Origin of the sequence: Plantactinospora sp. WMMB334, from assembly GCF_049179095.1 — a bacterium.
Lineage (GTDB): Bacteria > Actinomycetota > Actinomycetes > Mycobacteriales > Micromonosporaceae > Plantactinospora.
Window position 1 is genome coordinate 1,434,618 of record NZ_JBMHME010000002.1, and the last position, 57,671, is coordinate 1,492,288.

At 72.9% G+C, this 57,671-nt stretch carries 39 protein-coding genes (2 of these 39 cut by a window edge); 9 read left to right on the plus strand and 30 right to left on the minus strand.

The annotated features are described in order from the left end of the window. Together ACN27G_RS06370 and ACN27G_RS06375 are read right to left on the minus strand one after the other, a co-directional pair. A protein-coding gene (locus ACN27G_RS06370; protein ID WP_421491836.1) for a DUF2201 family putative metallopeptidase crosses the window boundary here: on the minus strand, nt 1–888 show its 5' end (the start). Its footprint begins 942 nt before the window's first position; the window shows 888 of its 1,830 coding nt (coding positions 1–888); it begins with the start codon at nt 886–888; its stop codon lies beyond the left edge, outside the window. Nucleotides 889–902: 14 nt separating this feature from the next. Further along, nucleotides 903–1,946 carry an ATP-binding protein gene (locus ACN27G_RS06375; RefSeq protein ID WP_421497258.1) on the minus strand — a complete coding sequence of 348 codons (1,044 nt, stop codon included), beginning with the start codon at nt 1,944–1,946 and terminating at the stop codon, nt 903–905. 350 nt (nt 1,947–2,296) lie between these two features. On the opposite strand from ACN27G_RS06375, the gene ACN27G_RS06380 reads away from it, so the two are divergent. Beyond that, complete coding sequence (locus ACN27G_RS06380; protein WP_421491837.1) at nt 2,297–3,142, plus strand: SAM-dependent methyltransferase; 846 nt, start codon at nt 2,297–2,299, stop codon at nt 3,140–3,142. Between the two features lie 129 nt (nt 3,143–3,271). Here the strand turns inward: ACN27G_RS06380 and ACN27G_RS06385 are convergent, their stop codons facing one another. Continuing rightward, nucleotides 3,272–3,538, minus strand: a complete 267-nt coding sequence (locus ACN27G_RS06385; RefSeq protein ID WP_421491838.1) for a helix-turn-helix domain-containing protein — start codon at nt 3,536–3,538, stop codon at nt 3,272–3,274. Nucleotides 3,539–3,613: 75 nt separating this feature from the next. On the opposite strand from ACN27G_RS06385, the gene map reads away from it, so the two are divergent. Further along, nucleotides 3,614–4,432: a type I methionyl aminopeptidase gene (map, locus tag ACN27G_RS06390; protein ID WP_421491839.1), complete on the plus strand. Its 819-nt coding sequence runs from the start codon at nt 3,614–3,616 to the stop codon at nt 4,430–4,432. 162 nt (nt 4,433–4,594) lie between these two features. Further along, nucleotides 4,595–7,525 carry an AfsR/SARP family transcriptional regulator gene (locus tag ACN27G_RS06395; RefSeq protein WP_421491840.1) on the plus strand — a complete coding sequence of 977 codons (2,931 nt, stop codon included), beginning with the start codon at nt 4,595–4,597 and terminating at the stop codon, nt 7,523–7,525. A 36-nt stretch (nt 7,526–7,561) separates the two neighbouring features. On the opposite strand, the gene ACN27G_RS06400 is transcribed toward ACN27G_RS06395, so the two are convergent. After that, nucleotides 7,562–8,596 (minus strand): ParB N-terminal domain-containing protein, encoded by a 1,035-nt coding sequence (locus ACN27G_RS06400; RefSeq protein ID WP_421491841.1) that lies wholly within the window; start codon nt 8,594–8,596, stop codon nt 7,562–7,564. Nucleotides 8,597–8,979: 383 nt separating this feature from the next. Between ACN27G_RS06400 and ACN27G_RS06405 the strand changes: the two genes are divergently transcribed. After that, the gene (locus ACN27G_RS06405) at nt 8,980–11,796 is read left to right on the plus strand and encodes an AfsR/SARP family transcriptional regulator (protein ID WP_421491842.1); all 2,817 of its coding nucleotides are present in this window, start codon (nt 8,980–8,982) and stop codon (nt 11,794–11,796) included. 169 nt (nt 11,797–11,965) lie between these two features. On the opposite strand, the gene ACN27G_RS06410 is transcribed toward ACN27G_RS06405, so the two are convergent. Then, nucleotides 11,966–12,658 carry a response regulator transcription factor gene (locus ACN27G_RS06410; protein WP_421491843.1) on the minus strand — a complete coding sequence of 231 codons (693 nt, stop codon included), beginning with the start codon at nt 12,656–12,658 and terminating at the stop codon, nt 11,966–11,968. 334 nt (nt 12,659–12,992) lie between these two features. Here ACN27G_RS06410 and ACN27G_RS06415 point away from each other — a divergent pair, with 334 nt between their 5' ends. After that, nucleotides 12,993–14,027 (plus strand): cytochrome P450, encoded by a 1,035-nt coding sequence (locus ACN27G_RS06415; RefSeq protein ID WP_421491844.1) that lies wholly within the window; start codon nt 12,993–12,995, stop codon nt 14,025–14,027. Nucleotides 14,028–14,053: 26 nt separating this feature from the next. Here ACN27G_RS06415 and ACN27G_RS06420 read toward each other — a convergent pair whose 3' ends face one another. After that, complete coding sequence (locus ACN27G_RS06420) at nt 14,054–14,905, minus strand: class I SAM-dependent methyltransferase (RefSeq protein ID WP_421491845.1); 852 nt, start codon at nt 14,903–14,905, stop codon at nt 14,054–14,056. 187 nt (nt 14,906–15,092) lie between these two features. On the opposite strand from ACN27G_RS06420, the gene ACN27G_RS06425 reads away from it, so the two are divergent. Further along, on the plus strand, nt 15,093–15,323 hold the full coding sequence (locus tag ACN27G_RS06425; RefSeq protein ID WP_421491846.1) for an MbtH family protein: 231 nt from the start codon (nt 15,093–15,095) through the stop codon (nt 15,321–15,323). After that, nucleotides 15,313–19,305, plus strand: coding sequence for a non-ribosomal peptide synthetase (locus tag ACN27G_RS06430; protein WP_421491847.1), 3,993 nt, complete (start codon nt 15,313–15,315; stop codon nt 19,303–19,305). Before ACN27G_RS06425 ends, ACN27G_RS06430 begins: the two co-directional genes overlap by 11 nt. Here the strand turns inward: ACN27G_RS06430 and ACN27G_RS06435 are convergent. The 24 genes from ACN27G_RS06435 to ACN27G_RS06550 all read right to left on the minus strand — a co-directional run bounded on the left by ACN27G_RS06435 (nt 19,256) and on the right by ACN27G_RS06550 (nt 56,423). Further along, on the minus strand, nt 19,256–20,431 hold the full coding sequence (locus tag ACN27G_RS06435) for a cytochrome P450 (RefSeq protein ID WP_421491848.1): 1,176 nt from the start codon (nt 20,429–20,431) through the stop codon (nt 19,256–19,258). The two genes, ACN27G_RS06430 and ACN27G_RS06435, sit on opposite strands and share 50 nt — an antisense overlap. After that, nucleotides 20,418–21,719: an MFS transporter gene (locus tag ACN27G_RS06440; RefSeq protein WP_421491849.1), complete on the minus strand. Its 1,302-nt coding sequence runs from the start codon at nt 21,717–21,719 to the stop codon at nt 20,418–20,420. Before ACN27G_RS06440 ends, ACN27G_RS06435 begins: the two co-directional genes overlap by 14 nt. A gap of 34 nt (nt 21,720–21,753) precedes the next feature. After that, nucleotides 21,754–25,053 (minus strand): non-ribosomal peptide synthetase, encoded by a 3,300-nt coding sequence (locus ACN27G_RS06445; RefSeq protein WP_421491850.1) that lies wholly within the window; start codon nt 25,051–25,053, stop codon nt 21,754–21,756. A gap of 65 nt (nt 25,054–25,118) precedes the next feature. Continuing rightward, nucleotides 25,119–29,030, minus strand: a complete 3,912-nt coding sequence (locus tag ACN27G_RS06450; protein WP_421491851.1) for an AMP-binding protein — start codon at nt 29,028–29,030, stop codon at nt 25,119–25,121. Continuing rightward, complete coding sequence (locus ACN27G_RS06455; RefSeq protein WP_421491852.1) at nt 29,027–30,739, minus strand: carbamoyltransferase N-terminal domain-containing protein; 1,713 nt, start codon at nt 30,737–30,739, stop codon at nt 29,027–29,029. The genes ACN27G_RS06450 and ACN27G_RS06455 overlap by 4 nt, the downstream gene beginning before the upstream one ends. Before the next feature lie 175 nt (nt 30,740–30,914). Next, a complete protein-coding gene (locus ACN27G_RS06460) occupies nt 30,915–34,166 on the minus strand; it encodes an amino acid adenylation domain-containing protein (RefSeq protein ID WP_421491853.1) in 3,252 nt (1,083 codons plus the stop codon). A gap of 19 nt (nt 34,167–34,185) precedes the next feature. After that, nucleotides 34,186–35,229 (minus strand): class I SAM-dependent methyltransferase, encoded by a 1,044-nt coding sequence (locus ACN27G_RS06465; protein WP_421491854.1) that lies wholly within the window; start codon nt 35,227–35,229, stop codon nt 34,186–34,188. Next, entirely contained in the window at nt 35,226–37,049 is a 1,824-nt protein-coding gene (locus tag ACN27G_RS06470; protein ID WP_421491855.1) for a non-ribosomal peptide synthetase, read from the minus strand. The genes ACN27G_RS06465 and ACN27G_RS06470 overlap by 4 nt, the downstream gene beginning before the upstream one ends. Further along, a complete protein-coding gene (locus tag ACN27G_RS06475; protein ID WP_421491856.1) occupies nt 37,046–38,263 on the minus strand; it encodes an aminotransferase class V-fold PLP-dependent enzyme in 1,218 nt (405 codons plus the stop codon). The genes ACN27G_RS06470 and ACN27G_RS06475 overlap by 4 nt, the downstream gene beginning before the upstream one ends. Beyond that, nucleotides 38,257–39,588, minus strand: coding sequence for a phenylacetate--CoA ligase family protein (locus ACN27G_RS06480; protein WP_421491857.1), 1,332 nt, complete (start codon nt 39,586–39,588; stop codon nt 38,257–38,259). Before ACN27G_RS06480 ends, ACN27G_RS06475 begins: the two co-directional genes overlap by 7 nt. A 395-nt stretch (nt 39,589–39,983) precedes the next feature. Further along, a complete protein-coding gene (locus tag ACN27G_RS06485) occupies nt 39,984–40,847 on the minus strand; it encodes a TylF/MycF/NovP-related O-methyltransferase (RefSeq protein ID WP_421491858.1) in 864 nt (287 codons plus the stop codon). A 66-nt stretch (nt 40,848–40,913) separates the two neighbouring features. Then, a complete protein-coding gene (locus ACN27G_RS06490) occupies nt 40,914–42,617 on the minus strand; it encodes a hypothetical protein (protein ID WP_421491859.1) in 1,704 nt (567 codons plus the stop codon). Continuing rightward, nucleotides 42,614–43,840 carry a glycosyltransferase gene (locus tag ACN27G_RS06495; protein ID WP_421491860.1) on the minus strand — a complete coding sequence of 409 codons (1,227 nt, stop codon included), beginning with the start codon at nt 43,838–43,840 and terminating at the stop codon, nt 42,614–42,616. Before ACN27G_RS06495 ends, ACN27G_RS06490 begins: the two co-directional genes overlap by 4 nt. Beyond that, nucleotides 43,828–44,907: a glycosyltransferase family 2 protein gene (locus tag ACN27G_RS06500; protein ID WP_421491861.1), complete on the minus strand. Its 1,080-nt coding sequence runs from the start codon at nt 44,905–44,907 to the stop codon at nt 43,828–43,830. The genes ACN27G_RS06495 and ACN27G_RS06500 overlap by 13 nt, the downstream gene beginning before the upstream one ends. Next, nucleotides 44,904–46,178, minus strand: coding sequence for an O-antigen ligase family protein (locus tag ACN27G_RS06505; protein WP_421491862.1), 1,275 nt, complete (start codon nt 46,176–46,178; stop codon nt 44,904–44,906). Before ACN27G_RS06505 ends, ACN27G_RS06500 begins: the two co-directional genes overlap by 4 nt. Beyond that, entirely contained in the window at nt 46,175–47,482 is a 1,308-nt protein-coding gene (locus ACN27G_RS06510) for a glycosyltransferase (protein WP_421491863.1), read from the minus strand. Before ACN27G_RS06510 ends, ACN27G_RS06505 begins: the two co-directional genes overlap by 4 nt. Further along, nucleotides 47,479–48,795 carry a glycosyltransferase family 2 protein gene (locus ACN27G_RS06515; protein ID WP_421491864.1) on the minus strand — a complete coding sequence of 439 codons (1,317 nt, stop codon included), beginning with the start codon at nt 48,793–48,795 and terminating at the stop codon, nt 47,479–47,481. Before ACN27G_RS06515 ends, ACN27G_RS06510 begins: the two co-directional genes overlap by 4 nt. After that, complete coding sequence (locus ACN27G_RS06520; RefSeq protein ID WP_421491865.1) at nt 48,792–49,649, minus strand: class I SAM-dependent methyltransferase; 858 nt, start codon at nt 49,647–49,649, stop codon at nt 48,792–48,794. Before ACN27G_RS06520 ends, ACN27G_RS06515 begins: the two co-directional genes overlap by 4 nt. Next, the gene (locus tag ACN27G_RS06525) at nt 49,646–50,509 is read right to left on the minus strand and encodes a methyltransferase domain-containing protein (RefSeq protein ID WP_421491866.1); all 864 of its coding nucleotides are present in this window, start codon (nt 50,507–50,509) and stop codon (nt 49,646–49,648) included. The genes ACN27G_RS06520 and ACN27G_RS06525 overlap by 4 nt, the downstream gene beginning before the upstream one ends. Then, nucleotides 50,506–52,059, minus strand: a complete 1,554-nt coding sequence (locus tag ACN27G_RS06530) for a lipopolysaccharide biosynthesis protein (protein ID WP_421491867.1) — start codon at nt 52,057–52,059, stop codon at nt 50,506–50,508. The genes ACN27G_RS06525 and ACN27G_RS06530 overlap by 4 nt, the downstream gene beginning before the upstream one ends. Further along, the gene (locus tag ACN27G_RS06535; RefSeq protein WP_421491868.1) at nt 52,052–53,137 is read right to left on the minus strand and encodes a sugar transferase; all 1,086 of its coding nucleotides are present in this window, start codon (nt 53,135–53,137) and stop codon (nt 52,052–52,054) included. The genes ACN27G_RS06530 and ACN27G_RS06535 overlap by 8 nt, the downstream gene beginning before the upstream one ends. Nucleotides 53,138–53,268: 131 nt before the next feature. Beyond that, nucleotides 53,269–54,411 (minus strand): acyltransferase family protein, encoded by a 1,143-nt coding sequence (locus tag ACN27G_RS06540; RefSeq protein ID WP_421491869.1) that lies wholly within the window; start codon nt 54,409–54,411, stop codon nt 53,269–53,271. A gap of 112 nt (nt 54,412–54,523) precedes the next feature. Next, nucleotides 54,524–55,246 (minus strand): class I SAM-dependent methyltransferase, encoded by a 723-nt coding sequence (locus ACN27G_RS06545; RefSeq protein ID WP_421491870.1) that lies wholly within the window; start codon nt 55,244–55,246, stop codon nt 54,524–54,526. Nucleotides 55,247–55,268: 22 nt separating this feature from the next. After that, the gene (locus ACN27G_RS06550) at nt 55,269–56,423 is read right to left on the minus strand and encodes a sialidase family protein (protein WP_421491871.1); all 1,155 of its coding nucleotides are present in this window, start codon (nt 56,421–56,423) and stop codon (nt 55,269–55,271) included. 193 nt (nt 56,424–56,616) lie between these two features. Between ACN27G_RS06550 and ACN27G_RS06555 the strand changes: the two genes are divergently transcribed. Then, nucleotides 56,617–57,474 carry a PIG-L deacetylase family protein gene (locus ACN27G_RS06555; RefSeq protein WP_421491872.1) on the plus strand — a complete coding sequence of 286 codons (858 nt, stop codon included), beginning with the start codon at nt 56,617–56,619 and terminating at the stop codon, nt 57,472–57,474. Between the two features lie 18 nt (nt 57,475–57,492). Next, nucleotides 57,493–57,671 carry the 5' end (the start) of a histidinol dehydrogenase gene (gene hisD / locus ACN27G_RS06560; RefSeq protein WP_421491873.1) on the plus strand. It continues 1,135 nt past the right edge of the window, so the window shows 179 of its 1,314 coding nt (coding positions 1–179); the start codon lies at nt 57,493–57,495; the stop codon falls past the right edge of the window.

Consider the following 57,671-nt stretch of genomic DNA (forward strand, 5'->3'; position numbering starts at 1 on the left):
TGCGGCGTGCAGCATCTCGTGCGCCAGCACGAACCGCCACTGCAGGCTCGACAGGTGCCGCAGGGGGTTGAGGTAGATCTCCCCGGCGGCCGGGGAGACGGCGGCGATCGCGATGTCCCAGCCCCGCGCGAGCTCGGCGTCGGCGACCAGCGTGAATCGGGACGCCAGCGCACCGAGCAGCGGATAGGACGACAGGAACCAGCCCATCGCCAGGTGCCACGGTCGACGGTGACCGGCCTGGTCGGTCAGCGAGCTGCGTGCCCCGCCGGCCACGTCCACCGCCGCCGTCGCCGCTGCCGAGAGACCCACCGCGAACTGCGCCGGCCAGTCCGGCACACCGGCACCGGAGGCGTCCGGACAGGGACGTGGCGGAACCAGGTCCGGTCCGTGGCCGCCGGTGCCGCAGCCCGCGTACCCGGCCGGCACGCCGGCCTGCCGCCACTGCCGCAGCAGCACCGACTCGTCGACGGCGGGTAGGTCGGCCGGCAGTGGTACCGGCTCGGTGCCGAGCTTGACGGCCCGCTGGAACCGTGCCACCGCGAGGCAGGCCACATCCCGGTATGCCGGGTCGGTGGCGTGGCGGTCCGGGGCGAGGTGCCCGAAACCGAGGTGCAGCAGGCAGTGCGCCAGCACCCACGACCACTGGTCCTCGTCGAGCCGGTGAGCCTTGCTGGCCAGAATCATGCCCTGCGCGTCGACCAGGGCGATCGCGTTCGCCGCCAGCAGTGTGGCGTCGTCGGCCAGCACCGCCCGCACGCCGGCGCGCCGCCACGGCCCGACCGGGACGCTCAGCAGCGGAGCGAACATCGGGTGGCTGGTCAGCTTCCGCCACGCTGCCTCGAACGCGGCGACGTTCGGATCGATCTGCGTTCGCTTCTTCCTGCCCATCGCGGTGTCCGGCGTCAGGTTCGGGCGGCGACCAGCCGGGGCAGGTCCCGGCTCACCTCGACCAGGAACCATGCCGGCAGTACCGGTGCGCCGTCCTCGTCGGTGGAGATGACCATCTGGGCGCACTCCAGGGAGGTTTCCGCCAACTCGACGAGTAGCGCCTTGGCACGGTGTGCGAACTGCCGCAACGTCGGTGACGCGTGGTCCTTGCTCGTCGGCAGTTCCTTGACCAACCGCGCCCGGAACGCCTCGGAGAGGAAGTACAGCAGGTCCCGGTCCGCGGCGGCGGTGGGCCAGCCCACGTCCCCGCGTACGACGGCGTCGAGCCCGTACCGGTGCCGCACGATCTTCACGTAGCCGCAGAAGGCGGCCGCGTGGGCGGGGCTCAGCGTGCCGGCGGCCAACAGCCGCAGGGTCTGCTCGCCGACGGCGTCACCGTAGGACAGCAGTGCGTCGGAGAGCATGTGCCAGCTGCGCGGGGTGGAGAACGTCTCTTCCACCTTGGGCGGGCTCGCCCACAACTGGTCCGGACGCTCGGACAGGTAGTCGACCACCCAGCGGTGGATCCCGGCGCCCTGCGCCCACGCCAGCCAGTCGTCGACGCTGGCGCGCAGGTGCACGTGGACCAGCCGGTTGACCAACGCCGACGCCATCGGCCGGGCCAGCGCGTTGTCGGTTGCCCGGTTACCCGCGCCGATCACGATCGAACCCGGAGGTAACTCGTAGGCCCCGATGCGGCGGTCCAGGATCAGTGAGTAGAACGCCTTCTGCACCTCCGGCGCCGACGCGTTCAACTCGTCGAGGAAGAGGCAATACGGATCATCGCGGGCGATCGATTCCGGTGGCGCGAACCGGCTGCGGCCGTTCCGCAGCTCCGGCACCCCGATCAGGTCCTCCGCCGCGAGCTGCGTACCGACCAGAGTCACGCAGTCCAACCCGAGCGAGGCGGCGAAGTGGCGCACCAGCGAACTCTTGCCGATGCCCGGAGCACCCCACACGAACACCGGCCGGACCACCGCCACATGCAGCAGAAGATCCGGCAACTGGGCCGGTGTCACCGAGATCGCGGAGTGCACCCGTTCATCCTGCCCATGACCAGGACCAGCCCGCATCCCATATCCGTCCCGCCGACTCCGCACCCGGCCGCTTGGCCGGTCCTCCGCCGAGAGCAGGTTTCGCCAATGGCATGTCATATCAGTGAGCTCGTGCTCGGTTGCGGCGACCCCGAGCTGCTTGGCGCGGCTCTGGTGCGAGGTCCTGGACTTCGTGGTCCCCGGGCGCGGCGCGTGACGGGGCTGTGTCCGTCGTGCCAGGACGGGCCGCGCCGGAACTCCTGCCCCGGCGCCGACCGTCACCACCACGGGCGCATACGATGGGCGCGGCTCCGATACAGGTCTGGAGGTGCCGGGTGCCCGACCCTAGTTCCCAGTCACCGTCGGTCAGGGGTGGCGCCACCCGGATCGACACCACGGTGCCGCACCCGGCCCGCCGCTACAACTACCTGCTCGGCGGCAAGGACAACTTCGCTGCCGACCGCGAGTCGGCCGAGGCGCTGCTGAAGGTCTACCCGAGCGCCCGGATCGGCGTCCAGGAGAACCGCCGGTTCCTCCGCCGCGCGGTCGGCTACCTGGCCCGTGATGCCGGGATACGGCAGTTTCTCGACATCGGCACCGGCATCCCCTCGGCGGGCAACACCCACGAGGTGGCGCAGTCGATCGCTCCGGAGTCGCGGATCGTCTACGTGGACAACGATCCGATCGTGCTGGCGCACGCGCGGGCGCTGCTGACCAGCACCGCGCAGGGGCGTACCGCCTATCTGGACGCTGACCTGCGGCAGCCGCGGGAGATCCTCACTCATTCGGACCTGCTCGCCACGCTCGACCTGGCGCAGCCGGTGGCGGTGCTGCTGGTCGCGGTCCTGCACTTCATCGTCGACGACGACGACCCGTACGGCCTGGTCGAGGAACTGCTCGCGCCGCTGCCCGCCGGCAGCGCGCTGGTGATGACCCACTTCACCAACGACTTCCTGCCGCCGGAGCAGGCCGCCAGGATCGAGGCGGCCTGGCGGGAGAATCCGGCGAACGGGCAGGGTCGGGCCCGCAGGGCCGAGGAGATCGGCCGGTTCTACACCGACCTGGAGCTGGTCCCGCCGGGGATCGTGCCGCTCGCCGAGTGGCGGGCCGAGACGGAGCCGCAGCCCCGGCCCGCCGCACGCGACGTCACCGCCTACGGCGTGGTCGGTCGTAAGCCCTGATCCGTCAACTCGGCCGCGAGGTCTGATCCGTCGACGGGACCGGGCCGATCCAGGATCTGCACCGGCGTCGGACACACCGCCCGGGCTGGGCGCCGGATCTCCTGCCGGAAGTGCGTGGGCAGCAGGTCTTCAGGACGCCTGGCGGATGGGCATGTCGGCCAGCCAGACGCCGGCCAGGTCGCTGAGGGGGACATCGAGGGCCTGGCTCAGGCAGACCACGGTGCCGAACGCCGGTGCGGGGAGGCGGCCCGCCTCGATCTTGCGCAGCGTCTCGGGGGAGATGCCGGCTGCCAGGGCCACCTCGACGAGGCTGCGGCCGGCCCGTGCGGCCCGGAGGGCGGTTCCGAGGCGCTGGCCCGCGGCGATCTGTTCGGCGGTGAGCGGTTGGCGAACCATGCCAGCAGGATATCCCCCCCGGAGCGTCCCGACCGTCGTGGTATAAAAATACCGCAGACGGAGAGGGAGGCTGTCGTGATCGAGCTCAAGACCGCCGAGGAGATCGGCCGGATGGCGGTGGCCGGCCAGTTCGTCGGCGAGCTGCTCGCCGAGCTGAGTGGTGTCGCCGCGGTCGGCGTCAATCTGATGGACCTCGAGCATCACGCCCGCCGGCGGATCGCCGAGCGTGGCGCCGAGTCCTGCTACTGGGACTACGCCCCGTCGTTCGGCCGCGGTCCGTTCCGCAACGTGCTGTGCCTGTCGGTCAACGACGCGGTGCTGCACGGCCTGCCACACGACTACGTCCTGCGCGACGGTGACCTGCTCAGCATCGACATGGCGGTCGGCATCGACGGCTGGGTCGCCGACTCCGCTCTCTCGGTCGTCGTCGGCACCCCCGACCCGGCCGACCTGAAGCTGATCGAGGCCACCGAGGTCGCCCTGGAGGCCGCCATCGCCGCCGCCCGGCCCGGCGGCCGCCTCGGCGATGTCTCGGCGGCGATCGGTGAGGTCGCCCGCTCCTACGGCTACGGCGTCAACGGCGAGTTCGGCGGCCACGGCATCGGCCGCACGATGCACGAGGCCCCGCACGTTGCCAACAACGGCCGTGCCCGCCGGGGCCTCAAGCTCGATCCCGGGCTCACCATCGCCATCGAGCCGTGGTTCTGCCGCTCCACCGATAAGATCAAGTTTGACGACGACGGCTGGACGATCCGCTCCGCCGACGGGTCCCGCACCGCCCACTCCGAACACACCGTCGCCATCACGGCTGCCGGACCCCAGGTCCTGACCCGCCGCCCCTCCCAGGGTGCCGCCCCGGCCGACCCCGCCAGGAGGCCTGCCACGGCGCCCTGAGTCGCGTCCGGACCCTGCCCGCGTGCCGCTCGGGGCGCGCCGCGCACGGACGCCCCATCCCGCTGCGGACGGCGTGCGGGTCCGCCGTTCGTCGACCGATCATGGCGGCGCGGTAGGGTGTGGCCCGTACTGCCCAGGCACAGCCGTACCCGAAGGCTGCTCGTGAATCTTGGCTACGACCTGCTGGGACCCCTGGTGGTGTCGCGCGAGGACGGCCAGGCCGTCCCGTTGGGATCGGTCAAGCAACGCCTGCTGCTCGCCGCCCTGCTACTTCGGCCGAATGAGGTCGTCGGTGTTGACGACCTGCTCTCCGTGATCTGGGGGGACACCCCACCGGCGTCGGCGGCGGCGAACCTGCGCACCTACGTGTTGGGCCTGCGCCGGCGCCTGAACGACGACAGCGGCCCGTCGCGGTTGACCGCCGTGGCCGGCGGGTACCTGCTGCGGGTCGAGCCGGGGGAGCGGGATCTGGACCGCTTCGACGCGGCGGCGTCGCGTGGCCGGCGTGCGCTCGCCGCGAACGATCCGACCGGCGCAGCGACCGAGTTCGCGACGGCCGTCGACATCTGGCGCGGGGCGCCGCTGGCCGATCTTCCGCTGCCGGCGCCGCTGGTCCACCTGGCCGGCCAGCTCGAGGAGCGGCGGGCACTCGCAGAGGAGGACTACGCCGACGCGTTGCTGGCCATCGGTGCGATCGACGCGGTGCTACCCCGCCTGCGGGCGCTGCTGGATCGGCACCCACTCCGGCAGCGGGCCTGGGGCCAGTTGATGGTGACGCTGTATCACGCCGGGGATGTGGCGGGCGCGCTCGGGGCGTTCCAGCGGGCCCGGCGGGTGCTGGCCGAGGAGACCGGCCTGGATCCGGCGCCGTGGCTCAGCCAGCTCCACGCCGAGATCCTGCGCCACGGCGAGATCCCCCGTCCGTGGCAGGCCGCCGCCGGCCGGCAGCCACGACCGGAGACCTCCGCCCCGGTCGGTGCGGAGGGTGCGACAAGTGTTCCGGGGGGAGCGGCGGCCCAGCATCCGGGGACCGGGATGGCGGCGATGTCCTGGCGCGCGGAGGGCAACGGCAGCCGTCCGAATCTGCTCGTCCCCCGGCAGCTTCCGCCCGAGACCGCGATGTTCGTCGGACGCACCGCACAACTGCACCGACTCTCCGAGTTGGCGGACACTCCGAGGCGGGCCGGGGTGACCATATCGGTGATCACAGGTCCGGGTGGGGTGGGCAAGACGGCACTGGCACTGCACTGGGCCCACGCGGTCGCGCACCGCTTCGTCGACGGCCAGCTCTACATCAACCTTCGCGGGTACGGTCCGAGCCGTTCGGTGATGAGCCCGAACGAGGCGATCCGGAGCTTCCTCGAGGCGCTCGGCATCCCCGCCTTACGGATTCCGACCACCCTCGAAGCGCAGGTGGGCCTCTACCGCAGTCTGCTCGCCGGCCGGCGCGTACTGGTCGTGCTCGACAACGCGTTCAGCGCGGAACAGGTCCGGCCACTGTTGCCGGGCACCTCGGGTGGCGTCGTCGTCGTCACGAGCCGCAACCAGCTCGCGGGGCTTGTCGCGGTCGAGGGCGCCCACCCGCTACCGGTGGCCGTGCCCTCCCGCGACGAGGCGCGAGAACTCCTGGCGTGTCGGCTGGGCAAGGCACGTATGGACGCCGAGACGGATGCGGTGGACGCGGTGATCGAGAGATGCGGCGGCCTGCCGCTGGCCCTCGCGATCGTCGCGGCCCGCGCCGCCACCGCACCGACGACTCCCCTCGCGCAACTGGCCGCGGAACTGCGCGGCTCCCGGGCCGTCCTGGACATGTTCACCGGCGACGACGAGACCCGAGACTTGCGCGCGGTCCTCTCCTGGTCGTACCGGGCGCATCATGGGCCGGTCGCGCGGCTGTTCCGCATGCTGGGCCTGCACATCGGCGTCGATGTGAGTGTGGAGGCGGCGGCCAGCCTGACCGGCCTGCCGGCCGGTGAGGCACGACGCGCCCTGGCCGAACTCAACAGCGCGAACCTGATCGACGAGCACCGTCCCGGCCGCTACACCCTGCACGACCTCATGCGTGCGTACGCGGCCGAACTCGTCATGGAGACCGAGGCCGAAGAGGAACGCCGGGCCGCGCTACGCCGGCTGTTCGACCACTATCTCCACTCGTCGCGTCTCGCGGACCGGCAGATCGCGCCCCAGCTCGATCATCAGCTGGAGCCGCCAGCTCCCGGGGTCACCACCGTCGCGAGCCCAGACCACGATCGGGCCGTCGCGTGGTTCAAGACCGAGCACCGGGCCCTGCTCACGGCGAACGAGCGCGCCGCCGATCTGGGGATGCCGGAACTCGTCGAGCCGTTGACCGCGACCTTCGAGTCCTATCTGCACATGTCCGGTCGGCTCCAGGACTGGGTGACCGTCCGGGAGTCCGCCCTGAAGACGACGCGTGCCATGGGTGACCTGGCCGGGCAGGCGGCGACACACCAGGGTCTGGGCCGTGCCTACAGCAAGCTCGGCCGCTTCGACGACGCGCACGTCCATCTTCGAGAAGCGCTCGGCATCCACCAGGCACTCGGGAACAAGATCGCCGTGGCATACACGGATCTCGCCCTCAGCCACTCCCTCGAACGGAGCGGTCGGACAGCCGCGGCGCTGGAGCATGCCCTCAGCGCGCTCGACCAGTTCGTGGCCGAGGCGCACCAGGCAGGGAAGGCCCGTGCCCTCAACGCGGCAGGCTGGTGCCACGCCCTGTTGGGCGACCACGCCATCGCTCTTCCCCTGTGCGAGCAGGCGCTCCAGATCTATCAGGAGATGCGCATGATCCTCGGCGAGGCGAACACCTGGGACAGCCTCGGATTCATCCATCATCACCTGGGCGACGCGGCGCAGGCCATCCACTGTTACGAACAGGCGCTGAGACTGTCCCGCCAGGCCGGCAGCCAGTTCTACGAAGCCGAGACACTGTTCCGGTTGGGTGACGCGTACCACGCCGACGGGCGCCCCGCGGAGTCCCGCGAGGCCTGGCAGCAGGCGCTGGAGATCTTCGAACTCACCGGCCACCCGGACGCCGGCGAACTCCGTGCAAGGCTGTCCCGCGGGGCGGCGTGACCGACCGGGGACGCAGTCGGGACCGGATGGTGGCCGCTACCTGGCCGCCGCCTCGGCACGTGCGGGGGACAGCCCTGTCGTGCTGGCTCCGGCGGATCGGACCGATTCCGTCTCCGCGAGGCGTTCGCCGAACTCCTGCCAGCCGTCCGCGCAGGCATCCGCGATGGCGCGCAGCGACTCCCGGCAGTGGTCCGGGACGTTCTCCGCGACCGTGTCGGACCGGGCGATGAACGCCAGCGTCATCGACGCCAGCCGGAGCAGCGCCCTGCCCCGCTCGGTGTAGCGCAGCGACGGGTCGTGGAGCAGGCGCTCCAACCGTGCCTCGGCGGTGAGCGTGGCGCCCTGGCCGGTTGCCGAGGACCACTTGCCGGTGGGCCGTAGCACGGTGACGTTGGACCGGACCGGGGCTGCCGGAGCGGCATGTGCGACGGGCGGGGAGGGCAGACCCGCCTCGGCCGGATTCACCACGCCGTTCTCCGCGGCGAGCTTGCGCCGTACGTCCATCGCGGTGCCCACGGAGATTCCCGCCTCGCGGGCGACCTCGCGCAGGCTCGCTCCCGGCCGGCTCCGCATGATCTCCGTCGCGATCCGGCGGCCCTTCTCCGCGGAGAGCGGATGCCGGCGGCCGTCCCGGCCGACCCGGACGCCCAGCCGGTTCCGGTGGTCGGGTGACCGGCGTCGCTGCGCGGCGACGGTCTTCGGTGAGACTCCGCAGACGGCGGCTATCCGCCGGTCCGACCAGTGCGGGTGCGCGCCGAGGATGCGCCCGACGGCTGCGGCACGGTCCCGCGCCGACAGCGGCATACCGTGTACGGAGTTGAGCCGTACCGCGGCGACGAAGGCTTCCTCGTCCGTCCCGTCGAAGTAGACGACGGGGATCAGATGTTCCCCGCGGGAGCGCGCCGCCTCCAGCCGGTGCATGCCGTCGACGACGCGCAACGACGCACGCTGCACCACGATCGGTGGAACCATGGCGACCAGATCGGCGAGCTGCCTGGTGTGTGCCGGACTGGTGCCGTCCAGACGCGGCGAGAGGCCGTCACGCAACGCGGCGATCTCGACCAGTTCCACAGGTGCGGAAAGGATGCGGGCGAAAAGGTCTGGAAAATGCGCGGGTGCCGATCTCCGAGGACGCCCAGGTATTCCTGCCATGTACATGACGAAAGGTGGTTCCGCATGGGTGACAATCGCTCGGGACGGGACTGCTGGCACCGGGGCTCCTGGATCGGTTGGAGGCGTCGCTGAATCCGCCGCGCGTTATCCGGTCGCGGTCCGGTGGCACCGTGCCCCCATTCAGGGCAGCGGCGAAGGCCGGGCGGATCGGATACGACACGGAAGCCATTGCACTTTTGGTGGTCCGTACAGGGGAAGGCTACGGTGATCCACGTACAACTCTTGTATAAGTGGCGTACAGCCGTGGCGGGCGGCGGCGCGGCGTCCGGTACAAATGGACCGTGCTTCTGCGCTTCGACCTGCTCGGCCCGCTGGTGGTCACCCGCGAGGGCCGGCCTGTTCCGCTGGGCTCGGTGAAGCAGCGCCTGCTGCTGGCGGCCCTGCTGCTGCGGCCGAACGACGTGGTCGGCACCGATGAGCTGGCCGCGGTGTTGTGGGCCGACGAGGCGCCCCCGTCCGCGGCGGCGAACCTGCGTACCTACGTGCGAGGGTTGCGGCGGTCGCTGGGTGGCGGCGAGTCGTGGCAGGGGATCTCCGCCGCGGCCCGTGGTTACCGGATCCGGGTGGGGCCCGCCGAGCGGGATCTGGACCGGTTCGACGCGGCCGCGGCCCGTGGCCGGGACGCTCTCGCCGCCGGGGACGCGGCCCTGGCCGAAGTGGAGCTCGCCGCCGCCGTCGGCATGTGGCGCGGGGCGGCGCTCTCCGGTCTGCCGTTGCATCCGTCGCTGGCCTGGCGGGTCGGGCAGGTGGAGGAGCGGCGGATGGTCGCCGAGGAGGACTACGCCGAGGCGATGTTGGCGCTCGGCTCGCGGGCCGAGGTCGTACAGCGGCTGCGTGCCCTTCTCGACCGGCATCCGCTGCGGCAGCGGGCGTGGGGCCAGCTGATGCTCGGTCTGTACCGCATCGGCGATGTGGCCGGCGCGCTTGACGCCTTCCGGCAGGCGCGGCAGGTGCTGGCCGAGCAGGCCGGCCTGGAGCCGGCGCCGCAGCTCACCCGGTTGCGCAACGACATCCTGCACCACCGCCCGGGCCTGGCAGCGTCGTCGGCGACCGGCCCGGACGGGCCGGTGCGCGGCGCCGCGCCGCCGGACCCGCTCACCGGACGTCCCGCGCAGCTGCCCCTCGCGGTGCCGGAGTTCGTCGGCCGTGGCGCCGAACTCGCCAACCTCGACGCGCTTCTCGACGAGGGGGCACCGGGCCCGACGACGGTGGTGATCTCCGCGGTCTCCGGCATGGCCGGGGTCGGCAAGACCGCCCTGGCGCTGCACTGGGCACACCGAATGGCCGGGCACTTTCCCGACGGCCAGCTCTACGCGAACCTGCGCGGATACGACGACGCCGACGCGATGTCCCCGGACGATGCCCTGCTCGGCTTCCTCGAGGCACTGGGCGTGCCGCACGCCCGGATCCCGTCCGGCGTCCAGGCCCGGATCGGACGCTACCGCGACCTGCTGGCCTCGCGCCGGATGCTCGTGGTGCTCGACAACGCGCGGGACTCCGACCAGGTACGCCCACTGCTGCCCGGTGCCGGCAGGTGTGTGGTCGTGGTCACCAGCCGCGATCGGCTCAGCGGCCTGGTCGCGGAGGAGAGCGCGGTACCTCTGACGCTGGACGTGCTCACCACCGAAGAGTCGATGAGCCTGCTGTCCCGCCGGCTCGGCTCGGACCGGCTCGCCGCCGAGCCGGCCGCGGTCACCGGCATCATCGCGGCCACCGGTCGGCTTCCACTCGCCCTGTCGATGGTGGCGGCCCGCATCGCCACGCACGCCTCGTTTCCGCTCGACGCCATCGCCGCGGAGCTGCACGCGGCCGAGGCGAGACTGGACGCCCTGGCCAACGGGGATGCCCGGCGGGTCTTCTCGTGGTCGTACCTGGCACTGGGCCGGGACGCGTCGCGTCTGTTCAGGTTGCTGGGGCTGCATCCGGGCCCCGATCTCACCGTCGACGCCGCCGCCGCGCTCGCCGGAGTGCCGGTGCCGGCCGTCCTGCCGCCGCTGCGCGAGCTGACCCGGCTCCACCTGCTGGCCGAACACGTTCCGGGCCGGTACGCCTTCCACGATCTCCTCCGAGGCTACGCGGCCGAGCTTGCGGAATCGTCGGAGCACGCCGACGAACGGCTGGCCGCCCGGCACCGGTTGTACGACTACTACCTGCACGACGCCTATCCGGCGGCGCTGTTGCTCCAGCCGCAGTGGGCGCCCATCGACCCGGTGCCACCGCTGCCGGCGCAGCTGAGGAGGCCGGCGGCCGACCACGACACCGCGCTCGCCTGGTTCACGGCGGAGCGGCGCGTGCTGCTGCGCCTCGTCGTCCAGGCCGCCGAGACGGGATTCGAGGCGTACGCCTGGCAGATAGCCTGGACGCTGAACACGTTCCTCGCACCGAGCGGTCTCTGGCAGGAGCAGCTCGCCACCCAGCGGGTCGCGCTCGCGGCCGCGGAAAAGATCGACGACGTCGCCGGGCAGGCCGCGACGAACCGGCTGCTGGCCCGCGCGTTCACCCGGCTCGGCCAGCACGACACCGCGGAATTCCGGCTGCGGCGCGCACTCGAACTGCACGAACGCCTCGGCGATCCGACCGGCCAGGCGCAGACCCTGCACAACTACTGCGAACTCTGCTATCTGCGGGGCCGGCCGGAGGAGGCGCTCGCGCTCGGCCGCGAAGCGCTGCGGCTCTATCGGCTGGCCGGGAACAGCTCCGGAGAAGCACGGACGCTGAACGCGATCGGCTGGTTGTACGCCAGCGCGGGCGACTATCCCCAGGCCATCGCGAGCTGTACGGAGGCCCTCGCCCGGCAGCAGCGGAGCGGCGACCGCAACGGCCAGGCGGCGACGCTGGACAGCCTCGGCTTCGCGTACGACCGCCTCGGCGAGCACGACCGGGCACTGAGCTGTTATGAACAGGCGATCCGGCTGTTCCGCGACTCCGCGGACCGGTACCACGAGGCCGAAACCCTGATCCGGCTCGGCGAGACGCGGGAGTCGATCGCCGATCTGCCCGGGGCGGCAACCGCGTGGCGGCGTGCGGCGCAGATCTACGACGAACTGGGTGACCAGGCGGCCGAGGACGCCCGCCGCCGACTCGAACGACTGGGCTGATCCCCCGGCTCGCCACCGCAGGGCGGCGCGGGTACGAGGTCGCGGCAAGTTCAACCGATGCCCCGGAAGCGGCTGAACACCCGATCGGCCGGGCCGCCACCCGCACCGGGCACGGGTCCCGCGCGACGTGCACCGGCGTCGCGGGCCGGCGCGGAAACGGGGTCCGGCGTTACGACGCCGCCGGTCTGGCGTCGGGGTAGCCCGAGCGCATCGCGAGGGCGACCGCGGCGGTACGGCTCGGGCAGTCGAGCCGGACCAGGATCTTGCCGACGAGCCGCTTGGCGCCGTGCTCGGAGATACCCAGGCGACGGGCTATCTGCTTGTTGCTGAGGCCGTCCACCATCAGCGACATCACCTGGTGTTCGCGCGGTGTCAGTCCGTCCACCGCGGCCGGTGCCTGGCAGGTGCACCGGTCCAGCCGGTCCAGCACGTCCCGGGCCAGCGTCGCGGGCATCGGAAGGTCACCGTTGCTGATGCACGCAAGAGCGATGCCCAGCCGGTCCGCCGTCAGTTCCGCCTCGCCGAGGAACCCGTCGGCCACGACGCCGGCCAGTCTCGTCCCGTTGTCCGCGTCGAAGGAGTCGAAGGCGTCGAGCAGGATCAGGACCTTGGTGCCCCGCCTTCGGTATTCGTCGAGAACGGGGAGCGTCTGTTCACCGAGCTCGCGGAGCGCCACGAGCACGAAGTCCGCGGCGGTCCGCGCCGGCAGGTCGGCGAGGCAACCGATGGTCAGTCGGGCGTAGCCCGCCAGCTTCGGTGAGTGGAAGATGCCTTCGACACCGTGCCGCTTGACCACGTTGTCCACGGCGAGGAATACGGAGATCCTCCGGTCCGTCGACGTCTTGTGTGGACCGTTCAGCATCTGCCGCACACCTTTCTTCCGACCCGTGGTGCCGGCCGGGTCGCCGAACCCGATCAGGCGAGGGCGATGTTACAAGTGGCTCGGAGCTTGCGCACTCTGTTCAAGGTTGTCACGGCATTGCGGTCGGCCTGATCGCCGCTACCGTGTGTCCGTGGCGACTGGACGTACGACGGATGTGCCGACATACGACCCGACAGACCGTGCCTTTCAAGAGAATCCGTATCCGCTACTCGCACGCCTGCGTGCGGAGGACCCACTGCACCTGACGGCGGATGGCATTCAGGTGGTGACGCGATATCACGATGTCCGCGCACTCTTGCGTGAGTCGGCGTGCGTGCGGGAGTTTCCGTCACGCCGTTACGCACTGTCGGGTCGCGCCGGTGCCACGGCGCAGTCGTTCGCCCGGGCGGTGGTCAGCAGGGATCCGCCCGCGCACACGCAGCTTCGCGGGCTGCTCTCGCCGCCGTTCACGCCGGGCGCGGCGCGGACGCTGCGCGGCACCGTCGAGTCCCTTGTGGATGCCCTGCTCGACGACGCCGAGTCCCGACACGGCCAGGTGATCGACGTCATGCGGGACGTCGCCGACCAGCTGCCCTACCTGGTCAACTGCGTCATACTCGGGTTGCCCACCACCGACTATCGCATGCTGGCCCCGTGGGTCGCCGCGATCGAGGACGCCTCGGTGCCGTCTCCCACCTCCGAGGCCGTGCAGGCCAGCGATTGCGCGATCGAGGCGTTCCGCGACTACCTGACCCCCTACTTCAGCGGCGACCGCCGTCCCGACCCGGCAGGGCTGCTCGCCCGGCTCGCCGACGCGGACGGTGGCGAGCGCGGATTCTCCCGGGCCGAACTCGTCGACAACGCCATCGGGCTGTTTCCGGCAGGTGCGGAGACCGTGACCGGCCTGGTCGGCAACCTCGTCTGGCTCCTGCTCGACGACCCGGAGCAGTGGGATCTGGTCCGCCGCGACCCGGCGGCGAGACCGCGGGCGATCGAGGAGGCGCTGCGGTTCGAGAGCCCGATCAACGTCGCGTACCGCTGGGTGACCGAGGACGTCACCGTGCAGAGCGGGGTCATCGCGGGCGGGCGGGTGGTCGTCCTCTCGCTGGCCGCCGCGAACCGCGACCCCGGGGTTTTCACCCACCCGGACCGCTTCGACTGCCGGCCCGGGCGGGTGCCGAACGTCGCCTTCGGCTCCGGCCGGCACGTCTGTCTCGGGGCTCACCTGGCCAGGTTGCAGGGGGAGGTGGTGATCGAGCGGTTGCTGCGCAGATATCCCGGCCTGACGCTTGCCGACAGCCCCGTGCGCAAGCACTCCGTCGAGCTGCGCTGCCTGCAACGGCTTCCGGTGCGCCTGGCACGGCACTGACGCCCGGTCACTGACGCCCGGCACTGTCACTGATGGGTGGCCAGCGCGGTGAGGAACCGCACCGTCTGGTGCAGGTCGATCGGGCGGAAGTCCCGGACCACCCTGAGGGCCGCCTCCCTCAGCTGCGGCGCACCCTCGCCCAGCTCGCGCAGCAGGTGCCCCTGTGACTGTGACCGCACCCACTCCCACCAGTGCAACTCGTCCGTGAACTCGAAGGTGAACGTCTGTTCGAAGGACTCCCACCGCGTGTATCCACCCGCCGTCACAAGGTCCGGTAGGGCCTGCGGCCGGCCCGCGCCGTGGACCGGCCGCACGCCGGCCCGGCGCAGCTGGCGGCGCAGCATGTCGCCGAAGAAGCCCCACTTCGCGTCGCTTGGCCCCAGCTCGCTGACGCCGAGCACGCCGCCGGCCCGCGTCACCCGGCGCATCTGGCGCACGGCGGCCGCCGGGGAGACGAACAGCCGCAGGCTGGTGGAGCAGCCGACCGCATCGGCGAGACCGGAGCGTAGCGGCAGCAGTTCGGCATCCGCCTGGAGGTAGTGGACGGCCGCGCCGGTGCTTCCGGTGGGTGCGGCCCGGATCATCCCGATGGAGAGGTCGGAGGCGACCGTCAGGGCCTGCGGGCAACGCGCGGCCATCGCTTCGGCCAGCGCACCCCGTCCGGCCGCGACGTCGACGAAGACGCGTGGCGGACCGGCGAGCCGGGCGCGGATCGCCTCGGCCAGCCGGTCGGCGATGGTCGCGAAGAAGGGCAGGGCCGCGTCATAGCTGGCCGCGTTGCCGCCGAACGCCGCCTCCATCTCCGCCCGGTGCGCCTGCCATGGCCCGCCGGTGGTGCCGGCGTGAACCGGCTCGGGCGAGGGTGCCGCAGACCCCACGGTGGGCCTCCCGTCGTGACGGCAGTTGCCGGTCGTCGGCAGTCGAGGCTACCCGCCCGGTGGCATGGAATCCGGTGGTGCGCACCAACCGGCGCACCAACGCATACCCGCCAACCGCGGGGCCGGCGGGCACGATCGTTACCGGACGTCCAGCGCGTGCCGGGAGATCGAGCGAGAGGGGACCCAGATGGCAGACGATGACGACAACCGCAGCTATCTCGTCGTGGTCAACGACGAGGAGCAGTACTCGATCTGGCCTGACGGCAGGGACGTGCCCGCGGGCTGGTGGAGTGTCGGCGTCAGCGGGGCCAAAGGGGAGTGCCTCGACCACATCGAGCGGGTGTGGACCGACATGCGTCCCCGATCGCTCCGGGAGCACCTGCAGGCGGCGGCGACCGACCGGCACCATGACGGCTGACCGGGAGCTGCAACCCGTATCGGGAATACAGCACCAGATCTGGTTCCTGGAGCGGCTGCTTCCGGAACGGCTCTGGTATCACATCCCGTACGCGTGGCGGATATCCGGACGCCTCGACCGGGCTGCGCTGCACCGCGCGCTCCACCAGGTCATCGCACGGCACGAGGCGCTGCGTACGCACTTCGTCGAAGAGGACGGCGTGCCGTACCAGGTGATCGAGGCGCGGCCGCGGGTGGACCTTCCGCTCACCGATCTCGCCGAGCTGACCGAACCCACCCAAACGGCGACCGTCAGCCGGATCATCGACGAGGAACTCGGCCGAACCTTCGATCTCTACTCCGGACCGCTGCTGCGGGCCCGCCTGCTCCGGCTGGGAGCGGAGGAACACGTCCTCGTCGTGACGTTCCACCACCTCGTCTTCGACGGATGGTCGACGGGAATCTTCCTGACCGAGCTGGGTGCGTTCTACGACGACGAGGCGGCGGCCCTGCCCCCGCTCCAGGCGCAGTACCGGGACTACGTGGCCTGGCAACGCGCCCGCGCCGGGTCGCCGCAGGAGGCCGCGGACCTCGGGTACTGGACCGACCTGCTCGCCGACGCGCCGCGGCTGCTCGACATGCCGACCGACCGGCCGCGCCGCCCGGTGACCAGCGCCGTGGGAGGCAGCCGCGAGGGGTCTCTGCCCGGCACGCTCCTCGACTCGATAGCCACGTTCGGCCGGGAGACCGAGAACGCCACTCCGTTCATGGTGCTGCTCTCGGCGTACGCCGTCCTGCTCGCCCGCTACACCGGACAGCAGGACCTCTGCATCGGCTGCCCCATCGCGACCCGGACCCGCGCCGAGTGGCAACCGTTGATCGGCTTCTTCGTCAGCACCCTGCCGATGCGGATCGACCTCTCCGGCCGGCCGACCTTCCGGCAGCTCGTACGGCGGGTGCGGGCGGCCACGCTTGACGCCTACGCACACCTGCACGCGCCCCTCGAACACCTCGCCCAGGTCCTGCCGCGAGGGTCGGCGCCCGCGCACGCCCCGCTCTTCCAGGCGATCTTCGCAATGCAGACCGGCTTCGGGGACCGGCTGGGACACCTCGCCATTCCCGGCCTACGGATCGAGCCGATCGACATCGAGTCCCGCAGCGCCAAGGCCGACCTGATTCTCGGGGTCGGCAGCGACGCGGACGGCGGCCTGCGGCTCGCCCTCGAATACAGCGCCGACCTGTACGACCCGGCAACGGCGACCCGGCTGCTGCGGCAGTTGCACGGCGTGCTGGAGTCGGCGATGGCCGGGCCCGACCTGCCGGTGAGCCGGCTGTCCCTCCTGCTGCCCGGCGAGCGTGACCAGGCGACCGGTGCCGGCCGTCCGTCGGCCGTCACCGCGCCGACGACCACCACCGCGCCGGCCGCCACGCTCCTGCCGACCGCGACGCTCGTGCCGGCCGGCATCGCGCGGTGGGCCGCCACCGCGCCGGCCGGCACGGCGATCAGCGCCGGGGGCCGGCGATGGTCGTACGCCGAGGTGGACGTCCGGGCCAACCGGTTGGCGCACCGCCTGCGCGCGCTTGGTGTCGGTGCCGAGGAGCCCGTGGCCATCTGGTTGGAACGCGGGGCGGAGGTGGTGATCGCGGCCCTGGCGGTGCTGAAGGCCGGTGGGGGATACCTGCCGCTCGACCCCGGGCTGCCCCGGGCGCGGCTGGAGATGATCCTCGCCGAGGTCGGTCCACGGGTGCTGCTCACCCAGGCGAGCCTGCTCGACCGGGCGCCGCGGCACGACGCCCACCTGCTGGTCCTGGACGACCCGGCCGAGGCCGCCCGACTCGACGTCATGCCCGCCACCGGCCCGGCGGTCCGCATCCGTCCCGACCACCTCGCATACGTCATCTTCACGTCGGGGTCGACCGGCCGCCCCAAGGGGGTGATGGTCGAGCACGCCCAGCTGTCGCGGTTGTTCCCGGTCACCGAGCCGCTGTTCGGCTTCGACGCCGACGACGTCTGGACCACGGTGCACTCCACCGCGTTCGACTTCTCCGTCTGGGAGATGTGGGGCGCGCTCGTCCACGGTGGCCGGCTGGTCGTGGTGCCCGAACAGGCCGCGCGTTCCCCGCACGACCTGCTGGCGTTGCTCGTCGCCGAGAAGGTCACCGTGCTGTGCCAGACACCCTCCGCGCTGCGCGGGCTGACCGCCGTACTCGCGCGCGAGCCGGCGGCCCGGGAGGCCCTCGCGTTGCGGGTCGTGATCCTGGGCGGCGAGGCGCTGACCGCCGCCGACGTGGCCGGCTGGTTCGCCGTCGTCGGCACCGGCGGACCGCGCCTGGTCAACATGTACGGGATCACCGAGACGACCGTGCACACCACGTACCGTCCGGTCCTGCCAACGGATGCTGGCGAGCGCGCCGGCAGCCCCATCGGCGGGCCGCTGGGCGACGTCGCGCTCCATGTGCTGGACGACGAACTGGCGCCGGTCGCCGAAGGCGTGCCCGGCGAGTTGTACGTCGGCGGCGCCGGTGTGGCCCGCGGCTACCTGGGCCGGCCGGTGCTCACCGCGCAGCGGTTCCTGCCCGATCCGTTCGGGCACCCCGGCGCCCGGATGTACCGCAGCGGCGACCGGGTGCGCCGCACCGGCGACGGCGGGCTGGAGTATCTGGGCCGGCTGGACGATCAGGTCAGCATCCGGGGCTACCGGATCGAGCCGGGCGAGATCGAGTCGGCCCTGGGCTCGCACCCCGAGGTCGCGGCCTGCGCGGTGGCGGTCCGGGGCGGTTCGTCCGGCGAGCAACGGCTGGTGGCCTACGTGGTGCCGGTCGACGGTGGCGGTCTGCCGGCGGGCCTGCGGGCGTACCTCGCCCGGTCGGTGCCCACCCACATGCTGCCCGGGGCCTACGTCCCGCTGGCCGCGCTGCCGCTGACCCGCAACGGGAAGCTGGACCGCGCCGCCCTGCCTCCGCCGCCACCGCCGGCCTCGGCCGCACCGCGGCCGGGCGGCGACCCCCGGCGGCGGACGTTGCACCGGTTGTTCAGCACCGTGCTCGGCACCGGCGAGGTCGGCCCCGACGACGACTTCTTCGACCTCGGCGGGCATTCGATCACGGCCCTGCGGCTGGCGTTGCTGGCCGAGGAGGCCCTCGCGGTGCCGGTCCGGGTGGCGGACGTCTTCCAGGCACCGACCATCCGCGAACTGGCCGCGAGGCTGGCTGTGCCTGCGGTGGACGGGAGGTCGACGCTCGTCCCGTTCGGGGCCGAGACGCCCGGGCGGCCACGGCTGGTCCTGGTCCACCCGGCCGGCGGCGGGCTCGACTGCTACGCGCCGCTGGCCCGGGCGCTCGGCGACGCCTTCACGGTGTCGGGCATCGTGCCCGACGGGCTCGACTCCGGTACGCGGCCGGACCGCAGCATCGAGGAGATGGCCGCCCGGTATGTCAAGGCGCTCGGCGATGCCCCGCCCGGCGGTGCCGATGACGGCGCCGGGCCGGTGGTGCTGGGCGGCTGGTCCTTCGGCGGAGTGGTCGCCTTCGAGATGGCGCTGCAGCTGCGGCAGCGCACGGCCACGGAGGCGCGGGTGGTCCTGCTGGACAGCCGGGCCGCCCCCTTCCTGGCCGAGCGGACCGCCGAGCCTCCGCCCGTCCTGCCGCCCAGGTACGGCGACCGGAGCACCGCCGACGTTCCGGCGGAACGGCTGGACGCGGTCTTCCGGGCGCACCTGGACGCGTTGCTCGCCTACCGGCCGGCGGGAGCGTGTCACGGCCGGCTGGCCGTGCTGCGTGCCGCGGACGGCCCGGACGACGGCTCGGGTCCGGATCTCGGCTGGCGCCGCTGGTCGGCCGGGGAGCTCCTCGCCGGGGACGTCCCCGGCGACCATCACAGCATGCTGGCGGATGAGCACGCCGACGAGCTCGCGGCGCGGCTGCGCCGGCTGCTCACTCCGACCAGCGGACCTCTCACTCCGACCAGCGGACCTCGACCGGCAGGCTCTGGTAACCCTGGATGAGATTGGAGCGGGTCGGTAGCGGATCGCCGGCAAGGTGTACCGCGCCGGCCCGTTCGGCCAGGATCCGGAGCACGACGGCGATCTCGAGCCGGGCCAGGCGGGCGCCCAGACAGACGTGGGGCCCGTGTCCGAAGCCCAGGTGGCGGTTGGGGCTGCGATCCGGCCGGAAGGTCTCCGGCTGCGCGAAGACCCCCGGGTCGCGGTTCGCCGCCGCCAGCCAGGCGACCACCGGATCCCCGGCGGCGATGGCCTGCCCGCACAGCGTCAGGTCCGCGGTGGCCACCCGCAGCACGTGCATGCCCGGCGACACCCAGCGGATGGCCTCCTCGGCGGCCGTCTGCACCAGGGTCGGGTCCTCCCGGATCCGGTCCAGCAGCCCTGGCGTCCGGCTCGCCGCGTCGAAGCAGCCCGCGATGACGTGGCGCGCGGTCTGGTTGCCGCCGATGAGCAGGTTGTAGCAGTTGACCAGCACCTCGTCCCGGGTCAGGTCGTCCTCGGCCAGCAGGGCGCTGATCAGGTCGTCTCCGGGGGAGCGGTCCCGCAGTGCCAGCTGGTCACCGAAGTAGCCGAAGATCTCCGTGTGTGCCTCCACGGAGGCGGCGGCGGTGGACTCGCTGCCGGGGCTGGCGAACGCGGTGTCGGTCAACCGCATGACATGGTCGCGGTCGCCCGCCGGAACGCCCAGCACCTCGCAGACGACGGCGGCGGGGAGCAGCGGGCCGATGTGTCGCGCGACGTCGACCACTCCCACCGCACGCATCTCGGCCAGCAGGTGGTCGACCTCCTTGCGCACGAACGGTTCCAGCGCGGCAACGGCCGACCGGGACAGGAAGCGCCCGAGGATCTCGCGGAGCCGGAGGTGCCGGGCACCGTCGGCGGCGACGATCATCTCCCCGCCGGCCCGGTCCGGGTGGTCGGCGTCGAAGCCGATGAGCATGCCGTAGCGGGAGGTGAACGGTGCCTGCGGGCCGAGAACCGCGGTACATGCCTGATGCGAGAACACCGACCAGAACCCGGACGGAGAGCTGCCCGGCGGGCTCCAGACGATCCGGTCCTCGGTGGCGTGGTCGTGCCACATCGCGTACCGGTCCCGCGACGCGTACAGCTGCGGGTCACCCAGATCCATGCCGTCCCTCCCCAACAACCGCCGGGGCGGCAGCCCCGGCCCCGCCGCGTCCGGCGGCGACCTCGACCCGGTCGACCGTCACGTCGCGGATGTTCCGGACGTCTCTGACCAGCAACAGGACCAGCACGACCGCCACCTGGACGCCGCCGACCCACAGCAACGTGGTCCGGACGCCGGCGAGCCCGGCCAGGGTGCCGGCAAGGGCCAGCCCGACCGGATAGACCAGCAGGCCACCGAGCCACTCGTAGGCGGAGACCCGGGACAGCAGGTGCTCCGGGATGTGCTGCTGGACCAGCGTCTGGAAGACACCACCGAAGGTCAGGGCGCCCACACTGCCGAGCACCGAGACCACCATGATCACCGCCGGGGGCGCGCCCGCGGCGAAGGCGACGGGTAGCAACCCGTACAGCGCCGCCAGCGGTACCGCGGTGCGCAGCGGATGCCGCCGGCGGAGGCGCATCGTGATGAACCCGCCGAGCGCCGCACCGATGCCTCCGGCGGTGACGGCCGCCGCCCAGACCGTGGCGCCACCGTAGAAGAGACGGCTCGCCTGCGGGCCGAGCACCATGTATATCCCGATCAGGCCGTTGACGGCGGTGGACGACAGGACGACCGCCCAGAACCAGGTACGGCCGCGCAGTTCGTCCCAGCCCTGTCGCAGCTCGTGCAGGAAGTGCGGATCGGCCGGCCGTGGCGGGCGGGCGACCCGGATCCGGGCGAGTAGCACCAGGCCGGCGGCGAGCGACGCCGCGGTCGCCAGGATGGCCCAGCCCGGCCCCGCCGTGACCACGAGCGTGCCGGCGATGGCCGGGCCGGCGATCCCCGCCGCCGACAGGGCCATCGCCTGGAGCATGTTGGCCTGCTGCAGGTGTGGCCGGCTGACCACGGCCGGCGTCATGCCCGCCGCCGCGGGTGTGAAGACCGCCGCGGCTATCCCGTCCATCCCGAACAGGACCACCAGGGTCCACAGCGACGGGTGCGCGACCAGCAGCAGCACCGCGACGGTGGCCCCGGTGAGGCACCGCACCGCGTCCGCACCGATCATCACGGCCCGGCGCGGGAACCGGTCCGCGATGACGCCACCGGCGAGGATGAACAGCAGTTGGGCCGCCGCCCGGGTGCCCAGCACGATGCCGAGCGCGGTGGGTGAGCCGGTCAGGTCCAGGACCGCGAAGGCGATCGCCACGGGGACGAGCGCGTTGCCGAGCGCGGACGCCGTCTGGGCGAGGAAGAGCCGCCGGAAGTTCGGCTCCCGCAACGCCGCCAGGCCGTGGTTCGCCGATCCCATCGCCGCCTGCACCTCCTCCTCCGGCCGGTTCCGGTCAGCCGTCCCGCCGCGTCACCGCGGCGACCAGCTCGCTGACCGTCTGGTGACGCAGCAGCATGTCGAAGCTCAGCTCGACACCGCCGTCGTTGAGTTGCGCGACGACCCGCATGGCGAGCAGGCTGTGCCCACCGAGTGCGAAGAAGTTGTCGTGCGGTCCGACCGACTCCACCCCGAGCGCCTCGGCCCAGACCCGGGCCACCCGCCGGGACAGGTCGTCCGCCGGCAGGTCGTCCTCTGGTACGCCCGCGACGGTGCCCGGTGCGGCTACCGTGCCCGGTGCGGCGGCCGGGTCCGCTGTGGCGACCGGAGCCGCCGTGGCGGACGGAGCGGGCTGGCCGGCACTGGCCGGTGGTGCCGGCAGGGCGGCCCGGTCGAGCTTGCCGTTGCGGGTCAGCGGCTTCGCCGCCAGCGGCACCAGCACACCGGGGACCATGTAGTCGGGTAGCCGGGCCCGCAGGTGGTCGAGGATCGCGGCGACCGGCAGCGGTGACACCGCCGGCACCACGTACGCCACGAGCCGCCGGTCGCCCGGCCGGTCCTCCCGGACCACGGCGACCGCGTCCACCACCGCCTCGTGACTCCGGAGCGTGGCCTCCACCTCGCCGTACTCCAGCCGGAAGCCGCGCAGCTTCACCTGGCCGTCGAGCCGCCCGACGAATTCGAGACTGCCGTCGGCCCGCCGGCGCACATGGTCGCCGGTGCGGTACATCCGGGCACCGGGCGCGCCGAACGGGTCGGGAACGAACCGTGCGGCGGTCAGCCCGGGGCGGTTGAGGTAGCCCCGGGCCACCCCGGCACCCCCGATGTGGAGCTCGCCCGGCGCGCCGACGGGCACCGGGCCGCCGAACCGGTCCAGGACGTAGAGGCGGGTGTTGGCGATCGGCCCGCCGATCGGGATGGTGCGCCACCCGTCCGGTATCTCGACCGGCACGTCGAACATGCTCGCGAACGTGGTGCATTCGGTGGGACCGTACGCGTGACTGACCCGCAGCTCCGGCCAGAGCTCGCGAACCCGGCGGAAATGGGCCACCGACGCGACCTCGCCACCCGTGACGACCTGCTGGACGTGGCCGAAGACGGCGGGCCTCTCGTCGACGAAGAGATTGAACAGCGCCGTGGTGAGCCAGAGGTGGGTGGCGCCGCACCGGGTGACGGTGCGGTGCACGGTCTCGGGATCGGGCGCCCCGGCGTCGAGCAGGACGTAGGAGCCGCCGTGCAGCAACGGCCCCCACAGCTCGAACGTGGCGGCGTCGAACGACACCGGCGCGGTCTGGGCGATCCGCATCCCTGCCGAGAAGTGCGCGTAGTCGGTGCCGGACAACAGCGCGACCGCCTGCCGGTGCTCCACCATGACCCCTTTCGGGGTCCCGGTCGAGCCGGAGGTGTAGATGACGTACGCGAGATCCTGGGCGCGGCACGGATATCGCGGCGGCGTCGACGGGAGGCCGAGCCAGTGCGACGCGTCCCGGTCCAGGCGGACGGGGTGGGCAAACGCGTCGCCGAACCTGCCGGCGAGTGCGGCACTGGTGAGCACCGTCCGGGCGGCGGCGTCGGTGAGCAGCAGCCGGGCCCGGGCCACCGGGTCCGCGGCGTCGAGCGGCAGGTAGGCGGCACCGGCCTTCAACACGGCCAGCAGCGCCACCACCAGCTCGGCACCGGGCTCGAGGCAGACGCCCACGACGCTGCCCGGCCGGGCGCCCTGCCGGCGCAGGTATCGGGCCAGGCGGTTCGCCCGGCGGTCCAGCTCGGCGTAGCTCAGCGACGTGTCCCCGTGCACGACCGCGACCGCGTGCGGAGCGTCCCGCACCCGGTCGGCGACGAGTTCGTGGAGGCAGCGATCCGGATAGCCGGCCTGGTTGTCGTTGTTGTCCACGATCACCGTGCGCCACTCGGCCTCCGGCAGCGCCGGCAACTCGCCGAGATGGGCCTGCGGCCGGTCGGCGACGGCGGCGAGCAGCGCGGTGTAACGGTCCGCCAGTCGCCGTACCGTGGCCTCCTCGAACAGGTCGGTGGCGTAGACGAGGTCACCGTCGATGCCACCGTCCGCGGTTTCGAGCAGGTGCAGCTCGAGGTCGAAGCGGGTCCACTGGGTCTCGTCGGTGAACACCGGGGTCAGCAGCAGGCCGTCCCCCAGGTCGTAGTCCCACCGGCGTTGCTCGGGCAGGAGCTGGACGGTCGCCTGAAAGATCGGGTGGTGACCGATGTCGCGCGGCGGGCTGAGCTCCTCCACCACCTGCTCGAACGGCATCCCCTCGTTGCTGTAGGCGTCCCGGATCGCCTTCCGGGACCGCGCCACCAGGTCGGTGAAGCGCGGATCACCACCGCAGTCGCCGCGCAGCGGGAGCACGTTGACGAAGAGCCCGACCAGCGATTCGTGCTGGCGGGATCGACCCGCGAAGGGCACGCCGACGACGACGTCGTCCTGACCGGTGCTGCGGGCCAGGGTGAGCTGGTACGCCGCCAGCAGCACCATGAACAGGGTGGCCCGTTCCCGGCGGGCCAGCGACCGCAGCCGTTCGGCCAGTTCCGGAGCGACCCGCAGCCGGTGGCTCCGGCCGCGGTACGACGCGGTGGAGGGTCGCGGCCGGTCGGTGGGCAGGTCGAGCAGGGGTGGTGCGCCGTCGAGCGTGTCCCGCCAGAACTCGACCAGACGGTCCCGGACCGGACCCGCCAACCGCTCCCGCTGCTGCCGGGCGACGTCGCCGTACTGCAGGGGCAGCGGCGGCAGCGGGCTGGGCTCACCGCGCCGGACCGCCGGGTAGAGCGCCACCAACTCGTCCAGCAGTACCTGGAACGACCAGCCGTCCGCGGCGATGTGATGCACGCCGATCACCAGCAGGTGCTCATGGTCGGTGAGCCGGGCCAGCCCGACCCGCAGCAGCGGCCCCCGCGACAGGTCGTACGGCTGGCTGCCGAACTCGGCCGCCCACCGCGACGACCACGCCCGCGCCGGGTCCGTGCCGCGCTCGTCCGGGTCCCCGCCGGGCCCGCCTGGATCCGTGCCGGGCTCGCCCGGGTAGCTCACCAGGGTGACCGGCACCGGTTCCGGCGGCGCGACGGTCTGCCCGGGGCGCCCGTCCCGGACGTGGAAGGTCGTCCGCAGGACGTCGTGCCGGCTGACGATCTCCGACAGCGCGCCGCCCAGCGCCCGGTGGTCGACAGGCCCGGCCAGCCGGTAGGAGACGACCATCGCGTAGGAGCCGACCTGCGGGGCGAGCTGGTCGAGCAGCCACAGCCGCTGCTGCGCGAAGGAGAGCGGAACCTCGTCGGAATCCGCCTCGACCACCGATCGCATCTCCAACCCTGCCTTTCCGGGGGTGTGCCGCTGATCCGAGCCGGCCGGCCGGAGCCGGCCGGCGCCTACGTCCAGGTGACGGCGGTGTCGTCGTCGCGGAAGCCGAGCAGCATGGAGGCGGTGGCCCGTGGTCCCCGGCTCGGGGTCACCGCGTGCACGTGCCCGCCGTTGAACACGTAGAGGTCGCCGGGGGTGACGTCGAGGGTGACGCTCGGGATCGACGCCAGCGCCGAGGCCGGATAGGGGCCGCCGTCCAGGTGCGTGTGGAACCGCTGCCGGCCCGGCCCGTCCGGCTTGACGTTCCAGAGGACCAGCCGGCCGCCGCCCTCGTTCGCCAGGCACAGGTTGACCGCGCACACCTGACGGTCGGGGACCAGTTGCACCTCGAAGCCGGCCTGCGCCGGGTGCGCGCACTGGGCACCGTCCTCGTGCGGCACGAGTGCGAAGTCGCCGCGACCCTCCCAGGACCGGGCGACACCCAGGCATGCCCGGCCGCCGTCGTGTTCGGCGCCGCGCAGCGTCACGCCGGAGCCGGCGAGGTGGGCGGCGAGTTCCTCGCGGAAGGCCCGCCAGGGACTGCCGTCGAACCACAGGACCTCGTCCACCACTGCCCGGGTGGCGGCTGCCTCGGCCAGGTAGTCGGCGGTGGTCTTGTGGTAGTGGTACGCACCGAGGTAGGTGGCGACCGCGTCGTCGTCACGTCGCACGGCGGCCGGATGGGTGCGGAACCGGTCGAGGATCCGGGCCACCGCCTCCGCCGGGTACGCCCGGCGGAACACCACCCCCGCCAGCTCGCCGCGGAGCACCCGCAGCACGTCGGCCGGGTCGAACGAGGTGCGCTCGACGAAGCGGAAGTAGTCGGCCGGCCCGCGCCAGCCGGTGAGGCCGGCGCCGTCCGGGATGCTGGCGGCGGGCCGGCCCCCGCGCCGGATGGCCGCGAGCATGGCGTCGCCGATGTCGGCCACCGTCTGCCGGGTCACCCGGTCGGGGCGGAAGACGAGGTGGGCGCGATAACCACCGTCGGTCTGCGGCCACAGCGCGTTGCCCAGCTCGGTCATCGCGATCGGTGGATCCAGCCGGAAGAACCGGGCGGTGCAGCCGGTCAACTCCAGTCCGGGATCGTTCTTCGGTTCCAGGGTGAACATCGCCTGATACAGCGGGGGACGTTCGGTGCGTACCGGATTGACGGTGCGCACGACGTCGCCGAAGGCGATGTCCTGCGCGCCCAGCGCCGCGCGCATCCGCTCGCCCGCGGCACGCAGCGCGGCCACCGGTTCGTCGTAGGGCACCGGCCGGGCCCGGACGCAGACGATGTCGATGAGGCAGTTCACCCCGCCGCTGCCGGCCTGGTCACGGCGTTTGGTGACCGGTACCCCGATCCCGACGTCGCGGGCCCCGGTGACCGTCGCGACACCTTCGGCGAACGCGTTGAACAGCGCGGCGAACCGCGTGGTGCCGGCCGCCGCGGCCTGCGAGTCGCACGACGCGACATCGTCCGGGGTGATCCACACGTCCATCGCGTCCGACGCGCCGGCCCCGGGATCGGGGCGGTCACCGAAGGCCAGCGGCGCCAGGCCGGCGAGTTCCGCCCGCCAGAAGGCGCGCTGCTCGTCCAGTCCGGCATGACCCAACGGCTGCCGGTAGGCCCGGTACATCTCGGCCAGCGACGGTGCCGGCGCGGGGAAGTCCGGCTCCCGCCCGGCCGACCGGGCCGCGTAGCACCGGGACAGGTCGTCGACGAGAACCAACTCGGCGCTGCCGTCCCAGGCGATGTGATGCACCACCATGCCGAGCAGCGTCCGGGCCGTCGACGTGCAGTGCACCAGCACCACGCGCCACACCTCGCCGGCGGCGAGATCCAGCGGACGCTCCAGCTCGGTCAGGACGACCGGCGTCGCCTCCTCCTCGGTGGCGGTCGGCGGCAGCACCCGCAGCGGGTCCCGCCCGCTGCCGGGCTCGACCACCGCGACCGGTGGATCGTCGAGCAGGTATCGGGCCCGCAACGACTCGTGCCGGGCGTGCACGTCGCGTACCGCCAGGACCAGTGCGGCCTCGTCCAACGGCCCCTCGACCCACCAGCCGAACGGGCAGTTGGCGGCGGTGTCCGCGGACATCTCGTTGGCCAGCAGGAACTCGACCTGGATCGGCAGCAGCGGGACCCGCTGCGCCGGAGGGCCGGCCGTGGTTGCCGGCACCGTGGGCCCGGCCGCCACCGCGGCGAGCCACGCCGCGAGATCGCGCGCGGCGGGCCGGCGCATGAGCTGGGAGACCGGAACCTCGACGCCGAGGTGCTGGCCCAGCCGGACGCAGACCCGGCCGGCGTCCAGCGAGGTCCCGCCCAACTGGAAGAACGGGACATCGTCCGGGATCTCCGGCAGCGCGAGCACCGCGGCGTAGGCATGCCGGACCGCGGCGAAGACGTCGCCGCCGGAGGTGAGCGGGCCGGCCTCCGGGGCAGGCCGGCGCAGCAGCCGGCCGGCCTCCTGCTCCAGGGCCCGCAGGTCCAGCTTGCCGTTCGGCTGCATCGGCAGCGCGTCGCGCGGCACCAGCCGGTCCGGCCGGAGGTGGCCGGGCAGTTCGGCGGCGAGCGCGGCCCGCAGGGTGCCGCCGTCCACCTCCGCGCCGTCGGTGGTGTAGTAGGCCACGAGGCCGACGTGCCGGCCGGTCTCGTCGCGCGGGGAGACCACGGCGCAGCGGCCGACTCCGCCCAGCCGCGCGAGCGCGCGCTCGACCTCCTCCGGCGCCACCCGCTGCCCACGGATCTTGACCTGCCGGTCGGCCCGGCCGTCGTAGTAGAGCAGACCCGACCGCGACCAGTGCCCGAGATCGCCGGTCCGGTACAGCCGCCGGGTCCGGCCGGCCAGCTCGCGCTCGACGAACCGCGAGTCGCCGTCCACCTCGGCCGGACCGTCCAGCTCGGACAGATAGTCGAGGGCCAGCCGCGGGCCCTCGAGGTGGATCTCGCCGCGCTCTCCCGGCTGGCACGGATGCCCGTCGGGCGCCAGCACGTGGACGCCGGTTTCGGCCACCGGCCTGCCGATCGGGACACCGGCCGGATCGGCGCAGTCCGCCCCGGTGATCCGGTGGGTGGTCGCGAAGATGGTGCACTCCACCGGCCCGTACCCGTTGACCAGCCGGACGTCGGGATATCGGCCGAGGAACCGGGCGGCGTGACCGGGCGAGACCCGCTCGCCGCCGATCATCACCTGGCGTAGCCCGGCGAAGGCGTCGAGGTCCTCCTCCACCAGCACGTGGAACAGGGCCGCCCCGAGCCACGCGGTGTTGACGCCGGCGGAACCGACGACCCGCCGGAGGCTGGCGGCATCCAGGTACGGCTCGTCCACCACGACCGAGGTGCCGCCGGAGAGCAGCGGGCCCCAGAGCTCGAGGCTGAACGCGTCCCACGGCACCGGCGCGGCCAGCGGCATCGTGGTCCGCTCGTCGAGCACCGCGAACCGGCACCCGGCCAGCAGGTCCACGGTGGCCCGGTGCGGTGAGACGACCGCCTTCGGCACCCCCGTGCTGCCGGAGGTGAAGAAGACCGTGGCCGGGCTGCTGGCGTCGACGACCGGCCGGTCCGGGTGGACGCCCCGCTTGGCCCAGAGGGCCACGTCACCGTCGGGAAGATGGCGGCTCGGTGTGCCGGGGGGTGCGGTGGCGCCGAGCGGCAGGAGCAGCGGTGCGCCGAGCCGGTCCGCCAGCGCCGCGATGCGCGCCCGCGGCCACGCCGGGTCGAGCGCGGCGTAGCAGGCGCCGATCTTGAGAATACCCAGCAGGGTCGCGGCCAGCTCCGGCGAGCGGGGCATCACCAGCGGCACGTACGCGCCCGCGGTGACTCCGGCCCGGGCCAGGGTCACCGCCACCGCGTCGGACGCGGCGTCCAGGGTCTGGTAGTCGACGATCCGCTCGCCGTGCACCATCGCCGTCGACGCCGGCGACCGTGTGGCCTGTGCCCTGAAGCGCTCGTGGATGGTCACGACGCTGTCCCTCCGTCCAGCTTGGGTGCGCCGGTCAGCTTGGCTGCGCCGGGCGCGGTGTAGAGCCACGACTGCGACCACACGTACTCCGCGGCGCCCCACCGCATCGCCGACGAGGCGTCGGGGAAGAAGCCCCGGCCCTGGTGGTTGGCGCTGGTGTTGCAGAGCACCGGCACCCCGGTGCGCTCGGCGTAACTGGCCAGGATCTCGGCCAGCACCGGATGCTGCCCGGGGTTGACGGTCTGGAGCCGGGCGGTGCCGTCCAGATGCACGGCCGCCGGGATCCGGTCCCGCCACTCGTCCCGTACCGCGTGGTCGAAGAGCATGTAGGGGTCGGGGGTGCCGGGATCGAAGACCTGCGGCGCGAACGCCTCCAGGCAGATCGGCGCCACCGGCCGGTACGACTCGCGTCCCTTCATCTCGTTGAGCCGGTCCTTCATCTTCGGGTCGTCGGCCGGAGCCAGGATGCTCCGGTTTCCCAGCGCGCGCGGCCCGAGCTCGGCCCGGCCGTCCAGGACCACCACCGGCTGGCCCTGTTCGTGCAGCAGCCGGGCCACGCCCGCCGGATCGCACCGCTCCCGTTGCCAACCGGGCGGCAGCTCCGGAGGCACCAGATGCGGGCCCTGGTACGGGTCCCAGGCGACCGACACCTCGCCCCGCGCCCCGGCCAGGTGTGCGCACGCCGTGCCAAGGGCCGACCCGGCGTCGTTGGGGAAGGGTGGCACCCAGACCTCGGCGAAGAGTCCGCTGGAGCGCAGCGCGCTGTTCCACTTGATGTTCAACGCGCAGCCGCCGGAGAGGCACAGGTTGACCTTCCCGGCCGTGGCGCGGCCACCCAGGACGCGGCGGAAGGCGCCCACCAGCTGCCGGCCCAGGTATTCCTGGAACGACGCGATGAGATCGGCGTCCGTGCGGCCGGGAAAGAGCAGGTCACGCTGCCGCTGCACGTCCCGGCCGAGCGCCGCGCCGGTCTCGATGGAGATGACGTCCGCCTCGTCCAGCAACGTCCCGAGTTCGGCGACGGCGTCGGCGCGGCCCAGGCCGGCGTACGCCATCGCCTTGCCGGCGACGCCCGAGGGCCGGGTGCGGCCGAACGCCACCTGCTCGGCCGTGAACTCGGCCCGGTACGGCGCGAAGTGCCCGGCGAACTCCGTGAAGGCGTTGCCGTACAACGGGAGCAGCGGACCGAGGCTGCGGACCGCGAACGGCTCCGGCCGCACCTCGTACAGCAGCGGCAGCATGCCCCCGTCCCAGGACAGCACGTGTGCGGGCTCGCCCCGGGCGGCGAACGGGCTGGTGCTGTAGGCCGCGAATACGTGGCCGGTGGCGTGGTGGTAGCTGACGTAGGAACGGTCGCGCCCGCCCAGCGGCAGCCCGTCGCCGTGATACGGCGTGAGTGCGCCGTCCCTGGTCGGCGTCTCGTGGTAGGGCGCGACACTCAACGCGACGGCGCGGTCGCGGTTGCGGACGGAGAGCCGGGCCACCGGCTCGGCCCCCGCCGCGTGCCACCCGTCCACGACGAAGACGTCCACGTCGGCGGGGTCCATGCCCTCGGCGGCGAGGATCTCCTCGACCACGTCGAGCCGGTCGCCCTCGGCGTGCCGGGGATTGTTCGACAGCTTCTCGACCTCGACGCTGAACAGCAGCCGGGATCCGTCGAACACGGCGACCCCGCCGTCGTGGGTGAGTTTGAGCCCACAGGTGATCATGTCCTGCTACCTCCTGGCCCTGATCTCGGTGCGGCGTCCCGGCCACGCGCCGCGCCGCGGATCCTCTTCGGCCGCCCGGCCGCCGGCGCGTGGCCGCTCACCCGTGACCTCCGTGAGCGCCGCTCACCCGTGACCTCCGTGAGCGCTGCTCACCCGTGGCCTCCGTGAGCGCCGCTCACCGCAGCCGCCGTACGGCCTGGTCGACGGTGAGCTGTTCCTGGGACGCGACCAGTGCCGCGGCCACCGGAAGGCGCCCGGCGACCAGCTCGGCGACCTCCGGAGCGACCCGGCGCGGGTCGGCGAGGACGGTGAACTCGTACCGGTCCTCCGGTTCGGAGACGATGACCGCGAGCGGCACCCGCGCCTCGGGCGTGTCGACGCGCAGCAGCTCCACCGGCAGCCCGCCCAGCCGCGGCACCGGCATCCGGAGGCTGACCATGTTGAACACCACCTGCGAGTACGGTGCCCTGGTCCGGCCCGAGCGGGCCGGTCGCAACCGCTGGATGATCCGCTCGAACGGCACGTCCTGGTTTCGCAGCGCGCCGACGGCACTCTCCTGGACCGTGCCGAACACCTCGGCGAGGCGCTGCCGCCCGCCGAGCGCGAGCCGGATCGGAAGCATCTGGACGAACATCCCGACCAGGTTGTCGGCGTGCGGTCCGGGACGCCTGAGGTTCGGGCAGGCGACCACCATGTCGTCCGCGCCCGACAGCGCGCGCAGGACGAGCCCGAGCGCGCCCAGCAGCACCATGAACGGCGTTCCGTGCCGCCGCGCGGCCTGGTCCCGCACGGCGGCGGCGACCTCGACCGACGTGCGACCGACGGCCGACACGGCGGGGCCGGGCGCCCCCGGCACGCCGTCGGGCAGCTCGACGACGGACGGGGCGCCGTCCAGGGCAGCGCGCCAGTAGGCCAGCTGGTCGTCGAGGGCACCGGAGTCCATCCGGGCGTGGTCGGCCGCCACCAGGTCGCCGTACTGGCCGGGCAGCGCCGGCAGCGGCGACGGCCGGCCGCCGGCGTACGCGTCGTAGAGCCGGCCGAGCTCGTCGACGAAGACGGCGAACGACCACCCGTCGAAGACGATGTGATGGACGGTGACCAGCACCACGACGTCCTCGTCGGCGAGCCGGAGCGCCCGGACGCGCAGCAGCGGGCCGCTGGCGAGGTCGAAGGGTGTCCGCCGGTGCTCGTCGAGCCAGCGCGCGATCGACGCCGCCGGGTCGCCGTCGGTGGCACCCGGCCGGCCCGGCCGCAGGTCGTCCACCGGCAGCGGTACCGGCGCCGGTGGGGTGGCCACGACCTCGACGTCACGGCCGGTGGAGCGGAAGGTCCAGCGCAGCACCTCGTGCCGCGCGACGATCTCGTCGACGCTCCGGCGGAGGGCATCAAGATCCAGCCGCCCGCCGACGCGGAACGCGATCGGGCTGTTGTAGTCGCTGCCGCCCGGGTCGAGCCGGTCGACGAACCACAGCTCCCGCTGCTCCGGCGACGGCCGCCGGGCGGCGGGGACCGGTGGCCGTGGGGCTTCCGCGCCGACCGCGTTGGCCACGACCGACGCCAGTTCGCCGAGGGTCCGCGCCTCGAACAGCACGCGCAGCGGCACCCGGACGCCGAAGTCCTGCTGGACCCGGTTCATCATCCGCGCGGCCAGCAGGGAGTAGCCGCCGAGTCCGAAGAAGTCGTCGCCGGCCCGCACGGCCGGCACCCCGAGCAGCTCGCACCACAGGCGGGCGAGCCTGGCCTGGACGCCGCCGTCGGGTGCCGGACCGTCCGGCCGGGCGCCGCCGGCCGCCGCCGGGCCGTCCGGATCGACGGCACCGGCCGCCGCCGGATCCTCCGGCTCGTGGGCACCGACCGGCGCCGCGTCGTCCGGATCGACGGCACCGACCGGCCCGGCCCCCTGTCCGGGGAGCGGCGGAGGGGGAAGCGCGGCCCGGTCGACCTTCTTGTTGGGCAGCAGCGGTAGCGCGTCGAGGAGCACGTACTGCGCCGGTCGTAGATACTCGGGCAGGGCCAGGGCGGCGGCCTCGCGCAGCGGCGCCTCGATCTCCGGTGGGCCGGCTACATAGGCGACCAGTCGCCGGCCGCCGGAGCCGTCCGGGACGGCGATGGTGACCGCGTCACGGACGCCCGGCACGGTACGCAGCGTCGCGCTCACCTCGGCCGGCTCCACCCGGTATCCACGGATCTTCACCTGGTCGTCGACCCGGCCGACGAACCGCAGTTCTCCGCCGGCCAGCTGGCGCACCAGGTCTCCGGTGCGGAACAGGCGCCGGCCCGGCACGCCGGTGTACGGGTCGGGTACGAAACGCTCGGCCGTCAGCCTCGCCCGGCCCAGATAGCCACGGCCGACCTGCGGCCCGCCGACGAACAGCTCGCCGGTCTCGCCGGGCCGGACGGGGCGCAGCTCGGCGTCGAGCACGTGCAGGTCGACCGTTGCCAGCCCGCGGCCGATCGGGATCGGCGCGGCACCGGTGGGCGGGGACTCCACGACGTAGACGGTGGAGATCGAGGTGCATTCGGTGGGGCCGTAGTGATGGACCAGCCGGGTGCCGGCGGCGAGCAGGCGGCTGACGACGGACGCGTCGGCGGCTTCCCCGCCGAACCACACCTGGTCGAACCGCTCGATCCAGTCCGGCGCGACCGCGGCGAGCTGGTGCAGCAACGAGCTGGTCAACGGCAGGGTGGTGACCGGTATCCGCTCGATCTCCTCGATAAGGTGACCCACCGACCGCAGTACCCCGTCGCTGCACAGATAGACCGAGGCGCCCTGGATGAGCGCACCCCACACGTCGAGGAGCACCGCGTCGAACGCGGAACTGAGCACATGGGCCACCAGGTCGCCCGGCGAGTGCCGCAGCGCCGGATGCCCGCCCGCGAGCGCGACCACGTTGGCGTGGGTGAGCACCGCTCCCTTGGGCTGCCCGGTGGAGCCCGAGGTGTAGAGGACCACCGCGGCCTGGTCCGGGTGTGCCCGCCGCGCGGCGACAGCCGTTGCCGGCGGCGCCGGGCGGGTGAGGTCGACGACCGGGACCTGGGCCGGCACGGGCGCCGGGATGGTGCCGTCGGTCAGCACCAGCACGCACCCGGCGTCGGCGACCATGAAGCGGATCCGCTCCGGCGGGTACGTCGGGTCCAGCGGCACGTACGTACCACCGGCCTTCAGCACGGCCAGCGACGCCACCACGGCGGCTCGACCGCGGCGCATCCAGATGCCGACCCGGGCCTCCGGCGGCAGGGCGAGGCGGGCCGCCAGGGCGTCGGAGCGGCGGTCCAGATCTCCGTAGTCGAGGATGCCCTCGCTGTCCCGCAGCGCCGGCGTCCGGGGCCGGTCGCGGGCCTGGGCGCCGATCAGGACGTGGATCGCCGGCAGATCCTCCGGTGCCGGCGGCCCGCCACGGACGACGGCGAACTCCTGCTGGGTCACCTCGGTCACCTGGCCCGTCTCAGCACGCCGGTACGAGGTGGAAGATCTTGGTGTTCGGCGGCAGTGTCACGTCGTGCTCCGCGTGGCACCGCCACCCCGAGTCGGGGAAGACGTCCCGCCACTCGTCGAGCGACGGGACGTACCTGCCCATCAGGGCGTGCACGTACTCGAAGCCCAGCGTCAGGATGGGCAGCTCCGGGCCGGGCGCCTCTCCGGAGCGGTACGTGTCGCCGAGCGCGACGTCGCGCAGCCTCGGGAAGACGGTGCGGAGCCCGGCCAGGACGGCGACGCAGTCTTCCCGGGGCCAGAAGTCGTGCCCCATCAGGAAACAGGTCGCGAGATCCACGTCCGCGAACTCCGGTCGTGGCTCCAGCCGGCGCGCGTCGGCCTCGACGAGTGCCACCCGGTCGAGCAGGCCGGCCTCGGCGACCCGCCTCCGCGCCGCCTCGATGGCGTCCGGCGCGATGTCGACGCCGACCCCGCGGGATCCGGGCCGGGCGAGCACGGCGCTCACCAGGCGGTCGCCGTTGCCGCACCCCAGGTCCACGACGCAGGTGTAGTCGATCTCCTCGAGCATCCGGTGCAGCACCGGATCGATGAACTGGCGGCCGAAGTCGGCGGTGCCGGTGCCGATCCTGCCGGCGTCCCGGCGGATCCGCGCCCGGCCCTGGCTGCCGCCCCGGGCGACGGTGCCACCGGTGCGCAGCAGCTCGCCGCAACCGCCGAGGAGCCATCCGAAGAAGCCCTTGGTGGCGTAGACCTCCGCGAACGCGTCCCCGGGCTTCGCCTCGTCGGCGTCGTCGGTCACCCGGACGACCTCCGCCCACTCCAGGGCCTGGAGGACGGCACGGACCGACGGCTCGTGCAGGTCGTGCTCGCGGGCGAACCGCGGGATGTCCAGCCGCCCCGACGCCCGCATCTCGTCGAGCAGCCCGACCTCCCACGCGGTGACGACGGCGTAGGACGCCACCGCCGAGTTGAAGAGTCGGGCCGGTGGGCCGGAGCCGGGACGGACCCGCCCCACCCCGGGGTGACGGCCGGGTGACCGGTCCGCAGTGGTCATTTCTCTCCGCCTTTCTGGTCCGCCGGGCCGTGCAGGCACAACGTGTCGACCAACTTGGCGAGGTGGCCGAGCGTGTCGCAGTCGAAGACCTCGCGCAGGGGCAGCTCCACGTCGAACGCCTCCTCGATGAGCGCCGCCACCTCGATCGCCATCAGCGAGTGGCCGCCGAGCTCGAAGAAGTTGTCGCCGGTGGTCACGGTCGGGACCCCGAGCACCTGCGCCCAGATGCCGGCCAGCCGCGACTCCGTCGCCGTCGCCCGCCCTCCGGCCGGTCCGGCATCGTTCCCCGCGCCCGGATGTCCGGCGGCCATGTCCGGCTCCGCGGCCAGATATGCGGCGGTCATCGTCGACGTGTCGACCTTGCCCGAGGGCAGGCGGGTCAGCTCGGGCACGGTGACCACCATCGGCACCATCGCGGCGGGCAGACTGGCGTGCAGCTCCCGGACGAGCTGCCCGCCCTCGGTCGCGCCGTCGGCACCGGCCACGAACGCGACGAGCCGGACCTCCTCGCCGGGTCCGCTCCAGGTGTCGACGGCCACCTCGGCGCCGGGACAGAGCTCGCCCAGCCTGGCCCGGACCTCGGCCAGCTCGATCCGTACACCGTTGATCTTGACCTGTTCGTCGCGGCGGCCGAGGAACTCCAGCAGGCCGTCGGCGTTCACCCGCACCAGGTCTCCGGTCCGGTAGACCCGGTCGCCGTGCGGTGCGGTCGGGTCCGGGACGAACCGCTCGCCCGTGGCCCGCGGATCGTTCAGGTAGCCCCAGGCGAGCCCGGCGCCGGCGACCCCCAGCTCGCCCTGGGGAGCCCCGGGCACACCCAGGTCGTCGAGCACCATGGTGCGGGTGCCGTCGACCGGGCGGCCGATCGGTACGGCGTCGCCGTCCGGGAGGTCGAGACCGGTGCACTCGAACCAGGTCGAGTCGATGCAGGTCTCGGTGGGACCGTACTGGTTGAACACCCGGGTGCCGCGCAGCGGTCGGAGCCGCCGCAGCAGCGCCGCGTCACAGGTCTCGCCGCCGAGAAACAGATACCGCAGTCCGCCGAGCGTGTCGATGTCGACGGTCCGCAGATAGGCCCGCAGCACCGACGGCACGAAGTGCGCCGCCGTCACACCCGCGCCGACGATCTGCGCCGCGGTGCCGGCCATGTCCCGCAGCGCCTGATCGTGGCCGACCACCACGCTGGCCCCGTGGCGCAGCGGGGCGAGCATCTCCCAGATGGCGAAGTCGAAGCCGGGCGAGGTCAGCCAGGCGACCCTGTCCTGCGCGCCGAGCGGATAGCAGGACTGGCCCCAGTCCAGCCGCGCCGCCAGCGCCGATCGGGGGACCGCCACCCCTCGCGGGCGGCCGGTCGAGCCGGACGTGTAGCAGACGTAGGCCAACGACTGCGGGTGCGGTGCGGGTTGCGGCAGCCGTGCGCCGGCCGGCTCCTCGGGCGCGGCACGCCGCAGGGCCCGCTCGACGTCGTCCGCGTCGACCGTCAGTCCGGGGCGGCAGTCGTCGAGAATCTGCCGGCGCCGCGGGCCGGGAAGGTGAGGATCCACCAGCACCGGTACGGCGCCGGCGTGCAGCGCGGCGACGAAGGCCACCAGGCAGTGGACGCTCCGCCCGATCTCCACGGCCGCGACGACGCCGTCCCCCGCCGTGTCGAACAGGCCACCGGCGGCCCGGACCCAGCCGGCGAGCTCGCCGTAGGAGTAGACGGTGCCGTCGTACACGGCGGGTGCCTGCGGGCTGCGCGCCGCCGCCTGGAAGAACGGGCCGGTGAGGTCCGCGCCGGTCGCCGCCGAGCGGTCCGGTGCGAGTTCGGGAACCTTCACAATGCCTCCAGCACCTTGTCCAGACAGTCGAACGCTTCCGTCACGTCCGCGGCGGAGTTGTAGACGTAGGTCGACATCCGCAGGACCTGGCCTCCGGCGAGCTTGTCGACGAGTGGCTGGGCGCAGAGGTGGCCGCTGCGGCACATGACGCCGAACGAGTCGCTCAGCGCGCGGGCGACCTCGTCGAGCCGGGGAAAGCCGGGCAGCGCCATCGAGACCACTCCGGCGTGGTCACCCTCCGGCGCCGGGCCGATCACCCGGATCGTGTCGCGCCGCGCGCACTCGGCCAGCAGCACGTTCGCCAGCATCGTGTCGTGCTCGCGGATTTCCCGCTCACCCAGCTCGTCCAGATAGGACAGGGCGGCGCCGAAACCGATGACGGCGGCGATGTCCGGCGTGCCGTACTCGAAGCGGTGTGGCACCTTCCGGATCCGGTGGCTCTCCGTGTCGACCCAGTCGACGGTGCCGCCGCCCAGCACCACCGGGCGCAGCCGCTCCAGCGCCTCCATCCGCCCGCAGAGGATGCCGACGCCGGTCGGGCCGCACATCTTGTGCCCGGAGAACGCGACGAAGTCGGCACCCGCCGAGCGGAAGATCTCCCGGCGGTGCGGCAGGGACTGGGCGGCGTCGACCACGACGGTCGCGCCGGCCTGCTTCGCGAGCCGGATCGGTCCGTCCAGCGGTGAGTACACCCCGGTGACGTTGGAGCAGGCGGTGAGTGCGACCACCCGCGGACCCGCGGCCAGCGCGCGCTCGAACTCGGCCAGGTCCAGGCCGCCGTCCGGGTGTACGGGAATCAGCCGCAGCCTCGCACGCGTCCGCCAGGGCAGCAGGTTCGAGTGGTGCGCGTCCAGGCTCCCGAGCACGAGGTCGTCCGGGCTCAGGTCGAGGCCGGCCGCGACCATGTGCAACGCCTCGGTCGTGTTGCGCACGAAGACGATCTCCTCGGACCGGGCTCCGACGAACTCCGCGGTCTGGATGCGGACCCGCTCGTAGTCGTCGGAGGCCTGCTCGGAGAGGAGGTGTTTGCCCCGGTGGATGTTCGCGCTGCTCGTCGCGTAGTACCGGCACATCGCCTCGACCACCGGCCTCGGGCGCAGGGTGGTCGCCGCGCTGTCGAGATAGCTCAGCCGCCGGCCGGCGACGGTCCGGGCCAGGACGTCGAAGGAGGCCGGCGGGGCGAGTGCCGGCCCGCTGCCGGTACGGGTCAGCATGTGCCGGCCACGTCGCTGACGCAGGAGAGGAACTTGCCGCTGCGCTCGGACGGGATGTAGTCGACCCGCTGCACGTCGACGAGGCTCTGCGGACCGAGCGCGGAGCGCAGCCGAGCGCCGAGCGCGTCACCCGCGCTGGTCGGGGCCGTGGGCGCGGGGATGAACTTGAACCTGAACCGCCGGTCCGACACCTGTTGCATCCGGTAGGCGATCACCTGCGGGTCGGCGCCGACGATGTCGTCGAGCTCCTTCGGTGAGACCGTGCGCGAGTCGGGGCTCCGCAGGAAGTGCAGCGCCCTGCCCTCGTGCCGGACGGCCGGCGCGGGATGGCCGCAGGCGCACGGCGCCATCAGCCGATACAGATCGCCCGTGCGGTATCGGATGTGCGGCAGCAGGCGGTCGCCGAGTGAGGTGACGACGAGTTCGCCGATCTGTCCCTGGGACACCGGCGTCAGCGCGACGCGGTCGAGCAGCTCCACGTGGAACGCGGAGTTGTTCAGGTGCAGGCGTCCCAGCTGGCACTCCATCGCCACCCAGCCGAGTTCGGACATCGACACCACCTCGGCGATCGGCACGCCGTCGCCGAGCGCCTCGCGGATCTGGCGGCGGGCGACCCGGGTCGCCAGGGTGTAGGTGAGGATGACCGCCGCAGGTCGGGGGAGACTCTCCCCCCTGGCCAGGTACTGGCGGATCAGGAAGGCGAAGTGGGTGGCGTCGGTGTAGAACCAGTCGGGCCGGTACCCGCCGATCTCCTCCATCGCCTGCGTCACCTGGGCCTCGGAGGTGGCGAGCAGGTCGTGACCGACGGGCAGCACGAGGGTGCCGTCCCGCAGCATGCGGCTCTCCATCGTCGAGTTGGGTACGGCGCACTCGACATCGGAGCAGTTCGGTGCCGCATAGCGGGCGATCCGCTGGGAGCCCAGACCCAGCAGGGTCGTCTTCAGGGCGGGATAGACCGAGGTCGTGGCCGACATTCGCCGGGCGAGGTCATAGGTGTAGGCGACGGTGGTCAGTCGATCGCCGCCGGTCCCGGAGCTGTGGCTCTTGAGCACGTGCCTGTCGTGCGCCGCCACCTGAGAGCCGGCGACGACCCCGGCCGGATAGTTCGACCGGTAGAACTCCTTGTCCGTCAGCGGCAGTTCGCGAAATGCCGCCTCGCCGGTCTGCCCGCCTGGATCGATGCCGGCCGAGAGGAGAAGCTTCCGATAGGCCGGTGCGTTCCGGAAGGCGAATCGTGCCTCACGCCACGCGGCACCGACCGTGTCCCGAGATCGCGTTTCGCGGGGAGCTGTCCGCGGCATGTCGCGCGTTGTCGCGGTACCCATTGAACCTCCTCCCAACGGTCCGAGGCCCGTTGCGGGTGGCAAGCCGATCTTTCCCCCCACACAGTGGCTGCGGCTGCGGCGCGTCGCCAGTGCCGGTTCGCGCGCCCGGACGAGCGCCCGAACGCCATGCCACGTCATCGGCTCGCGGGACACGTCCGAGCCGGTAGGGTGCCGCGCCACTCCGCCCGGCGCGTTCGGGTGTCGACGACGCGCCGCAGGTGGATCGGCCGGATCAGGTTGGCCATGATGGAGGTTCGCCCGCCGCTGTTCGCCGGTGTGACCGTGGCGGTGGCCGGCATCCGGCCACCGCCCGGCGATGGCGGTCACCCGCGGGGGCGGGAGGTGACGCTACGGGCGCCGCGCCGAACCGACCCGGGCGCGCCCGATCTCCGCCGTCAGCGGGTGCGCTGCCAGTAGCGGCAGGTCCAGTCGACCGGCACCAGTTCGTCGGTGATGCCGAACTCGGCGCGGAAGTCGTCGACCGCCTGCTGACAGCCCCGTACGGCGTGGTAGTCGTCGATGATGACGTAACCGCCCACGGAGAGCTTCGGGTAGAGCGAGCGCAACGCGACGCTTGTGGAGTCGTAGAGGTCGCCGTCGAGCCGCATCACCGCGATCCGTTCCACCGGTGCGTCCGGCAGGGTGTCCTCGAACCAGCCGGGCAGGAACCTGACCTGCTCGTCGAGCAGACCGTAACGGCGGAAGTTCTCCTTGACCTGGGGCAGGGACACCGCCAGGAAGGGCACCGTCCACAGGGCATCCTCGACGTCCTCCACGCGGTGCGCCTCCGGCTTCGGCAGGCCGCGGAAGGAGTCCGCCACCCACACGGTGCGGTCGTGCTCGGCGTACGCGGCGAGCAGCGCCCGCATGAAGATCACCGTCCCGCCGCGCCAGACCCCCGTCTCGATCAGGTCACCGGGAACGCCCCGCCGCAGCACGTCCAGGACGCAGTGTTCGACGTTGTCCAGGCGGCGCAGCCCGACCATCGTCTCGGCGTCCGGTGGCCAGTCCCGCCCGTTGGCCCGGGCGTCGGCGTCGAAGCTGAACTTCGAGACGAGTTCCAGGCCACGTCGGTGCAGCACCCGTCTGCCCTGGCGGACCAGTGTGCCACGCAGGCTCCTGGGCCGCGGTTCGTACGGCTGCCACGCCTCGCCGAACGTGTACCTGGTCAGGGTCTTCTTCAACAACTCGGTGTACATGCGTCGGGGATCGGCGATGTCGGATCCGGACAGCTTCGACGCGACGAAGGTCTCACTCACGGGCTTCTCCGTTCGGGTAGGGACGTGCGGACGATGGGCGTCCGCACGCCGTTGGTCTCTGCCGGGTCAGGTGCGGTCGCGGTTCAGGGCTGCCCCGAGCCGGCCCGGATTCGATGCGTCCGGTCGTGTCCGGGACCGGGCGGGATTCGGCGCCGTCGCCTGCCCCCGGGCCCGGGTCGGGCTCTGCGGCTTCGGCTGTGTCGAAGGCCGGGAGCGCGCCGGCTGCGGATCGACGACGGGTCCGGGCGTCGGATCCGGCTCGGTGGCCGGTCCGGTTCCGGTGGCCGGTTCGAGCCGCTCGGCGGCCGGTCCGGTTCCGGCGGCCGGTTCGAGTCGGCCGCCCGTCGGGACGGACCTGGTGTCGGTGACCGAGGACGCCAGCACGGCGCCGGCCGGCACGTCGTGGTGCCGTACCCCGTACTGCCGTACTCCGTGGACCGGCTGGACGACGGGCCACGCGGCGGGGACCGGCGTGTCGAGGTCGCCGGTCGCGCCGACCACCAGCACTCCCAGCAGCGGTACGTCGAGCCGCTGCAACAGCAGCGTGGCCCGGCTCGCCTCACCCTTACGCGTACGGTTGGCGTGCACCACCAGCAGGACGGCGTCCGCGTGCCGGGCGAGTACGGGCAGGTCGGTGCCGGTCAGCAGCGGTGCGGCGGTGGTCACGACCGCGCCGGACCGTTCCGCCAGTTCGTCCAGCAGGGCGCCGATCCGCTCGCTGTCCGGTGGCTGCGCGCCGAACGACCGGCCGATCGGATCTGCCGGCACGACGGCGAGCGAGGCGACGCCCGACACCGGCGCCGGGACGCGGTCACCGGCGATAACCTGCTGCAGCGTGCAGCGCTCCGAGCCGGGGAACAGCCGGGCCAGGGTCGGCTGGGTCGTCCGGCCCTCCACCAGCGTCGTCGATCGGCCGTGCCGGGCGAAACCGACGGCCAACAACCCGGCGACCAGGTCGACCGAGGTGGAATCGCGGATCCCGGTGACGAGAATCCGGCAGCGCGGCGACGCGGCCGTCAACACGCTCAGCGTCGCGACCGTCGAGCCGACGGCGGCGGCCACCTCGGGCCGTTCGTGCACGGGAAGGGCCTGCGTCGTCGGGCGGCGCGGCAGCCGTGGCAGGGCGCAGAGGACCGGCAGCCGGAGAGACTCCTCGATCTGGTCCGGTCGGCGCAGTCGGGTGTCGAAGCGGTTGCGCACGGAGGTCAGGGCGAGCCCCGCAAGCAGCCCGGCGAGGCCGCCGAGTGCCAGATTGAGCAGCGGCTTCGGCGTCACCGGCATGCGCGGCGGCGCGGCCCGGTCGAACGGCTCGGCGGCGATCGGGGACTCGCCGCCGATGCGCAGTTCACCGACCTCCTGGCCGAGCGCCTCGATGATCGCGTTGGCGATCGCCGCGGCCCGGGGCCCGGTAGGTGCCGTGGCCCGGATGGTCACGATCTGGAGGCCGGGCTCGGAGGCGCCGCGTATCCGGCCCGCCACCAGCTCCTCGTGCAGCCCGAGCGTGGCCGCCGCGTCGGCGGCGACCTGCCGGGACTCTGCCAGCCGGGCGACCGTGGGGGCGAGGTTCTGCGCGATCGCGAGACCAGCGGCGCCGCCCCTCTCGGACTTCTGCGGCACCACCATCACCGACGCGGTCGCCTCGTAGGAACGGGGCACCACCAGGGTCACCACCTGTGCGCCCGCCACACCGGCGAGCAGGGTCAGCACCGGGATCACGGTGTGTTGCCGCCCGCTGCGCAGCAGTCCGCGTACGCGTTTTCGGATCGTCATTGTCCTACCGTCCTTTCGGCCTCGGGTCCGGAGGTGTTCGCCATCGCCGGCGGGCGTGGCCGGTCCGGTGTCCCGTCCCTTCCGTCGCTCTGGCGCAGCAACCGCCGCCAGACCTCGCACATGGTGTCGGCGGCCCGGTGCCAGCCGAACTCCGCCGCACGTTGCAGGCCGCGTTCCCGGAGCCGGCCGTGCAGGCTGGTGTCGTGTCGTAGTCGGGCCAGCCGCTGTGCCAGGGCCGGCACGTTGCCGGCGGGAAAGGTCAGCCCGGCCGGCCCGATGATGTAGGGAATCTCGCCGACCTCGCTGCCGACGACCGGCACTCCACAGGCCATCGCCTCGACGAGGACCCGGCCGAACTGCTCCCGCAGCGGTATGCCGACCCACGGCAGCACGTTGCGCTGGACGACCTCGACCGAGGGCAGGACCAGGACGTCCATCCGCCGGAGCAGGTCCGGCAACTGCTCGTGGTCCGCCCAGTCGTGCAGGCGTACCCGGCCCGGTCTGGCCGCCGCCGCCCGGGCCACCTCGGCCGACAGGCTGCCCCGGCCGACGACCAGGAGATCGGCGTCGGCCAGCTCGACCGCGCGCACCAGATCCCCGACGCCCTTGTGGGGTTCGAGGCGGCCGACGAAGCCGACCGTGAACGGTCGATTCCCGGGCGGAGTCGGCGCCGGGGAGAACCGGGCCAGGTCCACGCCGAGCGGCACGAGGGTGGCCGGTCCCTGATAGCCCTTGGCGCGCAGCACGCCGAGCGCCGCCGGGGTGATCGGGAAGGCGTGCGTGACGGCGCCGAACGCCCGCCGTTCGAGGCGGGGAAAGGGGGCCGGGAAGCGCATCACGATGTTCTGTGCCGCGTAGAGCGTGGTCGGCACGGCCGGCCAGCACCGGCGGCGCAGGCGGAGTGCCTGCCAGGTGCTGAGGTAGGCGGCCTCGCCGATGACGTGCAGCACGTCGGGACGGTGTGGCACCGCCCGCCGCAGACTGTCGGGGCGGAACAGCACCGACGCCATGTGGCCGGTGCGGGTCTCGCCCAGCAGGTGCGGCAGGTGCCGGTAGTGCAGCCCCGGATGTGTCCGGGCCAGGGCCCGTAGGGTCTGGTCGGTCTGCGCGGACACGTCGGCCACGGCAACCGTGAGCGTCAGGTCCGGCCGTTCGGCCAGCAGACCGAACAGGTCGGTCCAGTGCTCGGTGCGATGGCCGACCGCGGTGATCAGGACGTGCATCGGTGACTCCCTTCCGCCGAGGCAGGTGTGGCGGCGCCCGTGAGCAGGGACGGAGTGGCGGTCGCCGTGAGCCGGACGATCGTGGACCACGCCCGCAGCCGGGCCATGCCGGAGTGTGGTGAGGCGGCCAGCCGCACCGCCGCCAGCCCGGCGCCGAGCAGGGCCCGCAACAGCACCACCAGCCGGACCGCCTGGTATGTCGAGCGCCGGTGCCGGGCGAAGAACCGCAGCATGCTGCGGTAGAGGTGCGGCCAGATCCAGCGGGGGTCGGCGCTGCTGCCGCCGCCGGTGTGCCGGGCGGTCACGGCGGGCAGCAGCACCACGTCGGCGCCGAGCCGGTGTGCCTGGAGACAGAGCTCCTCGTCCTCGTAGTACATGAAGTAGCCCTCGTCCAGCCCGCCGGTCCGGTCGAGCAGGTCACGCCGGATCGCCAGGCAGGCACCGGAGAGCCAGTCGACACTGACGGGTCCGGCACCGGCCGTTCCGGGAATGAGCGTTCCGGGTGGGATCCGGCAGGCGTCGTAGGCGGCCCGACGGTGGGGGCCGCCGAAGAGCCGGCGCACCGGCACCGGGACCAGGGTGCCACCGAACCGGGAGAGCACCACGCTGGTCAGCGTCTCGAACGGATGGGCGCTGATCGCCGGCCGGCCGTCCCCGTCGACGAGTCGCGGCCCCACGATCCCGACCGCGGGGTGGGCGCGCAGGAATCCGACAAGTTCCCGGGCGGCCGCCGTCGGCAGGACGCAGTCCGGGTTGACCACGAGTACGACGTCGTCGACGCAGCCGGCCAGTGCCTGGTTGACAGCGGCCGCGAATCCCACGTTGCGTCGGTTGGCGATGGCGGCGACCTCGGGGAAACGCTCGCCGAGCAGCGCGACCGTGTGGTCCGTGGAGTTGTTGTCGACGACCCGGACGGTGAGCCCCGCCCGCAGCAACGGCGCCACCGCGTCCGTGACGTGCCGGGCCGAGTTGTGGGTCACCAGCACCGCGGTCGCGGCCAGGTCGCCGGGCCGCCCCGCCATCGGTCCGGCCCGGTCGTCGGCGGGCCGCGGGCTCGTGCCGGTCATCGTGCCACCACCGCCGTCGGTGTTTCCCGGATCCGGGCGGCGAGCAGTGTCAACGCCGGCAGGAGGCCGAGTTCCCAGTGCCCGTCGGTCGGACCGGCGAAGAACGCGGCGCCGAGGAACCCGCAGGTCAACGCCGCGAATGCCAGGGCGAGAGGGTTCCGCCGGGCCAACCCGGCCGGCAGCGCCCGCAGCACCGGCCACAGCACGGCGAAGAGCCCGAGCAGGCCGGAGTTGGCCAGGATCATCACCCAGAACGCGTGGTAGACCGGACCGACGTCGGTAACGGTGTAACCCTCGACGTACACCTGCTGGGCGGACTGGCCGAGACCCGCGCCGACCAGCGGCTGCGTCGCGAAGGCGGCCAGGCCGACGGCGGACTCCGGGAGCCGGTGCCCGGCGTCGCGTTCGAGTGCCATCGTCACCACGGTGGACCGTTCGCGAACCCCCGGGTGCAGGCTGATCAGGCCGAAGAGCAGGATCGCTCCGGTGACCGTCACCAGCACCCCGCGCCGGACCGCCGCGCCACCCCGGACCAGCAGGATGAGGACGGCGACCCCGGTGACCAGCCAGATCCCCCGGTAGGAGGCGAGCACCACGTCGGCGAGGAAGACCGCGGTCAGCAGCGCCAGGCCGGCGCGGCGCCAACCGCGGGCCCGGCCGGCGAGCACCATCAACGGCGGTACGGCCAGCACCGCGAGCAGGCCGCCGTGCCGGCCCGGGTTGCTCAGCTCGATCGTGGTCAGCACCCCGGCGGAGACGAGGTAGAGCAGGGCGGCGGCGCGCAGCCACCGCCGCGTGTGCAGGGTGTGCAGGGCCAGGAAGAAGTACGCCGGGATCACCGCCACCTGGTACGCCGCCACCAGCACGTTCCGCGGCAGGTTTCCCATCGCCAGGCCGTAGACGGCGGCGACGCCGATGCCGGCACTGAGCACGGCCATCGCCAGCCCGGTGCGGCGCCAGGGCGGGCTCTGTTCCGGCCACCAGCCGAGCAGGTACCGGACGGCCAGCGCCGCGCAGCCGGCGACCAACGGCAGGGTATGCATGATGACGAACGTCTGGACGTCGGCGACGCCGAGCAGACCGCTGGCGACCGAGCCTCCGATGATCCCGACCGGCAGTACCGCCCACGGCCAGACGACGAACCCGAGGGCGCAGAGCACGGTGCCGCCGACCGCGACGCCGAGGCTGGTGGGCAGGATCGCGACCGGCAGCGCGGTGGCGGCCCCGATCGCCCCCGCCGTCAGCGCCGACGGCACCCAGAGCCGGCTCACCGCGCGCCCGCCACATCCGCGAGCAGGTCGCGCAGCCGGGCGCCACGGGCGTCCCAACTCTGCGGCACCGCGGCGGCCCGGCGCTCGGCGACCGCGCCCGGGCACCACGCGGTAGGCAGCTCCGCCTCCACAGCGGCCACGAACCGCGCGGGTGTCGCCGCGAGCCGGACCGGGGCGGAGAGCTCCCGCAGCGCGGGCAGCGGTGTCGCCACCACCGGCCGACCGGCGGCGAGATACTCGTAGCACTTCTTCGGGTGGACGTAATCGATCAGGCCCCCCACCCGGTACGGGATGATGCCGACGTCGAAGCCACGGACCAGGGCGGGCGCCTCGGCGAACGGCACCGCCGGCCAGAGCCGTACGTTGGACAGCCCGCGCAGTGGCGCCCGGCCGGCCGGGGTCGACGGGCCGATCAGCAGCACCGTCCACTCCGGACGGGCGGCGGCCACCGCGGCGACGAGTTCGCCGTCGAACGCCCGGGTGTCGACCGCGCCCAGGTAGCCGAGGACCGGCCGGGGCAGCCCGGCGAGTGCCGCCGCGACCGGCCCGTCGGCGGTGAAACACTCCGGGTCGCAGCCGTTCGGCAGCACGACCGGCGGCCGGCGGGCGCCGGGTAGCCGTGCCGGCAGCGCGCTGGAGGAGGCGAGAACCAGATCGGCCTCGGCGACCGCGTACCGCAGTGCCCGCCGCAGGTGGCCCCGGTTCCACCACCGGGTGAACGTCCAGTCCAGGTCGGTGGCGTCATACACCACGGCGGCGGCGCCGAGCCGGCGGCACACCGGCCAGGCCAGGTCCTCGTCGAGCCAGACGATCCGCTCACCGGGCCGGTCGGCTTGGCCGATTCGCCGGTCGGCTTCGTCGATCCGTTCACCGGGCCGGTCGGCTTCGTCGGCCCGGCCGCCGGGCCGGTCGGCTTCGCCGATCCGGTCCCGTTCGAGGCGATCCGTCGCGGCGTCCAGCCAGCGGGACAGCCGCAGCGCGCCGATCCGCCGGCTCAGCCGGTTGACCGTCGGCAGGTGGCGGCCGAACGGGAGGATCGCGGGCGGCACCGCGTGCCAGAGTGCCTTGTCGACCTGGCGTACCGACCAGCGCCAGCGGGGCGAGTTGCCGGGCGGGTCGACGAAGACCACCCGCCGGTCGGCGGCGAGCTGCCGGGCCAGCGCGTGCTGCCGGTGCGCGGCGGCCCGCCAGGGGCTGCCACTGAACATCAGCACCCAGCCCGGGCCGACCGGCCGCGACCGGACCGCCGGTGCGGCGGCTCCGCTCCGGTGGGTCGGTGGTGGGACGAGCGCGGCGTCGGTCACGGACGAGCTCCGACCCGGGAGTCCCGGGCGAGCGCCGACGCTGGCAGGGCGGTGGCGATCGGCGTCACGTCGTCCTCGTTGAGCCGCCTGACCAGGTGGCGGCTGGTCTCGTCGAGGTGCAGCACCCGGGCCCCGGGGCGTTCGTCCAACCAGCGGCGCAGCGCACCGGCCGCGTACCGGTCGTTGACCGCCCGGACCGGCGCGGACCGGCGGGCGAACGGCACCAGGGCGGGTGGGCTGGCCCGCCACACGGAGCCGTCGAACCGGACGTGGAGCCGACGGTTCCGGCCCGGCCGCTCGAGCAGCAGCACCCGGTGGTCGTCGAACCGGTCGCCGAGCAGCGTCGGTGGGTCCTGTGCGGTCGCCCACGGGCCGTACCCGGAGATGATGGCCCAGTCCCGCCGGTCGCCGTCCGGCAGCGGCCCGACGTCGCCGCGCAGCGCCGCGACCAGGTCACGCCAGCCGAGGTTGGTCTGCCGGCGGCAGAGCCGCTTCACCAGATGGTCCGCGAGCAGCGCCAGCCGGAACACGCCGACCCGGTAGCGGGGCTGGGTCATCCGCAGGTAGCAGACCAGGCCGCCGATCAGGTGCCGGAGCCGGGACGCCGTGCCCAGCAGGCGGCAGGACGCGCCCCGGGTGTGCGTGACCGCGGCGTGCGGGATCATCCAGAACCGGTGCCCGGCCGCCTGGAGCGTACGGGTCAGCACGGCGTCGTTCCAGTAGATCGGGAAGCGCTCGTCGAAGATCCGGTCCGGTTCGAGGACCGTGCGCCGGACCAGCATGCAACTGCCCGAGGCGAGTTCCCGGGGCCGGGAGAAGTCCGCGCCCCGCAGCTCGAAGCGGTGCAGCGCGGACCGGAACCCGGGCAGCCGGCGCAGCGCGGTGAAGAGGGTGAGCGCGGCCGGGAACGTCGGCAGCTGCACGTAGTGCTGCTGGAAACTGCCGTCCGGGTTGAGATACAGCGGGCTGACTCCGGCCGCGTCCGGGCGCACCCGCAGGAACTCCACCATGGTGTCCAGCGCGCCGGGATGGAACCGGACGTCGCTGTTGAGCAGCAGGATCAGTTCACCGGTCGCCTGCCGGTAGGCCTGGTTCATCGCGGCGGCGAAGCCGACGTTGCGCGGGTTGCGGATCAGCCGAACCCGGGGGTCGGCGGCGAGCAGGTCGGCGGAGCCGTCGGCCGAGGCGTTGTCGACCGCGACCACCTCGTACGGCAGGCCGCCGGTCGCCACGTGCAGCGAGTCGAGGCAGCGGCGGGTCTCCTCGCGGGTGTTCCAACTGATCAGCAGTACCGAGACGACGGGGACGGTCATGCCGACCACCCCTGTCCGGCGCGCCGGGCCACCAGCCGCAGCGCGTCGCCGAGCCGGGGGTGCCGGATCCGGGGCGAGCGGGCGGCGACCCAGTCGGCGACCAGCAGGTCGCGGGCGTGTCGGAGCCGGCCCCAGGGCTGCCAGTAGAAGCGGGAGAAGACGGTGTCGCAGGTGATGACGTCGTATCCGGTGGTGGTGACGAGTCGGATGAGTGATTCGGGGGTGAAGTGCCAGCGGTGGTACCGGAACTGGAGGTGCGGCCAGTTGGTGCCGAGTCGGGTGGCGGCGGCGGAGGCGATGTTGGGGACTTCGAGGGCGAGCCAGCCCTGGGGGTTGAGCATGTGGTGGGCGGCGTGGAGGAAGTGTCGGGGGTTGTCGACGTGTTCGAGGACGTGGAAGGCGCAGACGGCGTCGACGGGGTGTGTCGGGGTGGTGGTTTCGAAGTGGCCGTGTTGGACGGGGACGTGGAGGTGTTCGCGGGCGTGTCGGGCGGCGTGTTCGGAGATTTCGATGCCGTGGGCGGTGATGCCGGCGTGTTGGGCGGCTTCGATGAAGTAGCCGCCGGCGCTGCCGGCTTCGATGAGGGTGCGGGGTGGGTGGTTTCGGGTGGTGCGGAGGAGCCAGCGCAGGCGGCGGGTTGATTCGTAGCGGCGGGGGCGGGGGAGGTAGTAGTCCTCGTAGCCGTCGCCGGTGAAGTAGTTCTCGTCGTAGAGCTCGGTGGTGGGTGGGAGGTGGTGTGCGGTCCAGGTGAAGGTGCAGGACGGGCAGTGCCGCAGGTTGCCGTCGAGCCGGGTGTGCCGGTCGGCCGCCCCACCACAGACCAGGCAGGTGTACGTCTCCAGTTGTGTGGTCACGATCTCTCCCTTCGGGTCCCGCCGCGCGCCCGGGCGACGAGCCGGAGCAGGTCGCCGAGTCGGGGCTGGGTCAGCCGCAGCGACCTGGTGCCCGACCAGTCGGGCGGCACGAGTCTGCGGGCGTGCCGGAGCCGGTAGCCGACCGGCATGTAGTAGCGGAAGACGGCGGTGTCGCAGGTGATGACGTCGTATCCGGTGGTGGTGACGAGTCGGATGAGTGATTCGGGGGTGAAGTGCCAGCGGTGGTATTGCAGCTGGAGGCCGGGCCAGTCGGTGCCGAGTCGGGTGGCGGCGGCGGAGGCGATGTTGGGGACTTCGAGGGCGAGCCAGCCCTGGGGGTTGAGCATGTGGTGGGCGGCGTGGAGGAAGTGTCGGGGGTTGTCGACGTGTTCGAGGACGTGGAAGGCGCAGACGGCGTCGACGGGGTGTGTCGGGGTGGTGGTTTCGAAGTGGCCGTGTTGGACGGGGACGTGGAGGTGTTCGCGGGCGTGTCGGGCGGCGTGTTCGGAGATTTCGATGCCGTGGGCGGTGATGCCGGCGTGTTGGGCGGCTTCGATGAAGTAGCCGCCGGCGCTGCCGGCTTCGATGAGGGTGCGGGGTGGGTGGTTTCGGGTGGTGCGGAGGAGCCAGCGCAGGCGGCGGGTTGATTCGTAGCGGCGGGGGCGGGGGAGGTAGTAGTCCTCGTAGCCGTCGCCGGTGAAGTAGTTCTCGTCGTAGAGCTCGGTGGTGGGTGGGAGGTGGTGTGCGGTCCAGGTGAAGGTGCAGGACGGGCAGTGCCGCAGGTTGCCGTCGAGCCGGGTGTGCCGGTCGGCCGCCCCACCACAGACCAGGCAGCGGCTCAGATCGGTCGCCGCGGTCACCGGAGACGCTCCCCGGTCGCGGCGAGGGGACGGTTCCGGCGTACCAGCCGGCGCAGCTCGGCCCGGTCCCGGGCGGGCAGGAATCCGGTGCCGGCGAGTACGGCGAGCGCGATCAGCAGCACCACCGCGGACCGGGTCGCCACGGCCAGCGCGGCGTCGAGCCGGCCTGGCCCGTCGGGCAGGAACCGGGCGGCGAGGACTCCGCCGACCCCGGCCGCCAGGGCGGCGGTCATGGCGGGCCGGACGGCTGTCAGCATCGGGGTGACCGGCCGTCCGGTACTGCGGTGGAAGCGCAGGACGAAGTACGCCGTGCCGGCCGCGATCCCGCACGAGGTGGCCAGCGGTACGCCCACCGGACCGAAGAGCCGCCACAGTGGCCAGGTCAGCGCGAGGTTGAGCAGGACCGACAGCAGGGCGTAGCCGGTCTCGCCGCCCGGCTGCCCCTCGACCCGCAGCACGATCGCGGTGGCGCCGGCGGCCAGGTTCAGCGCATAACTCGGGGCGAGTACCAGGATGGTCGCGGTTGCCCACCAGACGGGCTCGCCGAGCCAGAGCCGGATGAGCGGGTCGGCGGAGACCACCAGCAGCGCCGTACCCACCGCGGCGAACGCGGTCAGGTACCGGGTGGCGGCGAGGTGGAACCGGTCCAGCCAGACCTGCCCCTCCACCGCCGCCCGGGACACCGCCATCGGGAACATCGCCATCAGCACGATCGCCGGTGGCAACCGGAGCAGCGCGAGCAGCCGGTTGCCGAGCTCGAACGACCCGGCCACGGCGGGCCCGGCCACCCCGCCGAGGACGAACCGGTCCAGTTCCAGGTTGGCCGCCCCGGACGCGTTGGTCACCTGTATCCGCAGGCCGTACCCGAACAGCTCGCGCAGTTCGTCGCGACGCATGCCGCGCAGGCGCGGCCCGAGGTGCCGGTGCCAGTGCCGGGCGGCGGTCACCACCAGGACGGTCCGGACCGCGCCGGCCGCCGCCGTGGACGCGGCCAGCGCCAGCAGCCCGCCGCCGAGCCGGACGACGAGGACGGCGAGTGCGGCGCCGAGCACCCCCGTGCCGGCGGTCATCCAGGCCAGCGTGGTGTAGCGCTGGGCACCCTCGAGGACGGCCCGCCAGGGCAGTGCCGCGCCGTCGCAGAGCAGTCCGAGCAGCAGGGTGAGCAGCGCGTTGCGCGCCTCGGCGGCGAGCTGGCCGAGTTGCAGCAGCCGGGCGAGCACGGGCCAGGCCGCGACGGTGCCGGCGGAGGCCAGCAGCCAGAGCAGGACCCCCCAGAGCAGCCCGATCCCGAGCGCGGCCCGGGTGACCCGGTCCGGCTGCCCGGCCAGGGTACGGGCGACCTGCCGGACGAGGGCGGCACCGAGCCCGAGGTCGACCAGGGCGAGCACGGCCACGACGCCGCCGAGCAGCACCCAGGTGCCGAACTCGGCGGCGCCGAGCCGGTCGTACAGGACCGGCAGGCTGGTCAGTCCCGCCGCGGCCACGGTGAGCCGGGCGGCGACCAGACCGGTGGAGTTGCGGGTCAGCCGCCTGCCGTCGCCGCTAGCCACGGGGAAAACCCCGGAACAGTTCGGCGACCGTCAGCACGACCAGGAGGAGGTCGAGCCGCAGCGACCGGCAGTGCAGGTAGAGCAGGTCGCAGCGGAGCTTGTCCTCCACCGTCGCGGCGTAACCGCCGGTGAGCTGGGCGATGCCGGTCAGGCCGGGACGGATCCGGTGTCGGAGTTCGTAGTGTGGCAGTTCGCGGAAGCTGGCCACGAATTCCGGCCGTTCCGGGCGCGGCCCGACCAAACTCATCTCGCCCCTGAGGACATTCCACAGTTGCGGCAGCTCGTCCAGGCGGAACCGGCGCAGCAGCCGGCCGACCCGGGTGACCCGGGCGTCGTCGGTGCTGGCGAGGGCCGGCCCGGTGTCCCGTTCGGCGTCCGGGCGCATGGTGCGGAACTTGACCATCCGGAACCGCCGGCCACCCGCGCCCACCCGGGCCTGCACGTAGAAGGGCGGCCCGCTGAGGGCGACCGCGGCCGTGATGAGCAGCATCAGCGGGATCACCAGTGGTGTGCTGAGCAGCGTCACCGCCACGTCGAACCCGCGTTTGAGGCGTTCCTCGCCGGAGCGACCCGGCCGCAGCCGCAGCCAGGGCAGCCCGCCGAAACGCCGTAGCCGGGCGGGTTGCAGCAGTCCGTAGACGGGATGGGCGAGGACGAAGATCTCGATGTCGTGGGCCAGGCAGACCGCGACCAGCGGTTCGTCGAGCTGGTCCAGCCGGAGTTTGCAGAGCAGCAGCTTCGGCCGCCAGTGCCGCAGTGCCTCGTCGAGCTGGTCCATCCGTTGCGGCAGCGGCAACCGGGTGGCGATCTCGAACTCGTCGGCCAGCCGGTCCGTGGTGCTGTCGCCGTGGGGAGGTTCCAGCACCAGCACCCGGGCGTCCCGGCGCGACGGTGTCGCCCTTCGCCCTGCCGGTGCGGGGTGCCGGTGCCGGCCCTGTCGGCGTGCCGGGGTCGGATCGACCTGGTGCTCCGGGTTGGCCCGCCGGGGTCCTCTGCGGTACGGCGGCCGTGCCCGGGTGCCCGGGACGCCGGTGTGTGGCGTCTCGACCTGGGCGACGTGCGGCTGCTCGATGCTCAACGTGCTGGCGGCTCTCTGGGCGGGTCGGCGGAATCCGAGTGGTCTACACATTGGATTCACGGTTCGACATACCTTAAACCGCCCAAAGGGAGCAAGAGGGACTCTTGGTAAAAAAGGGCAACTTCGGGAGGTCAGGTGGGCGGCCGGGATCGCGCGGTGTCCCGTCGTGCGGGTCCGCTCGGCCGGGACGGCGGCACGCGACGGGCCCGCCACCTCTCCGCCCATCCGAACAGCAGCACCGCCGACGCGGTGAGCAGCACCGTACCGGCGATCCGTAACGGCAGGTGACCGGTGGACCCATCCTCCAGCAGCACGCCGGCCAGCGCCCCGGCCGGCAGGTGCCACAGGTAGACGGTGACCGCCCGGGAGTTGACCGCCCGCAGCGCGCGCCCGGCCCACCGGTTGTCGGCCAGCCGGTCGAGCCGGAACCGGCACCGGAGCACCACGGCGACGAGGGCGAGCGACCACAGCACGTTGCCGCCGCCGGCGTCCTCGGTGCCGAAGGTGCCGGCCCGGGTGCCGACCAGCATCCACATTCCACCGACCGCGCCCAGCACGCCCACGCCGCACCCGAACGCCCGGCCCGGAATCCGCTGCAGCAGACCGTCCCGGCGGGCGAAACCGAGCAGCCAGCAGGGGGCGTAGGTCAATACGAAATAGCCGGGAAGGTCCAGGTGGGTCAGATTGACGCCGACCGCCACGGCAGTGGCGATGCCGAGTGTGCACCACGGCCGGCGGCGGAAGAGGGGCCGCAGTAACGGGGAGAGCAGCACCAGCCACAGGTAGGTGGAGATGTACCAGAGGCCGATGGTGAGCAGCCAGGACCAGGCGGGGCCACCTGCCGGTGGCACCCGCAGTGGCAGGAGCCACCAGGCCAGGCCGCCCCAACCCAGGGACCCGGAGGTCGACGGCCGCCAGCCGGCGAGCAGCATCAGCGTGACGGCGACCACGCCGTAGAGCCAGAACGGCGGCAGGATCCTGGCCAGGCGGGTACCGACCGCACGCGGCCCGCCCTGGTCCAGGGACCGCGCCATCAGGCAGCCGGCGATCCCGAACATCAGCCCCATGGCCGGGAACAGCGCGCTGAGCCAGAGCCAGCCGGTGGTGTGAAACGCCACGACACGGACCAGCGCGGCCACCCGGAGGAGGTCCAGGTACCGTTCCCGGCCGTCATCCGGGGAACTCGGCCGGTGGTCGGCGGCCGGCACGTCCGCGTCCGGGCCCTTCACCCGGTCGCCGCCACCTGGTCGCGCCCCGGCGGCGGAAATACGCATTGCCGCTTCTGCTCCAGGTCAGGGTCGACGCCGCTCTTTGAGCTTTACCCAACCATATAGCAGTCTTTATACTTGTATGGGTGGTTCGGCCCGGGTAGGTGGCCCGGCGCCGTCAGCGCGGGTCTGCCGGCTTCCGCGCGAGGATGAGCCGGTAGCGTGGAGTGCCGTTCCGGTGCTGGCCCAGGGTGGTCAGGGCGACCGTGGTCGCGGTGAAGCCGGCCGCTGTCAGGTCCGCGCCGAGCGCGGGCAGCGGACAGGTGCGGTAGTACATGACGAACGGCGGGCGCCACACGGCATTGCGGACCCGCATGGCCAGGTCGAATCCGAGCATGGCCCAGTGCGAGATCGAGGTACGGGGCGGCGGCGTACCGATCGGAAAGGTGAAGAGCCCGCCGGGCCGCAGTGCGCGGTGGACCCCCTCGAACAGTGCGGGTCGTTCGGTGGGCAGGAAGTGCCCGAGCGCTCCGGAGGTGACCGCGAGGTCGAAGTCCCCGGTGAAGGGGAGGGCCCGGGCGTCGGCCCGCACCCAGCTGGCGTCCGGGTGTGCGCTCCGGGCCTGCGCGAGCATCCCGGCGCTGAAGTCGACACCGGTGATCCGCCCCCGGCACACGGCCCGGAGAACCAGCATGCCCGCACCGGTGCCGCAGCACACGTCCAGTCCCCGGTCGAACGGCCCGAGCTCGGCAAGCGCCTCGGTGGTCGCGTCGACAACGCTCTCCGGAGTGCGGAAGGGCGTGTGGTCGAACTTCGGGGCGAGGAGATCGTAGCCGCGCTCGACCGACGAGAGCGCCTGGACGCACAGTTCGCGCAGGGACGGGCCTTGGGGCGAGAACACCGGCCGAGGGTACCCGCCGGACTCACCGCAGGTAGTCGCGGCGTTCGGTGTAGACGCCGACGATGGCGGCCAGGTGCGGGTCGCTGGTGATGGTGAGGTATCGGTTCGGGCGCAACTCGACGCTGGACGGGTTGGCCTGGTCGGTGGTTGCCGGGCCGTGGACGGCGGCGTCGTAGACGAGGATGTCGCGCTCGGCGTCGATGTTCCGCTCCGGGTGCTCGAGCAGCCGGCCGACGGTCGGGCGGCCGGGGCCGAACGTCCCGGACAGGTCGCCGTAGGTGAACAGCACGTCACCGTTGTGCAGGACGAGCTGGTGGTGTGACGACGCGGGCAGGCCCGTCGACACCGGCGTCGTCCAGCTGCGGCCGCCGTCGTACGACCGGGAGAGGTAGGCGATGTTGATCGACGTGCGGAGGACCGACAGGATCGAGCCGTCCCTGAGCAGGCTCAGGTTCGGCTCCTGGAAGTCGAAGGTGTCGGCCCGGCCGATCACCGACTCGTTCTCCGCCGGCCAGGTGTGCCCGCCGTCCGTCGAGCGGACGACCGTGGCCGGCCCGGTGCCGCCCTCGGGAAGCCTGCCGTAGAGGGGGACGAGCAGGTCGCCGTTGCGCAGTTGCAGGATCGGACCGTGGGTCGCGGCGTGGCCGGCGTAGTAGGCGCCGACGACGACATCGGAGGGTCCCTCCATCGCGGTGCCGACCTCGGTCGGCGTGCTCCACGTGCCGCCCAGGTCGGTCGACCGCGCGACGAACGTGCCGACCAGCGTCACCGGCCTGCCCGGGTAGCCGGTCCAGTCGGTGCGGAAGAAGTTCATCAGCACCGTGCCGTCGCGCATCTGCATCAGCTTGGGGTCGCGGTCGTCGATCGGGGTGTCGATCGCCACCTGCGGGGTGCTCCAGGTGCGTCCCCGGTCCCGGCTCTGCACGACCATGATGCGGCCGTCCTGGTCGATGTGTGCGACGGACTCACGGTACGCGACCAGGAGGCGCCCGTCCCTGAGCCTGATCATGTCGCCGAAGAACGCGCGCTTGCCGCTCTCGGCCCGGGCGACCACGACCGGGTTGGTGGGAGTACCGGTCGGTGGCGGCCCGGTCGCGATCGCGGCGGTCGACGTGCCGGCGAGTGCCGCGGTCGAGGCGACCAGTGTCACGGTGGCGCGACGCAGGAGACGACGCACGGGAACCACTCCCATCAGACGAACGGCCGGAGGTCCGGCGACCGGCCCGAAGCTATTCGGAACGTCGTTTCATGTCAATGCGTCTCCGTCGCCGGAGATTCGCCCCTCGGGATGGGACCGGTGGTAGGCGGCCGCTCGGTCGTCACGCTGGTTCCTATTGACATGGAACGACATTGCACGTTTGTTGGCAGTCATGAAGGTGATGACCGTCTACGCCCACCCGGCGGACACGATCACGAACTGCGGCGGGACCCTGGCCCGGCACGCGGCCGCAGGTGACGAGGTGGTTGCCCTGATCCTCACCCACGGTGGGCGGATCCACGCCAACCGCTACGCGGAGGAGTGGCGCGGGGGGCAGCCGGACACGTCGATCACCGACGCCGACCTGGACGGGATCGTCGCGCACAAGAGGCGGGAGTTGGAGCGGGCGGCGGAGATCATCGGCATCTCCAAGCTGGTCACGCTGGACCTCGACGACACCTACGCCGCGCTGCGCGAGGACGTGGTCGACCAGGTCGCGCAGCAGCTCGCGACCGAGCGGCCGGACGTGGTGATCTGCGACTACCCGGTCAACCCGGTGGCGACCGCCAACCTGCACACCGTCGCGACGGTGACCGCGCTGGCCACCCTCGGCCGCGCCGACGCGTTCCCGCGCGACCTCGACGACCTCCCGGAGTTCCACGTCAAGCAGGTCTTCTTCACCTCGCTGCCGGTGATGGCGGGCGACGGGCTGAGCCTCCACGGGCTGAGCCTCCACGGGCTGCGCAACGACGTCTACATCGACATCACCGAGGTGGTCGGCCAGAAGGTCGCGGCGATGGACTGCTTCGACAGCCAGGGCTACTCCGGGCTCTTCGCGCGCAAGCTTGTCGAGGCCAAGAACGGCGAGAGTGGCCGGCTGGCCGGCGTCAACTTCGCCGAGGCGTTCTACCGGATGAACAAGGAGACCCACACACTACTGCCGGTCACCGAGGCCGCGCGGAGCGAGGACGTGCTGACCCGGCACGTCGCCTACAGCCGGATCGACCTGCGGGCGACGTACCCGCGGTAACCTCTGGAGGTTCTGGCCATGGTGCGCCATCTCAAGTCGGCACCCCCGGTGAGCCACGACGATGCCCGGTCGCAGGGCGTACGCGAGACGGTCGCGGCCGTGATCGCGGACGTCCGGTCCCGCGGCGACGCGGCGGTCCGGGAGTATTCGGAGAAGTTCGACAACTGGTCGCCCGAGTCGTTCCGGCTCGGCGACGC

What these genes read in the sequence shown, in the direction of transcription:
- ACN27G_RS06435 (WP_421491848.1), bottom strand. Translation starts at nt 20,431, where the DNA reads ATGGATCTGGGTGACCCGCAGCTGTACGCGTCGCGGGACCGGTACGCG.
- ACN27G_RS06515 (WP_421491864.1), bottom strand. Translation starts at nt 48,795, where the DNA reads ATGACCGTCCCCGTCGTCTCGGTACTGCTGATCAGTTGGAACACCCGC.
- ACN27G_RS06540 (WP_421491869.1), bottom strand. Translation starts at nt 54,411, where the DNA reads ATGCGTATTTCCGCCGCCGGGGCGCGACCAGGTGGCGGCGACCGGGTG.
- ACN27G_RS06480 (WP_421491857.1), bottom strand. Translation starts at nt 39,588, where the DNA reads ATGGGTACCGCGACAACGCGCGACATGCCGCGGACAGCTCCCCGCGAA.
- ACN27G_RS06500 (WP_421491861.1), bottom strand. Translation starts at nt 44,907, where the DNA reads ATGACCGGCACGAGCCCGCGGCCCGCCGACGACCGGGCCGGACCGATG.
- ACN27G_RS06430 (WP_421491847.1), top strand. Translation starts at nt 15,313, where the DNA reads ATGACGGCTGACCGGGAGCTGCAACCCGTATCGGGAATACAGCACCAG.
- ACN27G_RS06455 (WP_421491852.1), bottom strand. Translation starts at nt 30,739, where the DNA reads ATGATCACCTGTGGGCTCAAACTCACCCACGACGGCGGGGTCGCCGTG.
- ACN27G_RS06445 (WP_421491850.1), bottom strand. Translation starts at nt 25,053, where the DNA reads ATGCGATCGGTGGTCGAGGCGGATTCCGACGAGGTTCCGCTCTCCTTC.
- ACN27G_RS06475 (WP_421491856.1), bottom strand. Translation starts at nt 38,263, where the DNA reads ATGCTGACCCGTACCGGCAGCGGGCCGGCACTCGCCCCGCCGGCCTCC.
- ACN27G_RS06555 (WP_421491872.1), top strand. Translation starts at nt 56,617, where the DNA reads ATGAAGGTGATGACCGTCTACGCCCACCCGGCGGACACGATCACGAAC.
- ACN27G_RS06385 (WP_421491838.1), bottom strand. Translation starts at nt 3,538, where the DNA reads ATGGTTCGCCAACCGCTCACCGCCGAACAGATCGCCGCGGGCCAGCGC.
- ACN27G_RS06440 (WP_421491849.1), bottom strand. Translation starts at nt 21,719, where the DNA reads ATGGGATCGGCGAACCACGGCCTGGCGGCGTTGCGGGAGCCGAACTTC.
- ACN27G_RS06495 (WP_421491860.1), bottom strand. Translation starts at nt 43,840, where the DNA reads ATGCACGTCCTGATCACCGCGGTCGGCCATCGCACCGAGCACTGGACC.
- ACN27G_RS06425 (WP_421491846.1), top strand. Translation starts at nt 15,093, where the DNA reads ATGGCAGACGATGACGACAACCGCAGCTATCTCGTCGTGGTCAACGAC.
- ACN27G_RS06490 (WP_421491859.1), bottom strand. Translation starts at nt 42,617, where the DNA reads ATGACGATCCGAAAACGCGTACGCGGACTGCTGCGCAGCGGGCGGCAA.
- ACN27G_RS06465 (WP_421491854.1), bottom strand. Translation starts at nt 35,229, where the DNA reads ATGACCACTGCGGACCGGTCACCCGGCCGTCACCCCGGGGTGGGGCGG.
- ACN27G_RS06410 (WP_421491843.1), bottom strand. Translation starts at nt 12,658, where the DNA reads ATGCTGAACGGTCCACACAAGACGTCGACGGACCGGAGGATCTCCGTA.